The organism is Pseudoduganella sp. GCM10020061 (assembly GCF_042683405.1).
GTDB lineage: Bacteria > Pseudomonadota > Gammaproteobacteria > Burkholderiales > Burkholderiaceae_D > Telluria.
Map to the genome: position 1 here is coordinate 114,650 of NZ_JBHUJS010000002.1, position 55,865 is coordinate 170,514.

At 65.6% G+C, this 55,865-nt stretch carries 53 protein-coding genes and 1 tRNA gene (2 of these 54 running past the window's edge); 18 read left to right on the forward strand and 36 right to left on the reverse strand.

Annotation, left to right across the window (positions count from 1 at the left end; all coding sequences use genetic code 11):
- The 5 genes from ACFSQR_RS04340 to ACFSQR_RS04360 form a co-directional block, all read right to left on the reverse strand.
- Positions 1-29 (reverse strand) — tRNA-Pro (locus ACFSQR_RS04340); it reaches 48 nt to the left of the window's first position.
- A 54-nt stretch (positions 30-83) separates the two neighbouring features.
- Positions 84-1,421, reverse strand: coding sequence for a phosphoglucosamine mutase (glmM, locus tag ACFSQR_RS04345; protein WP_377728395.1), 1,338 nt, complete (start codon positions 1,419-1,421; stop codon positions 84-86).
- 30 nt (positions 1,422-1,451) lie between these two features.
- Positions 1,452-2,282: a dihydropteroate synthase gene (gene folP, locus ACFSQR_RS04350; RefSeq protein WP_377728396.1), complete on the reverse strand. Its 831-nt coding sequence runs from the start codon at positions 2,280-2,282 to the stop codon at positions 1,452-1,454.
- A 120-nt stretch (positions 2,283-2,402) separates the two neighbouring features.
- Positions 2,403-4,283 carry an ATP-dependent zinc metalloprotease FtsH gene (ftsH, locus tag ACFSQR_RS04355; protein WP_377728397.1) on the reverse strand — a complete coding sequence of 627 codons (1,881 nt, stop codon included), beginning with the start codon at positions 4,281-4,283 and terminating at the stop codon, positions 2,403-2,405.
- A 161-nt stretch (positions 4,284-4,444) separates the two neighbouring features.
- Positions 4,445-5,131: an RlmE family RNA methyltransferase gene (locus tag ACFSQR_RS04360; protein ID WP_377728398.1), complete on the reverse strand. Its 687-nt coding sequence runs from the start codon at positions 5,129-5,131 to the stop codon at positions 4,445-4,447.
- 41 nt (positions 5,132-5,172) lie between these two features.
- Here ACFSQR_RS04360 and yhbY point away from each other — a divergent pair, with 41 nt between their 5' ends.
- Positions 5,173-5,643, forward strand: a complete 471-nt coding sequence (gene yhbY / locus ACFSQR_RS04365; protein ID WP_377728399.1) for a ribosome assembly RNA-binding protein YhbY — start codon at positions 5,173-5,175, stop codon at positions 5,641-5,643.
- 91 nt (positions 5,644-5,734) lie between these two features.
- Here yhbY and ACFSQR_RS04370 read toward each other — a convergent pair whose 3' ends face one another.
- From ACFSQR_RS04370 to carA, 4 genes are all read right to left on the reverse strand, one after another.
- Positions 5,735-6,115 carry a DUF4149 domain-containing protein gene (locus ACFSQR_RS04370; RefSeq protein ID WP_377728400.1) on the reverse strand — a complete coding sequence of 127 codons (381 nt, stop codon included), beginning with the start codon at positions 6,113-6,115 and terminating at the stop codon, positions 5,735-5,737.
- A gap of 35 nt (positions 6,116-6,150) precedes the next feature.
- Complete coding sequence (gene greA, locus ACFSQR_RS04375) at positions 6,151-6,633, reverse strand: transcription elongation factor GreA (protein WP_377728401.1); 483 nt, start codon at positions 6,631-6,633, stop codon at positions 6,151-6,153.
- A gap of 88 nt (positions 6,634-6,721) precedes the next feature.
- On the reverse strand, positions 6,722-9,952 hold the full coding sequence (gene carB, locus ACFSQR_RS04380; protein WP_377728402.1) for a carbamoyl-phosphate synthase large subunit: 3,231 nt from the start codon (positions 9,950-9,952) through the stop codon (positions 6,722-6,724).
- On the reverse strand, positions 9,953-11,119 hold the full coding sequence (gene carA / locus ACFSQR_RS04385; RefSeq protein WP_377728403.1) for a glutamine-hydrolyzing carbamoyl-phosphate synthase small subunit: 1,167 nt from the start codon (positions 11,117-11,119) through the stop codon (positions 9,953-9,955). It lies immediately after the preceding gene.
- A gap of 241 nt (positions 11,120-11,360) precedes the next feature.
- Between carA and ACFSQR_RS04390 the strand changes: the two genes are divergently transcribed.
- Entirely contained in the window at positions 11,361-11,795 is a 435-nt protein-coding gene (locus ACFSQR_RS04390; protein WP_377728404.1) for a hypothetical protein, read from the forward strand.
- A 63-nt stretch (positions 11,796-11,858) separates the two neighbouring features.
- On the opposite strand, the gene ACFSQR_RS04395 is transcribed toward ACFSQR_RS04390, so the two are convergent.
- From ACFSQR_RS04395 to alr, 12 genes are all read right to left on the reverse strand, one after another.
- Positions 11,859-12,263 carry a heme-binding protein gene (locus tag ACFSQR_RS04395; protein WP_377728405.1) on the reverse strand — a complete coding sequence of 135 codons (405 nt, stop codon included), beginning with the start codon at positions 12,261-12,263 and terminating at the stop codon, positions 11,859-11,861.
- Positions 12,264-12,274: 11 nt separating this feature from the next.
- The gene (locus ACFSQR_RS04400) at positions 12,275-13,231 is read right to left on the reverse strand and encodes a patatin-like phospholipase family protein (RefSeq protein ID WP_377728406.1); all 957 of its coding nucleotides are present in this window, start codon (positions 13,229-13,231) and stop codon (positions 12,275-12,277) included.
- 86 nt (positions 13,232-13,317) lie between these two features.
- Positions 13,318-14,598 carry a phosphate regulon sensor histidine kinase PhoR gene (gene phoR / locus ACFSQR_RS04405; RefSeq protein ID WP_377728407.1) on the reverse strand — a complete coding sequence of 427 codons (1,281 nt, stop codon included), beginning with the start codon at positions 14,596-14,598 and terminating at the stop codon, positions 13,318-13,320.
- 21 nt (positions 14,599-14,619) lie between these two features.
- On the reverse strand, positions 14,620-15,309 hold the full coding sequence (gene phoB, locus ACFSQR_RS04410; RefSeq protein ID WP_377728408.1) for a phosphate regulon transcriptional regulator PhoB: 690 nt from the start codon (positions 15,307-15,309) through the stop codon (positions 14,620-14,622).
- On the reverse strand, positions 15,310-16,014 hold the full coding sequence (phoU, locus tag ACFSQR_RS04415) for a phosphate signaling complex protein PhoU (protein WP_377728409.1): 705 nt from the start codon (positions 16,012-16,014) through the stop codon (positions 15,310-15,312).
- 23 nt (positions 16,015-16,037) lie between these two features.
- Entirely contained in the window at positions 16,038-16,829 is a 792-nt protein-coding gene (pstB, locus tag ACFSQR_RS04420; RefSeq protein ID WP_377728410.1) for a phosphate ABC transporter ATP-binding protein PstB, read from the reverse strand.
- Positions 16,830-16,837: 8 nt separating this feature from the next.
- Positions 16,838-17,698 carry a phosphate ABC transporter permease PstA gene (pstA, locus tag ACFSQR_RS04425; RefSeq protein WP_377728411.1) on the reverse strand — a complete coding sequence of 287 codons (861 nt, stop codon included), beginning with the start codon at positions 17,696-17,698 and terminating at the stop codon, positions 16,838-16,840.
- Complete coding sequence (gene pstC / locus ACFSQR_RS04430; protein ID WP_377728412.1) at positions 17,695-18,687, reverse strand: phosphate ABC transporter permease subunit PstC; 993 nt, start codon at positions 18,685-18,687, stop codon at positions 17,695-17,697. The genes pstA and pstC overlap by 4 nt, the downstream gene beginning before the upstream one ends.
- 82 nt (positions 18,688-18,769) lie before the next feature.
- Positions 18,770-19,804, reverse strand: coding sequence for a phosphate ABC transporter substrate-binding protein PstS (gene pstS / locus ACFSQR_RS04435; RefSeq protein ID WP_377728413.1), 1,035 nt, complete (start codon positions 19,802-19,804; stop codon positions 18,770-18,772).
- Positions 19,805-20,537: 733 nt separating this feature from the next.
- On the reverse strand, positions 20,538-20,864 hold the full coding sequence (locus ACFSQR_RS04440; RefSeq protein WP_377728414.1) for a PilZ domain-containing protein: 327 nt from the start codon (positions 20,862-20,864) through the stop codon (positions 20,538-20,540).
- Positions 20,865-20,877: 13 nt separating this feature from the next.
- Positions 20,878-22,254 carry a DNA repair protein RadA gene (radA, locus tag ACFSQR_RS04445; RefSeq protein WP_377728415.1) on the reverse strand — a complete coding sequence of 459 codons (1,377 nt, stop codon included), beginning with the start codon at positions 22,252-22,254 and terminating at the stop codon, positions 20,878-20,880.
- Positions 22,254-23,360 (reverse strand): alanine racemase, encoded by a 1,107-nt coding sequence (gene alr, locus ACFSQR_RS04450; protein ID WP_377728416.1) that lies wholly within the window; start codon positions 23,358-23,360, stop codon positions 22,254-22,256. Before alr ends, radA begins: the two co-directional genes overlap by 1 nt.
- A gap of 141 nt (positions 23,361-23,501) precedes the next feature.
- Between alr and lplT the strand changes: the two genes are divergently transcribed.
- Positions 23,502-24,764 (forward strand): lysophospholipid transporter LplT, encoded by a 1,263-nt coding sequence (gene lplT, locus ACFSQR_RS04455; RefSeq protein WP_377728417.1) that lies wholly within the window; start codon positions 23,502-23,504, stop codon positions 24,762-24,764.
- A 37-nt stretch (positions 24,765-24,801) separates the two neighbouring features.
- On the opposite strand, the gene ACFSQR_RS04460 is transcribed toward lplT, so the two are convergent.
- From ACFSQR_RS04460 to tsaB, 4 genes are read right to left on the reverse strand one after another with little or no spacing between them, the layout of a single operon-like run.
- Entirely contained in the window at positions 24,802-25,746 is a 945-nt protein-coding gene (locus tag ACFSQR_RS04460) for a DUF1853 family protein (protein ID WP_377728418.1), read from the reverse strand.
- A complete protein-coding gene (locus ACFSQR_RS04465) occupies positions 25,730-26,497 on the reverse strand; it encodes a uracil-DNA glycosylase (protein ID WP_377728419.1) in 768 nt (255 codons plus the stop codon). Before ACFSQR_RS04465 ends, ACFSQR_RS04460 begins: the two co-directional genes overlap by 17 nt.
- On the reverse strand, positions 26,494-26,964 hold the full coding sequence (gene rimI / locus ACFSQR_RS04470) for a ribosomal protein S18-alanine N-acetyltransferase (protein WP_377728420.1): 471 nt from the start codon (positions 26,962-26,964) through the stop codon (positions 26,494-26,496). Before rimI ends, ACFSQR_RS04465 begins: the two co-directional genes overlap by 4 nt.
- Positions 26,961-27,671: a tRNA (adenosine(37)-N6)-threonylcarbamoyltransferase complex dimerization subunit type 1 TsaB gene (gene tsaB, locus ACFSQR_RS04475; RefSeq protein WP_377728421.1), complete on the reverse strand. Its 711-nt coding sequence runs from the start codon at positions 27,669-27,671 to the stop codon at positions 26,961-26,963. Before tsaB ends, rimI begins: the two co-directional genes overlap by 4 nt.
- Before the next feature lie 69 nt (positions 27,672-27,740).
- Between tsaB and ACFSQR_RS04480 the strand changes: the two genes are divergently transcribed.
- Positions 27,741-28,160, forward strand: coding sequence for a thioredoxin family protein (locus ACFSQR_RS04480; protein ID WP_377728422.1), 420 nt, complete (start codon positions 27,741-27,743; stop codon positions 28,158-28,160).
- A gap of 25 nt (positions 28,161-28,185) precedes the next feature.
- Here ACFSQR_RS04480 and ACFSQR_RS04485 read toward each other — a convergent pair whose 3' ends face one another.
- Positions 28,186-31,299 (reverse strand): EAL domain-containing protein, encoded by a 3,114-nt coding sequence (locus ACFSQR_RS04485; RefSeq protein WP_377728423.1) that lies wholly within the window; start codon positions 31,297-31,299, stop codon positions 28,186-28,188.
- A 176-nt stretch (positions 31,300-31,475) separates the two neighbouring features.
- On the opposite strand from ACFSQR_RS04485, the gene ACFSQR_RS04490 reads away from it, so the two are divergent.
- Complete coding sequence (locus ACFSQR_RS04490; protein WP_377728424.1) at positions 31,476-31,982, forward strand: DUF1993 family protein; 507 nt, start codon at positions 31,476-31,478, stop codon at positions 31,980-31,982.
- On the opposite strand, the gene ACFSQR_RS04495 is transcribed toward ACFSQR_RS04490, so the two are convergent.
- Together ACFSQR_RS04495 and ACFSQR_RS04500 are read right to left on the reverse strand one after the other, a co-directional pair.
- Positions 31,983-32,183: a DUF1289 domain-containing protein gene (locus tag ACFSQR_RS04495; RefSeq protein ID WP_377728425.1), complete on the reverse strand. Its 201-nt coding sequence runs from the start codon at positions 32,181-32,183 to the stop codon at positions 31,983-31,985.
- Complete coding sequence (locus ACFSQR_RS04500; RefSeq protein WP_377728426.1) at positions 32,164-32,736, reverse strand: DUF1415 domain-containing protein; 573 nt, start codon at positions 32,734-32,736, stop codon at positions 32,164-32,166. Before ACFSQR_RS04500 ends, ACFSQR_RS04495 begins: the two co-directional genes overlap by 20 nt.
- A 315-nt stretch (positions 32,737-33,051) precedes the next feature.
- Between ACFSQR_RS04500 and ACFSQR_RS04505 the strand changes: the two genes are divergently transcribed.
- The 3 genes from ACFSQR_RS04505 to ACFSQR_RS04515 all read left to right on the forward strand — a co-directional run bounded on the left by ACFSQR_RS04505 (position 33,052) and on the right by ACFSQR_RS04515 (position 37,293).
- Complete coding sequence (locus ACFSQR_RS04505; RefSeq protein WP_377728427.1) at positions 33,052-34,395, forward strand: transglycosylase SLT domain-containing protein; 1,344 nt, start codon at positions 33,052-33,054, stop codon at positions 34,393-34,395.
- A gap of 203 nt (positions 34,396-34,598) precedes the next feature.
- Entirely contained in the window at positions 34,599-35,390 is a 792-nt protein-coding gene (gene fabI / locus ACFSQR_RS04510) for an enoyl-ACP reductase FabI (protein ID WP_377728428.1), read from the forward strand.
- Positions 35,391-35,763: 373 nt separating this feature from the next.
- Positions 35,764-37,293 carry a DEAD/DEAH box helicase gene (locus tag ACFSQR_RS04515; RefSeq protein WP_377728429.1) on the forward strand — a complete coding sequence of 510 codons (1,530 nt, stop codon included), beginning with the start codon at positions 35,764-35,766 and terminating at the stop codon, positions 37,291-37,293.
- An 85-nt stretch (positions 37,294-37,378) separates the two neighbouring features.
- Here the strand turns inward: ACFSQR_RS04515 and ACFSQR_RS04520 are convergent, their stop codons facing one another.
- Together ACFSQR_RS04520 and senA are read right to left on the reverse strand one after the other, a co-directional pair.
- Positions 37,379-37,873: an SET domain-containing protein gene (locus ACFSQR_RS04520; protein ID WP_377728430.1), complete on the reverse strand. Its 495-nt coding sequence runs from the start codon at positions 37,871-37,873 to the stop codon at positions 37,379-37,381.
- 70 nt (positions 37,874-37,943) lie between these two features.
- Positions 37,944-39,149, reverse strand: coding sequence for a selenoneine synthase SenA (senA, locus tag ACFSQR_RS04525; protein WP_377728431.1), 1,206 nt, complete (start codon positions 39,147-39,149; stop codon positions 37,944-37,946).
- A 30-nt stretch (positions 39,150-39,179) separates the two neighbouring features.
- Here senA and senB point away from each other — a divergent pair, with 30 nt between their 5' ends.
- The 3 genes from senB (at position 39,180) to leuA (ending at position 43,293) form a co-directional block, all read left to right on the forward strand.
- Positions 39,180-40,142 carry a selenoneine biosynthesis selenosugar synthase SenB gene (gene senB, locus ACFSQR_RS04530; RefSeq protein WP_377729020.1) on the forward strand — a complete coding sequence of 321 codons (963 nt, stop codon included), beginning with the start codon at positions 39,180-39,182 and terminating at the stop codon, positions 40,140-40,142.
- 37 nt (positions 40,143-40,179) lie between these two features.
- Entirely contained in the window at positions 40,180-41,235 is a 1,056-nt protein-coding gene (selD, locus tag ACFSQR_RS04535) for a selenide, water dikinase SelD (protein WP_377728432.1), read from the forward strand.
- Positions 41,236-41,610: 375 nt separating this feature from the next.
- Positions 41,611-43,293 (forward strand): 2-isopropylmalate synthase, encoded by a 1,683-nt coding sequence (leuA, locus tag ACFSQR_RS04540; RefSeq protein WP_377728433.1) that lies wholly within the window; start codon positions 41,611-41,613, stop codon positions 43,291-43,293.
- On the opposite strand, the gene ACFSQR_RS04545 is transcribed toward leuA, so the two are convergent.
- Genes ACFSQR_RS04545 through egtD form a run of 3 tightly spaced genes read right to left on the reverse strand, consistent with a single transcriptional unit; the run spans position 43,290 to position 46,396 of the window.
- Positions 43,290-44,207 (reverse strand): YihY/virulence factor BrkB family protein, encoded by a 918-nt coding sequence (locus tag ACFSQR_RS04545; protein WP_377728434.1) that lies wholly within the window; start codon positions 44,205-44,207, stop codon positions 43,290-43,292. The genes leuA and ACFSQR_RS04545 overlap by 4 nt on opposite strands.
- Positions 44,208-45,446 (reverse strand): ergothioneine biosynthesis protein EgtB, encoded by a 1,239-nt coding sequence (gene egtB, locus ACFSQR_RS04550; protein WP_377728435.1) that lies wholly within the window; start codon positions 45,444-45,446, stop codon positions 44,208-44,210.
- Positions 45,443-46,396 (reverse strand): L-histidine N(alpha)-methyltransferase, encoded by a 954-nt coding sequence (gene egtD / locus ACFSQR_RS04555; RefSeq protein WP_377728436.1) that lies wholly within the window; start codon positions 46,394-46,396, stop codon positions 45,443-45,445. Before egtD ends, egtB begins: the two co-directional genes overlap by 4 nt.
- Before the next feature lie 141 nt (positions 46,397-46,537).
- On the opposite strand from egtD, the gene ACFSQR_RS04560 reads away from it, so the two are divergent.
- The 6 genes from ACFSQR_RS04560 (at position 46,538) to ACFSQR_RS04585 (ending at position 51,002) form a co-directional block, all read left to right on the forward strand.
- The gene (locus tag ACFSQR_RS04560; protein ID WP_377728437.1) at positions 46,538-47,407 is read left to right on the forward strand and encodes a putative selenate ABC transporter substrate-binding protein; all 870 of its coding nucleotides are present in this window, start codon (positions 46,538-46,540) and stop codon (positions 47,405-47,407) included.
- On the forward strand, positions 47,408-48,229 hold the full coding sequence (locus ACFSQR_RS04565; RefSeq protein WP_377728438.1) for a phosphonate ABC transporter ATP-binding protein: 822 nt from the start codon (positions 47,408-47,410) through the stop codon (positions 48,227-48,229).
- Positions 48,230-48,249: 20 nt separating this feature from the next.
- Complete coding sequence (locus tag ACFSQR_RS04570) at positions 48,250-49,059, forward strand: PhnE/PtxC family ABC transporter permease (RefSeq protein WP_377728439.1); 810 nt, start codon at positions 48,250-48,252, stop codon at positions 49,057-49,059.
- A complete protein-coding gene (gene phnE / locus ACFSQR_RS04575; protein WP_377728440.1) occupies positions 49,056-49,850 on the forward strand; it encodes a phosphonate ABC transporter, permease protein PhnE in 795 nt (264 codons plus the stop codon). The genes ACFSQR_RS04570 and phnE overlap by 4 nt, the downstream gene beginning before the upstream one ends.
- Positions 49,847-50,527: an ABC transporter ATP-binding protein gene (locus ACFSQR_RS04580; RefSeq protein WP_377728441.1), complete on the forward strand. Its 681-nt coding sequence runs from the start codon at positions 49,847-49,849 to the stop codon at positions 50,525-50,527. The genes phnE and ACFSQR_RS04580 overlap by 4 nt, the downstream gene beginning before the upstream one ends.
- Positions 50,528-50,714: 187 nt before the next feature.
- On the forward strand, positions 50,715-51,002 hold the full coding sequence (locus tag ACFSQR_RS04585; protein WP_377728442.1) for a hypothetical protein: 288 nt from the start codon (positions 50,715-50,717) through the stop codon (positions 51,000-51,002).
- Position 51,003: 1 nt separating this feature from the next.
- On the opposite strand, the gene ACFSQR_RS04590 is transcribed toward ACFSQR_RS04585, so the two are convergent.
- From ACFSQR_RS04590 to ACFSQR_RS04600, 3 genes are all read right to left on the reverse strand, one after another.
- Positions 51,004-51,366, reverse strand: a complete 363-nt coding sequence (locus ACFSQR_RS04590; protein WP_377728443.1) for a hypothetical protein — start codon at positions 51,364-51,366, stop codon at positions 51,004-51,006.
- 167 nt (positions 51,367-51,533) lie between these two features.
- The gene (locus tag ACFSQR_RS04595) at positions 51,534-52,703 is read right to left on the reverse strand and encodes a diguanylate cyclase (RefSeq protein WP_377728444.1); all 1,170 of its coding nucleotides are present in this window, start codon (positions 52,701-52,703) and stop codon (positions 51,534-51,536) included.
- 2 nt (positions 52,704-52,705) lie between these two features.
- Positions 52,706-52,981 (reverse strand): hypothetical protein, encoded by a 276-nt coding sequence (locus tag ACFSQR_RS04600; protein ID WP_377728445.1) that lies wholly within the window; start codon positions 52,979-52,981, stop codon positions 52,706-52,708.
- Between the two features lie 223 nt (positions 52,982-53,204).
- On the opposite strand from ACFSQR_RS04600, the gene ACFSQR_RS04605 reads away from it, so the two are divergent.
- Positions 53,205-55,865: the 5' portion of an EAL domain-containing protein gene (locus ACFSQR_RS04605; protein WP_377728446.1), read on the forward strand. The gene runs 222 nt beyond the window's last position; 2,661 of the gene's 2,883 nt are visible here — the first part of the coding sequence; the start codon lies at positions 53,205-53,207; its stop codon lies beyond the right edge, outside the window.

Below are 55,865 nucleotides of genomic sequence, written 5' to 3' on the forward strand. Positions count from 1 at the left end.
GGTGCGCTACCGGGCTGCGCCACACTCCGATGTGCTGATTATACTCCCCGGCTCCCGGAAGGGCAATTTCAGCAGTAAATCTTTCAGGCGGCGACTTTGTCGGCGATGCGGCGCGCCATCGATTCGGCCATGGAGGCGTCGCGCGCTTCCACCATTACGCGGATCAGCGGCTCGGTGCCGGAGGCCCGGATCAGCACGCGGCCATTGTCGCCCAGCTCGCGTTCGACCTGTTCTTTTTCGGCAACCATGGCGGCGTTCTTGGTCCAGTCGAAGCCGGCCTCAACGCGCTTGTTGATCAGGGTCTGCGGGAACAGGGTCAGTTCGCCGCAGCAGCCGGCCAGCGATTTGCCGCTGCGCTTGAGCGCGGACAGGACCTGCAGCGCGGAGACGATGCCGTCGCCGGTGGTGTGCTTGTCGAGGCACAGCAGGTGCCCGGAGCCTTCGCCGCCGTACAGCCAGCCGCGCTCCTTCATCACCTCCAGCACGTAGCGGTCGCCGACCTTGGCGCGCGCGAAGCCCACGCCCATCTCCTTGAACGCGACCTCCAGCGCCATGTTGGTCATCAGGGTGCCCACCGCGCCCTTGACTTCGCCGACCGACATGCGGTCGCGCACCATCACGTACAGCAGTTCGTCGCCGTTGTAGATGCGGCCGGTCGCGTCGACCATGATCAGGCGGTCGGCGTCGCCGTCCAGCGCGATGCCAAGGTCGGCCTGGTTCGCGACCACCGCTTCCGACAGGGCTTGCGGGGCGGTGGCGCCGAAGCCGGCGTTGATGTTGAAGCCGTCCGGCTTGTTACCGATCGAGATCACTTCGGCGCCCAGTTCGTGCAGCACGTGCGGGGCGATGTGGTACGCGGCGCCATGCGCGCAGTCGACCACGATCTTCAGGCCGCGCAGGTCAAGCTCGTTGGGGAAGGTGCTCTTGCAGAATTCAATGTAGCGGCCCTGGGCATCGTCCAGGCGCTTGGCGCGGCCGAGGCGTTCGGACGGAACGCATTCCATCGGCTGGTCGATCGCGGTCTCGATCTCGAGTTCGACTTCGTCCGGCAGCTTGGTGCCGTGCTCGGAGAAGAACTTGATGCCGTTGTCCTGGAACGGGTTGTGGGAGGCGGAGATGACAACGCCGGCCGACAGGCGCAGCGCGCGGGTCAGGTAGGCGATGGCCGGCGTGGGCATCGGGCCGGCCAGCATGACGTCGACGCCGGCGGCGGCAAAGCCGGCTTCCAGCGCCGCTTCGAGCATGTAGCCGGAGATGCGGGTGTCCTTGCCGATCAGGACCGTCGGACGGCCGTTGCTGCCCACGCTGCGCGCGAGCGTCTTGCCGGCAGCGTAACCGAGGCGCATGACGAAGTCAGGGGTGATCGGTGCCTTCCCAACCAGGCCGCGGATGCCGTCGGTGCCAAAATATTTACGTCCCATGTGCTGTTTTCTCTTGTAGGTTCAAAGGGTTCAGGCCGATGCGTGCCACACTGCGAGGGCATCGACGGTTTCGGCGACATCGTGTACGCGCACGATTCTAGCGCCATGCGCGACTGCCGCCAATGCCCCGCCAATGCTGCCGGCCATGCGTTCGGCCACCGGCTTGCCGGTCAGGGCGCCGATCATCGATTTGCGCGAGACGCCGGCCAGCACCGGCAGCCCGAGTTCGTCGCGCATGCGGCCGATGCCGCGCATGAGGGCGAGGTTGTGCTCCAGCGTCTTGCCGAATCCGAAGCCGGGATCCAGGCAGATGCGTTCGCGCTCGATGCCGGCCGCGGTCAGCGCGTCGACGCGCTCGCGCAGGAAGGCGATGACTTCTTCCACCACGTCGCCATAATGCGGCTCCTGCTGCATGGTCTGCGGTGCGCCCTGCATGTGCATGATGCACAGCGCGCATTCGCTGTCGCGCACCGCTTCGATGGCGCCCGGCGCGCGGAAGGCGTTGATGTCGTTGATCAGGTCCGCGCCGGCGATCAGGGCCTGGCGCATGACTTCGGGCTTGTAGGTGTCGACCGAAAGCGGCTTGCCGATGTCGCGCAGGGCGTACAGGACGGGCATCACGCGGCGCAGCTCTTCTTCGAGCGGGACGGGCGGCGAGCCGGGGCGGGTCGATTCGCCGCCGATGTCGATCATGGCCACGCCCTGCTCCACCATCGATTCGGCGTGCGACAGCGCGAACTCGAGCGAGGCGAAGTTGCCGCCGTCGGAGAACGAGTCGGGAGTGACGTTCAGGATGCCCATCACAACCGCTTGTTTGTCGAGGTGGAAGCCGAAGCGGCCGCAGTGGAGGTATTGGCGCATGCTGGATTGCTAATAAATGGGACAACAAAAAGGGTGGGAATGGCCCACCCTTTATTCGGCTTGAATATCCGGGGACAGTACTGTCCGCTCAGCGGCTGCGGAGGACTGTCCCCTTCCCTGTTACGCGGGAGCCGGGGCGTTCTGGACGCCGCCGGCGCCGGCGTCGCCGCTACCGCGTTTTGGCGCGACGCCAGCCTTTGGCGGACGCGGCTCGTTGCCGGACATGATGTCGTTGATCTGGTCGGAGTCGATGGTTTCCCAGTCGAGCAGCGCCTTGGTCATCATTTCGACCTTGTCGCGGTTCTCTTCCAGCAGGCGGCGCGCAAGCGCGTACTGCGAGTCGAGGATGTTGCGGATCTCGGCGTCGACCTTTTGCTGCGTCGCTTCGGAGATGGTCTTGGTATGGCCGCCGAAGAAGCCTTCGTTCTCGGAATCCTCGTACACCATCACGCCCATCGAATCGGACATGCCGAAGCGCGTCACCATCGAGCGCGCCAGCTTGGTCGCGCGCGAGAAGTCGTTCGAAGCGCCGGTCGACATCTGGCCGACGAAGATCTCCTCGGCGATGCGGCCGCCGAACAGGATCGAGATCTCTTCCAGCATCTTGTCCTTGTAGCCCGACAGGTTGTCGTGCTCAGGCAGCTGCCAGGTCAGGCCGAGCGCATAACCGCGCGGCATGATCGTGACCTTGTGGACCGGGTCGGCCTTCGGCAGCAGCTTGGCGACCACCGCGTGGCCCGACTCGTGGTAAGCCGTGTTGCGGCGCTCTTCTTCGCGCATGACCATCGACTTGCGCTCCGGACCCATGAAGATCTTGTCCTTGGCGTCCTCGAAGTCGCTCATTTCGACCAGGCGCTTGTTGCGGCGCGCGGCGAACAGCGCAGCCTCGTTGACCAGGTTGGCCAGGTCGGCGCCCGAGAAGCCCGGGGTGCCGCGCGCGAGGATGTCGGCCTTGACGTCGGAGCCGATCGGCACCTTGCGCATGTGGACGTTGAGGATCTGTTCGCGGCCGCGGATGTCCGGCAGGCCGACCATGACCTGGCGGTCGAAGCGGCCCGGGCGCAGCAGCGCCTTGTCCAGCACGTCCGCGCGGTTGGTCGCGGCGACCACGATCACGCCGGAGGACGCCTCGAAGCCGTCCATCTCCACCAGCAGCTGGTTGAGGGTCTGCTCGCGTTCGTCGTTACCGCCGCCCATGCCGGCGCCGCGATGGCGGCCGACCGCGTCGATCTCGTCGATGAAGATGATGCACGGCGAATGCTTTTTCGCGTTCTCGAACATGTCGCGCACGCGCGATGCGCCCACGCCGACGAACATCTCGACGAAGTCCGAACCGGAGATCGAGAAGAACGGCACTTTCGCTTCGCCCGCGATGGCGCGCGCCAGCAGGGTTTTACCGGTACCCGGAGGGCCGACCATCAGCACGCCGCGCGGAATGCGGCCGCCCAGCTTCTGGAACTTGGTCGGGTCCTTGAGGAAGTCGACGATCTCGGTGACTTCTTCCTTGGCTTCGTCGCAGCCGGCCACGTCCTGGAAGGTGACGTTGTTGTTAGTGTCGTCCAGCATGCGCGCCTTCGATTTACCGAAGGAGAACGCGCCGCCCTTGCCGCCGCCCTGCATCTGGCGCATGAAGAACACCCACACGCCGATCAGCAGCAGCATCGGGAACCAGGAGATGAAGATCTGCGACAGGAACGATGGCTCCTCGGGCGGCTTCACGTCGAAGCGCACGCCGTTGTCGCGCAGGTCGCCGACCAGTCCGCGGTCGAGGATGGTGGCGGTGGTGCGGACCTTGGTGTCGTCCGTACGGGTCGCGGTGATGGTCGAACCCTCGATCACCACGTCCTTCACGCGCTTGGCTTCGATTTCGTCGAGCAGCTCGGAGTACTGGATCGGCCGGGTCGCGCCGGCTGCGCCTTGCGTGTCGAACTGCTTGAACAGCATAAACAGCAGCAGGATCGCAATCACCCAGACGGCCGACTTAGAAAACATGTTATTCACCAAATACTCCTTCGATGCGGACGCATCTTTACCTGATTCAGGACTCCGATTTTACTCGCATTGACGGGGCGCTGCCCAGTGAAGTCCGTTGCTGACATATTGCTAACTCCCGTGACTATACTGCACGGGGGCTACCCGATCCAGATTTGCGGGCGAACAGGCTAATTATCAAGGGCGGACACCCCTTCGAAGGTCCGTTTTTCGGTGGCCGGATGCTTCAAACCCCGCCCCAGCAGGAAAATCTCGGACGATTTGTCGCGGCTGGCCTTCGGTTTTTTCTGCTGCACGGTTTTGAATTCGGTCCGGAATTTCTCGACGATCTGGGTAAATCCCATGTCCTTGAAGCATTTGACCAGCAGCGCACCCTCGGGTTTCAGGTGGTATTGCGAGAATTCGATGGCCAGGTCGATCAGGTGCTCCATGCGCGCCGCGTCCGCGGTCGGGATGCCGGACAGGTTCGGCGCCATGTCCGACAGCACCAGGTCGGCCTTGCGGCCGGCCAGGATCTCGTCCAGCTTGGCCAGCACGTCCTCCTCGCGGAAGTCGCCCTGGATGAAGTGCATGTCGGCGATCGGCTCCATCGGCAGGATATCCAGGCCGATCATGGTGCCGTTGATGCCGCCGCCGTCCTTGCCGGCCAGCTTGCGCCGCACGTACTGCCCCCAGCTGCCCGGCGTACAGCCGAGGTCGACAATGACCTGCCCCGGCTTGACCAGCTTGGCCTCTTCGTCGATCTCCTTGAGCTTGTAGGCGGCGCGCGCACGGAAGCCTTCCTTCTGCGCCAGCTTGACGTAAGGGTCGTTGATGTGGTCGTGCAACCAGTTCTTGTTTAGTTTGTTCTTAGCCATTCGCGTAGAATACTGCTTTTAAAGGTAATTCCAGAATAATTATGATCAATCTCACTCCTGCCGAGCGCAAGGCGCTGCGCGCCGAAGCCCACGCCCTCAACCCTGTCGTCATGATCGGCGAAGCAGGCCTGACGCCTTCCGTGATGAAGGAAATCGGCGCCAGCCTGGACGCGCACGGCCTGATCAAGGTCCGCGTGTTCGGCGACGACCGCGAGGCGCGCATTGCGATGTACGAGGAGATCTGCGAAAAGCTCGACGCGGCGCCGGTCCAGCACATCGGCAAGCTGCTGGTGCTCTACCGCCCGAAGAAAGAGACCGTCAAGGAGCGCAGCAGCAAGGCGGGTCCGGGCATGCGCGAAGTCACCATCGTCAAGGCCAGCGCCGGCGGCAACAAGAAGCCGAGCGTGACCAAGGTGATGCTCAAGGGGAACGAACGCGTAACCCAGGGCGGTTCGATCAAGCGCGCCAAGCCGCGCCAGACCAGCCAGAAGAAGTCCGCCCTCGGTAAATAAGTAGTCCGGGGATTGTCCGCTGATCTTTAGCCGGCAAGCCCTCTACGCATCGCAGGATCAAGGGACAGTCCCCTCTGGGGACAGTCCCTTTTTATCGGCGGGTCAGGCGCACGACCAGCAGCACGCCCATCAGCGATTCCGCCGCATAGAACAGCACCGATCCCAGGTGCAGCAATCCAAACTGCGTTTTCATGTCCGCTGTCAGCGTCCCCGCGGCAGCCTGCGCGCGCAGCTCGGCCATCATCGGCTGCAAGCCGAAGTAGATCGTCAGCGCACACACCAGCATGCCGATGACCAGGCGGCGCGCATCCTGCTTCGGCCACGTCATCAGCAGCACGGCGGCGGATCCGATCGCCCACCACGCGTGCACCTTGAGCATGACCGACACCGCCTGCCCTGCCAGCGGCCTGTCCAGCGTCGCGAAAAACGCCCACGAAAACAATGCGGCCGCGCCAAGTACGCTCAGCCACATGATCGCGACGGACTGCCGCAGGCGCTCGCGCGACATCAGACGTAGCGCACTTCGAGGATTTCGTATTCGCGCGGACCGCTCGGGGCCTGCACTTCCACGACGTCGCCTGCGTATTTACCGATCAGCGCGCGCGCGATCGGCGAGGTCACCGAAATCTTGTTCAGCTTGAGGTCGGCCTCGTCCAGGCCGACGATCTGGTAGCTCACCTTCTGGCTGTTTTCCAGGTCTTCCAGGTCCACGGTCGAGGCGAACACCACGCGGCCTTCCGCGTCCAGCGTGGCCGGATCGATGATCTGTGCCGACGACAGCTTGCCTTCCAGCTCCGCGATGCGGCCTTCCACGAACGCCTGGCGTTCCTTGGCGGCGTCGTACTCCGCGTTCTCCGACAGGTCGCCGTGCGAGCGCGCTTCCGCGATCGCGTCGATGACGATGCGGCGTTCCTTGGTCTTGAGCTGGTGCAGCTCTTCCCGCAGCAACTCGGCGCCGTACTTGGTCAGTGGGGTAGTCGTTGTATTCATGTCTTTATAGCGTTCCATCAAATGAAAACCACAGAGCTGAGCGGCTTGTCGCCGCTCGAACTCTGTGGCCGGGATACTGCTTTGACGCTTAGTTTAAGGTTTTATGCAGGCCTTGTAAATCGTACACGCGCAGCTCGTCGAGATGGCGCATGCCCTGCACTGCCGCTTCTGCACCGGCGATCGTGGTGTAGGTCGGCACGCGCGAAGCCAGCGCCGACGTACGGATCGTGCGCGAATCGTTGATCGCGCTGCGCTTTTCTTCGACCGTGTTGATCACCAGGCTGATCTCGTGGTTCTTGATCATGTCGACGATGTGCGGACGGCCTTCGAGCACCTTGTTCACCGGGGTGACAGGGATGCCTGCCGCCGCGATCACGGCTGCGGTGCCCTTGGTGGCGCAGACGGTGAAGCCCATCGCCGACAGGTCGCGCGCCACGCCGACTGCGCGCGGCTTGTCGGACGCCTTCACCGACAGGAACACGCGGCCCGACTCCGGCAGCTTGACGCCGGCGCCCAGCTGCGATTTGACGAACGCTTCGCCGAAGGTGTAGCCGACGCCCATCACTTCGCCGGTCGATTTCATCTCCGGTCCCAGGATGATGTCCACGCCGGGGAATTTCACGAACGGGAACACGGCTTCCTTGACGCTGAAGAACGGCGGCACCACTTCTTTCGTGATGCCCTGCGCGGCCAGGGTCTGGCCGACCATGCAGCGCGCCGCGATCTTGGCCAGCTGCAGGCCGGTCGCCTTGGACACGAACGGCACGGTACGCGATGCGCGCGGGTTCACTTCCAGCACGTAGACGGTGTCGACCTTCTTGCCGTCGACTTCCTGCTGCTGGATCGCGAACTGCACGTTCATCAGGCCGACCACGTTCAGGCCCTTGGCCATCAGCGCGGTCTGGCGCTTGAGTTCATCGATGGTGTCCTGCGACAGCGAGTACGGCGGGAGCGAGCAGGCGGAGTCGCCCGAGTGCACGCCGGCCTGCTCGATGTGTTCCATCACGCCGCCGATGAAGGTGGTCTGGCCGTCGGACACGCAGTCCACGTCGCACTCGATCGCGTCGTTCAGGAAGCGGTCCAGCAGCACCGGCGAGTCGTTCGACACCTTGACCGCTTCGCGCATGTAGCGCTCCAGGTCGCGCTGCTCGTGCACGATCTCCATCGCGCGGCCGCCCAGCACGTAGGAAGGACGCACCACCAGCGGGTAGCCGATTTCCTGTGCCAACGCCAGTGCTTCGGTCTCGGTGCGCGCGGTGCGGTTCGGCGGCTGGCGCAGGCCCAGGTCCTGCAGCAGCTTCTGGAAGCGCTCGCGGTCTTCGGCCGCGTCGATCATGTCCGGCGTGGTGCCGATGATCGGCACGCCGTTCTTCTCCAGGTCCAGCGCGAGCTTCAGGGGGGTCTGGCCGCCGTACTGCACGATCACGCCGACCGGCTTTTCCAGCTCCACGATTTCCAGCACGTCTTCCAGCGTCAGCGATTCGAAGTACAGGCGGTCGGAGGTGTCGTAGTCCGTCGAGACGGTCTCCGGATTGCAGTTGACCATGATGGTCTCGTAGCCGTCCTCGCGCATCGCCAGTGCGGCATGTACGCAGCAGTAGTCGAACTCGATGCCCTGGCCGATGCGGTTCGGGCCACCGCCCAGCACCATGATCTTCTTCTTGTCGGTCGGGTTGGACTCGCACTCCTCGTCGTACGTGGAGTACATGTACGCGGTATTGGTGGAGAACTCGGCCGCGCAGGTGTCGACGCGCTTGTACACCGGACGGATGCCCAGCTCATGGCGGCGCGCGCGGATCGCGTCCTGCGTGGTCTGCAGCAGGAAAGCCAGGCGGCGGTCCGAGAAGCCCTTTTGCTTGAGCTTGTACAGGGTCGGCTTGTCCAGGTTATCCAGCTTCTGGGTGTCGAGCCACAGTTCGATGTCGACGATTTCCTTGATCTGGATGAGGAACCACGGATCGATGCGGGTCAGGTTGTGCACTTCTTCCAGCGTGAACCCCTGCGCGAACGCGTCGCCCACGTACCAGATGCGCTCCGGACCCGGCTCGCCAAGTTCCTCTTCGATGGTTTCGCGGTCCTTGGTCTTTTCGTTCATGCCGTCCACGCCGACTTCCAGGCCGCGCAGGGCTTTCTGGAACGACTCCTGGAAGGTGCGGCCGATCGCCATCACCTCGCCCACCGATTTCATCTGGGTGGTCAGGTGCTGGTCGGCGGTCGGGAACTTCTCGAAAGTGAAGCGTGGAATCTTGGTGACGACATAGTCGATCGACGGTTCGAACGAGGCCGGGGTCGCGCCCCCGGTGATCTCGTTGCGCAGCTCGTCGAGCGTGAAGCCGACCGCCAGCTTGGCGGCGATCTTCGCGATCGGGAAGCCGGTCGCCTTCGATGCCAGTGCGGACGAACGCGACACGCGCGGGTTCATCTCGATCACGATCATGCGGCCGTCAAGCGGGTTGATCGAGAACTGCACGTTCGAGCCGCCCGTGTCCACGCCGATCTCGCGCAGCACCGCCAGCGAGGCGTTGCGCATGATCTGGTATTCCTTGTCGGTCAGCGTCTGCGCCGGCGCCACGGTGATCGAGTCGCCGGTGTGCACGCCCATCGGGTCCAGGTTCTCGATCGAGCAGACGATGATGCAGTTGTCGGCCTTGTCGCGCACCACTTCCATCTCGTATTCCTTCCAGCCGATCAGCGATTCTTCGATCAGCAGTTCGGAGGTCGGCGAGGCTTCCAGGCCGCGCTTGCAGATGGTTTCGAATTCTTCTTCGTTGTAGGCGATGCCGCCGCCGGTGCCGCCCATGGTGAAGGACGGACGGATGATGACCGGGAAGCCCAGCTCGCGCTGCACCGCCCACGATTCTTCCATCGTGTGCGCCACGCCCGACTTGGCCGAACCCAGGCCGATCTTGGTCATCGCATCCTTGAACTTGGAGCGGTCTTCGGCCTTGTCGATGGCCTCGGGCGTCGCGCCGATCAGCTCCACCTTGTACTTGTCCAGCACGCCGTGGCGGTGCAGGTCGAGCGCGCAGTTCAGCGCGGTCTGGCCGCCCATGGTCGGCAGGATCGCGTCCGGACGCTCCTTGTCGATGATGCGCTCGACCGCCTTCCAGGTGATCGGCTCGATGTAGGTCACGTCCGCCATTTCCGGGTCGGTCATGATGGTGGCCGGGTTCGAGTTGACCAGGATGACCTTGTAGCCCTCTTCGCGCAGCGCCTTGCAGGCCTGCGCGCCGGAGTAGTCGAATTCGCACGCCTGGCCGATGATGATCGGGCCGGCGCCAATGATCAGGATGCTTTTAATGTCACTACGTTTTGGCATTTACTTTTTCTCCGCTGCTGCTTGCATCAGGCCGATGAAGCGGTCGAACAGGTAGGCTACGTCGAGCGGCCCGGGCGAAGCCTCGGGGTGGCCCTGGAAGCAGAAGGCTGGTTTGTCGGTGCGGGCAAAGCCCTGCAGCGAACCGTCGAACAGCGACACGTGGGTCACGCGGCAGTTGGCCGGCAGCGTGTCCGGATCGACCGCAAAGCCGTGGTTCTGCGAGGTGATCATCACCTTGCCCGAGTCGAGGTCCTGCACCGGGTGGTTGGCGCCGTGGTGGCCGAACTTCATCTTCACGGTCTTCGCGCCCGCGGCCAGGCCCATCAGCTGGTGGCCGAGGCAGATGCCGAAGGTCGGAATGCCGCGCTCGACCAGCTCGCGCGTCGCTTCGATCGCGTAGTCGCATGGCTCCGGGTCGCCGGGACCGTTGGACAGGAAGATGCCGTCCGGGTTCAGCGCCAGCGCGTCGGCCGCGCTCGACTGGGCCGGCAGCACCGTCACGCGGCAGCCGCGTTCGGCCAGCATGCGCAGGATGTTGAACTTGACGCCGTAGTCGAATGCGACCACGTGGAACCGGGGTTCTGTCAGCTTCTCGCAGCCCACGCCGAGCTTCCACTCTTTCGTGGTCCACTCGTACGCGGTCTTGGTCGAGACGACCTTGGCCAGGTCCATGCCGGCCAGGCCCGGGAACGAACGGGCCAGCTCGATCGCCTGCGCCTCGGAAGGCTCGTTGCCCTGCGTGCCGACCAGGATGGCGCCGCCCTGCGCGCCTTTTTCGCGCAGTATGCGCGTCAGCTTGCGGGTGTCGATGCCGGAAATGGCCACGATGTTCTCGGCCTTCAGGTAGTCCGACAGCGACTGGGTGGAACGGAAGTTCGATGCCATCAACGGCAGGTCGCGGATGATCAGGCCGGCGGCGTGGACTTTGGTCGCTTCCACGTCTTCCGGATTGACGCCGACGTTGCCGATGTGCGGATAGGTCAGCGTGACGATCTGGCGCGAATAGCTCGGGTCGGTCAGGATTTCCTGATACCCGGTCATTGCGGTGTTGAAAACGACTTCGCCGGTGGTATGGCCGGAAGCGCCGATGGAAATGCCCCGAAAGATGGTCCCGTCAGCAAGTGCCAGGATTGCAGGAACGGATGGGCCAGAAAAAAATGGCGGCAAGGGTAACTCCTGTAAAGTTACCGTAGCATCGCCACGTCAGACCGGCATCCCGCAATGCACGCGCGCGTTGTGGCGCGAAGGCGGGGGACCATTTTGAATGAGGGTGTGTGGTAGGCGCTACGGTATGTGTATTTGGTGGCTAAACCTGCAAATTATAGCGTGGATTGGCGTTCGCCGCAATGCAGCAGACGCCGAATTTCGGGTACGATTCCGGTGAACAGATGTAACGGAGGAAGTTTTCATGTTCGGAAAAGATGTACCCATCTACCGGCCCGGCCCCAACGAACGGGCCGCGGTATTCGTACCGCATAACGCACCGGACCAGGCGGTACGGGACCTGCTCAGGAACGGTTCCGGGATGGTCGGCTTCGGCAACCCCGACGGCACCCTCACGGTGTACTTCGAGAATAACAAATTCAACGATTCTTCGCTTCAGCGGTGGCAGGACAAGTGCTTCAAGGCGTACGACCGCATGACCAAGGGAGCACCGACGGTCAACAAGGTGACGGCGGACTCCGGCAACTTCGTCCAGGTGGGACTCATCGAAGGCCACGAGATCCTGGTGACCGACATGGCGCTGCTGCACCGCTGGCTGGAGCGCTGCGGCGTGATGGACTCGGCGCCTGAGCAGGCGCAGATCAACGCGGGCCCGCCGGAAAAGCGCAAGCACCTGTAGTTAGGCGAAGATAGCCGCAGATCCCGCCAGATCGGCGGAATTGAGCGAAGATCGAAGCTCTTCCTAGCCGATCGCTGCGATGCCTGCGCGCGCGACCTGCGCGTCTTCGCTCGACTTGACGCCGGACACGCCCACGGCGCCCACCACATGGCCGTCGACGATGACGGGCACGCCGCCTTCGAGCATGCCGTCGATGAACGGCGCCGTCACGAACGACACGCGGCCGTTGTTGATCATGTCCTCATACACCTTGGATTCGCGCCGGCCCACCGCCGCGGTCACCGCTTTCGACGGCGCGATATGGGCCGAAATCGGCGCCGCGCCATCCAGGCGCTGCAGCCACAGCAGGTGACCGCCATCGTCCACGATGGCGATGGTCACGGCCCACTTGTTGGCCACCGCTTCGGCTTCGGCCGCAGCGGCGATTTTCTTGACCTCGGCAAGGCTGAGTACTGGCTTGGTTTGCATGTTCGTTCCTCTTATTGGCTGGCGATCGGCGCCGGCGCCTGTTTCGCCTTCAGTTTTGCCTTGAGCTGGTTCATGACGGCAAACGCCGCCTGCTCGCCCGCCAGGATCGCCTCGTTGCGGCTGGCAAAGTCCTGGCTCTTCATGGTACCCAGGCGCGGCTGGATCACCACGTCCGCATCCTTCAGCTCGTAGTGGTTCAGGCGCTGGCCCATGATCGAGAAGGTCTGCATGATCACGTCCAGCGAGCTTTGCGTGGCTTGCGTATCGGTCTGGGTCGAGATGTTGACCGCGATGATGAATTCGCCGCCCATCTCGCGCGCATACTTCACCGGCACCGGCGCCACCAGGCCGCCATCCACGAACGTGCGGTTGCCGATCGTGACCGGCTGGAAGACGCCCGGCACGGAGGACGACGCGCGCACCGCCTGCCCGGTATTACCGCGCACGAACAGGATCGGCTGGCCGTTCTTCAGGTCTGTCGCGACGGCGCCGAACGGGATCTTCAGCTTTTCCATCGCGCGGTTGCCGATCACCTTGTTCACGTAGTTCTGCAGCGCCTCGCCCTTCAGGACGCCGGACGACTTGCCAAACAGCGGCAACGCCCAGTCGGTGATCATCGCCTCGTCCATGTCCATGGCCATTTTCTGCAGCGCGAAGCCATTGTGGCCGGCCGCGTACATGGCGCCCACCACGCTGCCGGCACTGGTGCCGACCACGATGTCCGGCACGATGCCTTGCGATTCGAGCGCCTTGATCACACCGATGTGGGCGAAGCCGCGCGCAGCACCGCCGCCCAGGGCCAGCGCGATCTTGACCTTGCGCGGCGGGAGCACGACGACTGGCGGCGGGGCCACCGCCACCGGCGCCGCAGGCGCGACCGGTTCGGGCGTGCTGCCGCAGCCGGCCAGGACCAGGGCGCCCAGGGCGAACAGGAAGGAGCGTTTGGAAAGGGATTGTCGAGCGTGCATTGATTGGGAAAGGGTGACTGAAGGCGACCCCGATTGTAACGCATGGGAGGGCGACCGTCCCCGCAGGGACCGTCGCCCTCCCTGGATTACGCCGCGGGGAAGGTGGCGGCGAAGGTGCTGCCCTTGCCGGGCTGCGATTCGATCGAGAGCTGGCCGCCGTGGCGCAGCAGGACGTGCTTGACGATGGCCAGCCCCAGCCCCGTGCCCTGCGTCTCGCGCGAACGGCTCTTGTCGACGCGGTAGAAGCGCTCGGTCAGGCGCGAGATGTGCACCTGGTCGATACCGATCCCGGTGTCCGACACGGCATAGCGCGGTCCCCGCTCCGACTGGCTCCAGCTGATATGCACACTGCCGCCCTCCGGCGTGTAGCGCACGGCATTCGACGCCAGGTTTGCGAAGGCGCTGCGCAATTCCTCGGGACTGCCCATCAGGTCCGGACCGTCGATGCTCACCGTCACCTCATGCCTGCCGCCGGACAGCGCACGCGCCTCCCCGGCCACGTCCTCGACCAGAGCGCGCATGTCCACCAGTTCGGGGCGCAGCGGATAGTCGGCCGATTCCAGCCGCGACAGCGTCAGCATGTCGTCGATCAGCCTTTGCATGCGATGGCCCTGCTCGGTCATCAGCTTGAGGTGCGCTTCGCGCGTGGCGGGATCGAGCTCCTTCTGCGTGGACGCGATCTCGAGGAAGCCGACGATCACCGTCAGCGGTGTGCGCAGCTCATGCGACGCGTTGGCGATGAAGTCGCGCCGCATCTCTTCGATGCGCTGCGCCTCGGTGGTGTCGTGCGTGACGAGGATCTGGCGGCGGTTCTCGAACGGGATGATCTGCACCACCAGCTTGCGGCCGCGCAGCGACAGCGTGAGGGGCTGCTCGTAGCGGCCCAGGACGACGTAGTCGATAAAGTCGGGATGGCGCACCAGATTGGTCACGCGCATGCCCTTGTCGCGCTCGAGCGTGAGCCCCAGGTGGCGTTCGGCGGCGGGGTTGCACCACTCCAGAAACAGCACGTCGTCCATGATCGCGACGCCGTCCGGCAGCAGGCGCATGGCCTGGCGGAAGCGTGCCAGCCACTCGGCCAGTTCGGCCTGGCTGCGTTCGTCGTCGCGGCGCATGCGGTACAGGCGCGCGAAGATCGCGGTCCAGGCGCCCCACCCGTCCGGCAGGCGCGTGGAGGACGGATCGTCCATCCACATCGACAGGCGGTAGAGGTAGTGGAGCTGGGTGCCGACAAAGTACAGCAGGATCATCGCGGCAAAGGCGAAGCCGTCGCGCGGCGTGGCCAGCCAGCCGACCAGCGCGGACAGCACGCCGACGAGGGCAAGGCGCAGCAGCGCGGGGACCCAGAACAGCAGTTTTGGATTCATCTGGTTTCTTCGACGGTGCGTTTATTTTTCCGACAGCATATAGCCGACGCTGCGCACGGTGCGAACCATGTGCTCGGCCTCGCCCAGCGCCTTGCGCAAGCGCAGCACGTGCACGTCCACCGTGCGCTCCTCGATTGCGACATGGTTGCCCCACACCTTGTCGAGCAGCTGCGCGCGCGTAAACGCCCGGTCAGGATGCGCCATCAGGTACTTGAGCAGCTTGAACTCGGCGTGGCCGATCTCGATGCGCTCGCCGCCCACGGTCACCGACAGGCTGGCCGGATCCAGCTGGACCGGCCCCGCCGTCAGCAGGTCCATGCCCTGCTCCGGCGCCTTGCGCCGCAACAGCGCCTTGGCGCGCGCCAGCAGCTCGCGCGGCGAGAACGGCTTGGTGATGTAGTCGTCCGCGCCCGCGTCCAGCCCCGATATCTTGTCCTCTTCCATGCTCTTCGCAGTCAGCATGATGACCGGGATGCGCTGGAACTGGCGGTCGGCGCGGATGCGCCCGAGCAGGCGCAGGCCGCTCTGGTCCGGCAGCATCCAGTCGAGCAGCATCAGGTCGGGAATGCGCTGGGTGATCGCCTCCCACGCCGCGGCCGTGGTGGACACCGCCACCACATCCCAGCCCGCCTCGCGCAAGGAAAAACTCACCAGCTCCACGATCGCCGGCTCGTCCTCGACAACGAGGATCCGGGTACGTTCGCCTGCCATTTATTCGATGGCTCCGTTGCCGGCGGCAGGCTTGGTGTGGCGGATGTCCTTGCCCTCGACCACGTAGATCACGTATTCCGCGATGTTCTTGGCATGGTCGCCGATGCGTTCGATCGCCTTGGCCACCCACAGGGTATCGAGGGCCGGCGAGATCGTGCGCGGATCTTCCATCATGAAGGTGATCAGGTTGCGCATGATGGTGCGGAAATCGTGGTCGACGATTTCGTCCTGCGCGATCAGGTCCATCGCCTGGGAACCGTCCAGGCGCGCGAACGCGTCCAGCGCGTCGTGCAGCATCTGCCCGGTGGTGCCAGCGATCGAACGCACCATGTCGTAGTGCTGCAGGTTGGCCGCGGTGCCGCGCGAGTACATGTCGCGCGCGGTGCGGGCGATCTTGGCCGCCTCGTCGCCGATGCGTTCGAGGTCGGTGATGACCTTTACCGTCGCCATCACGGTACGCAGGTCGTTCGCGGCCGGCTGGCGGCGCACGATCAGGTGGCTGCAGGCGTCGTCCAGCGAGACTTCGAGCTGGTTGACGGTGGCGTCGTTCGCCATCACTTGCGCGGCGCGTTCGACATTGCCGCCCTTGAAGCATTCCATCGCTTCCAGGAACTGCTCCTCGACGATGCCGCCCATCTGCAGCACCTTCGAACGGATCGCCTCAAGTTCCTGGTCATACTGTTTGGAAGAGTGTTCGCCAATCATGGTGGGTCCTGGTCTCGTTATGGTCAGCCGAAGCGGCCGGTGATGTAGTCCTGCGTTTCCTTGCGTGCCGGGTTCATGAAGATCTGGTCGGTCTCCCCGAACTCGACCACGTGCCCCAGGTACATGTATGCAGTGTAATCCGAGCAGCGCGCGGCCTGTTGCATATTGTGGGTGACGATCGCGATCGTGTAGTCCTTCTTCAGCTCGCTGATCAGCTCTTCCACCTTGGCGGTGGAGATCGGATCGAGCGCGGACGTGGGCTCGTCGAGCAGCAGCACGTCAGGCTTGACGGCGACGCCGCGCGCGATGCACAGGCGCTGCTGCTGGCCGCCGGACAGCGACAGGCCGGATTTGTTCAACTTGTCCTTGACCTCTTCCCACAGCGCCGCCTTCTTCAGCGCCCACTCCACGCGCTCGTCCATCGCGCCCTTGGACAGGTCCTCGTACAGGCGCACGCCGAACGCGATGTTGTCGTACACGGACATCGGGAACGGGGTCGGCTTCTGGAACACCATGCCAACTTTCGCGCGCAGCATATTCACGTCCTGGTCCGGATCGAGGATGTTGCGGCCGCGGTACATGATCTGGCCTTCCGCGCGCTGGCCCGGGTACAGGTCGTACATGCGGTTCAGGGTGCGCAGCAGGGTCGATTTGCCGCAGCCGGACGGGCCGATGAAGGCCGTCACCTTGCGCTCGTGGATATCCAGGCTGACGTCGTGCAGGGCCTGGCTCTTCCCGTAGAAGAAGTTGAGGTGGTCGATATCGATCGTGACCTTCTGCGCCACGGTAGCGTCGTTCATGTCGTTCTCGTTCATGGTCATCATTATTTAGGCGTTTTCTGGCTGAATGCGGTGCGGGACAGGATGTTCAATCCGAGCACGCTCAGGGTCACGAGCAGTGCGCCGCCCCATGCGAGGGCGCGCCAGTCGTCGTACGGGCTCATGGCGAACTGGTAGATCACCACAGGCAGGTTGGCCATCGGGGCGTTCATGTCGGCGCTGAAGAACTGGTTGTTCAGCGCGGTGAACAGCAGCGGCGCGGTCTCGCCCGAGATGCGCGCCACCGCCAGCAGCACGCCGGTGATCACGCCCGCCTTGACGGCGCGCAGGCGCACCATGGTGGCGACCTTCCAGCGCGGGGCGCCAAGCGCGAACGCGGCTTCCAGCAGGCTCGATGGCACCAGGCGCAGCATGTTGTCCGTGGTGCGCACCACCACCGGGATGGCGATCAGCGACAGCGCAATCGAACCGGCGTAGCCGGAGAAGTGCTTGGCATTGGCCACGTACAGGGTGTACACGAACAGGCCGATCACGATCGACGGCGCGGACAGCATGATGTCGGTGACGAAGCGGGTGACCGAGGCAAAGCGGTTCTCGTCGCCGTATTCGGCCAGGTAGATGCCGGCCAGGATGCCGACCGGCGTGGACACCAGCGTGGACAGGCCCACCATCATCACCGAGCCGACGATGGCGTTGCGCAGGCCTCCGACGGTCTCGCTGCCCGGCGCCGGCGTGTCGGCGGTGAACAGCGTCAGCGCCAGCGCGTCGAAGCCGTTGATCAGCAGCGTGGCCAGGATCCAGAACAGCGCGACCAGGCCGAACGACATGGCCAGCACCGACATGGTGATGCCGACACGGTGCCTGAACAGGCGCTTGCGGTAGACAGGATTCATTGGGGTGTTCATTTTGCGCCCTCCTTGCGCGCCATCCCGGCCAGCATCAGCTTGGCGGCGGACAGGACGATAAACGTGATCGCGAACAGGATCAGGCCCAGCGCGTACAGCGAGGCCAGGTGCAGGTCCGACGCGGCTTCCGCGAATTCGTTGGCCAGCGTGGACGAGATCGAATTGCCGGCGTCGAACAGCGATTTGGGCAGCTCGTGCGCGTTACCGATCACGAAGGTGACGGCCATGGTTTCGCCGAGCGCGCGGCCCAGCCCCAGCATCACGCCGCCGACCACGCCCGTCTTGGTGTACGGGAGCACGACCTTGCGCACCACTTCCCAGCGGGTGCAGCCCAGGCCATAGGCCGATTCCTTCAGTACCGCGGGCACCACCTCGAACACGTCGCGCATGACCGAGGCGATGAACGGGATGATCATCACTGCCAGGATGATGCCGGCGGTGAGCACGCCCAGGCCCATGGTCGGTCCGGAGAACAGCGGTCCGATGAACGGCAGGTGGCCGACCGTCTCCTTGAGGAAGGGCTGGACATGGTCGCCGAACATCGGCGCGAACACGAACAGGCCCCACATGCCGTAGATGATCGACGGCACGCCGGCCAGCAGTTCGACCGCGGTGCCCATCGGGCGGCGCAGCCACACCGGGCAGATCTCGGTGAGGAACAGCGCGATGCCAAAGCTGATCGGGAACGCGATCACCAGTGCGATGACGGAAGTGATCAGGGTGCCGGCGATCGGGATCAGGGCGCCGTATTTGTCGTCGACGGGATCCCACTCGGCGGTGGAGACGAAGGCTGCGCCGAACTCCTTGAACGCCGGCAGCGAGCCCTGGATCAGGGATACGATGATCCCCAGAAGTACGAAAAGCACCGATGCCGCAAACAGCATGGTGGTCTTGTGGAAGATGAAGTCTTGTAGCCGCTGCCGCCGCATTACTGCATGCATGCGGGCGTCGCCATGCTCTTGGTCTGCCGATCCGGTGTATGCCGTCATCGTGCTGTCTTGGGTTGTACTCATTATTATGTGAGCGCCCGGTCCGCGGAACCGGGCGCTTTATGTGTTGACGCTGTTTGGATTACAGGATGGCCTTGCCCGAAGCGTCCTTCAGCTCGGTCTTCCAGTTTTGCTGCACCAGCTTGCTGACTGCTTCCGGCATCGGCACGTAGTCCAGTTCCACTGCTGCCGGGTCGCCGTTCTTGAACGCCCAGTCGAAGAACTTCAGCACTTCGCGGCCCTTTGCTGCGTCGGACTGCGACTTGTGCATGATGATGAACGATGCGCCGGTGATCGGCCACGCGCCCTTGCCCGCCTGGTTGGTCAGCACCACGCCGAAGCCGGGGGTCTTGGCCCAGTCGGCAGCGGCTGCAGCGGCCTTGAAGGTGCTGTCGTCAGGCTGCACGAACTCGCCGTTCTTGTTCTGCAGCTGGGTGTGCTGCATCTTGTTCTTCTTGGCGTAGGCGTATTCGACGTAGCCGATCGCGCCCTTGATGCGCTGCACGTTGGCGGCCACGCCTTCGTTGCCCTTGCCGCCCACGCCGACCGCCCACTTCACGGTGGTGCCTGCGCCGATGGTTTTCTGGAACTCAGGGCTGGACTTGGACAGGAAGTCGGTCCACAGGAACGAGGTGCCCGAGCTGTCCGCGCGGCGCACGACGGTGATCTCGTCGTCCGGCAGCTTGACGCCCGGGTTCAGGGCGACGATTTTCTGGTCGTTCCACTTGACGATCTTGCCCATGTAGATGTCCGCGACCACAGCGCCGGTCAGCTTCATCTGCCCTGGCTGCACGCCGGGCAGGTTCACGATAGGGACCACGCCGCCCATCACGACCGGGAACTGCATCAGGCCCGCTGCGTCCAGTTCTTCTTTTTTCAGCGGCATGTCCGAGGCGCCGAAATCGACCGTCTTGGCCTTGATCTGCTTGATGCCGGCGCCGGAGCCGACCGGCTGGTAGTTCATGCCAGTACCAGTCACTTTCTTGTAATTTTCCGCCCACTTGGCGTAGATCGGATAAGGGAACGTAGCACCCGCGCCAGTGATGTCCGCAGCAGCGGCCGAAGACATTGCAATTGCGCTAACTACGGCAGAGATCACCAACTGTTTGATTCGCATGTCGTTTTCCTTTTGTGTGGAAGAGTGGTTGTGACGCTTCGCAGTGTAAGGACCGAATATGACGCGTTTATGACATTGCAAAATATTTGTGGCGAGCGTCGGCACGGCGATATTACAAGTGTGACGGGACACGCGGCGCTGCTATGGCGCCGGGAAATTGATGACAAAAAGGAAACTTGGCGGAATCCGCCATAACATGGCCGATTCCGCCAAAAGGAGGGGAGTGTCCGAAGGGGGCACTCCCCTCCTTTTCAGCATCCGAAACCGAAAGAAGAGGTCATGGCCGCGCACAAGCCAGGCCGACAACGACTCACCTGCGGATGTCAGGGTGATTGCCGCAGAACCGGCCCGCTCCAGGGACAAAGCTCGTCTAGCCAAAAGCCCGATGGCCCTTTGGGAAGCGCGAAGCCGAGCAACACTGGATGCACCTCATATCCTAATGCCGCGAACGATCTCGCAATTCGCAGCCTGCGCTGCCGCAGGATCGGGCCATAATGTGGACGTCCCCCCGGCGTTCCGCGGCGAGAGAAGTACTGAATGAAATGGAGATGCTCCCTACCCACAATTGATCGCATGAGCCTCCAACGCTGGAGCACGGGTAAAGGATGCGTTTGCCGCTTCAACAAGCGGTAGGAGGAGTCGAAACGGCGATATTTGCTATGCGACAGTTTCGGCCTGAAGTTATACAAGAATCGCCTTTCCATACAACTCCCTGTCGTCTGGTTGGCGCCGCCTATTTGAGGAACTTCGAGATCAGCATCATGGCGGCCACGTCCACCTGGGTGAACGTGATGCCGACCTTGAACTCATCGCCGCTGAGCATGCAGTAGGCGATCGTGCCGCGCGCCTCGACAGGCTGGGACTGGCCGTCGAACGACAGCTCGAAGCGCACGCGCGCAGGAGCACCAATGCGTACGGGTTCGGGGGTCGCCAGGCCGACTCCGTTTTCCGAGAGGTCGACCGTGCGCACCCACACGGGCGATTTCGAATCTACCGAAATCAGCGCCTTGGTCTTCATGGGCTTGCGCTGCCCTCCCCGTCGTTCAATCGTCGGTAGCATGTTGGTCGGTCTCTCAGTCCAGTTCACGCAGCTTGTTCATGGCGTCGTCGATGCGCTCCACCGCGACGATCTTCATTCCCTCGATCGGCTGGCGCGGCGCGTTCGCCTTCGGGATCACGGCGATGGAGAAGCCCAGCTTGGCCGCTTCGCGCAGGCGCTCCTGGCCGCGCGGCGCCGGCCGGATCTCGCCGGCCAGGCCGACTTCGCCGAACACCACCAGGCCGCGCGGCAGCGCCTTGTTGCGCATCGACGAGTTAATCGCGAGCAGGACAGCCAGGTCGGCCGCCGGTTCGGTGATCTTGACGCCGCCGACCGCATTGATGAAGACATCCTGGTCGAAGGCGGCGATGCCGGCGTGCCGGTGCAGCACCGCCAGCAGCATCGCCAGCCGGTTCTGCTCCAGGCCGACCGACAGGCGGCGCGCGTTGGGCAGGTGGCTGGCGTCGACCAGCGCCTGCACCTCGACCAGCAGCGGGCGCGTGCCCTCCTGGGTGACCATCACGCAGGAACCCGGCACCTGGTTGTCGTGCTGCGACAGGAACAGTGCGGACGGGTTGGACACGCCCTTCAGGCCCTTCTCCGTCATCGCGAACACGCCCAGCTCGTTGACCGCGCCAAAACGGTTCTTGATGGCGCGCACCAGGCGGAAGCTCGACTGCGTGTCGCCCTCGAAGTACAGCACGGTATCGACGATGTGTTCCAGCACGCGCGGACCGGCCAGCGCGCCTTCCTTGGTGACATGGCCGACCAGGATGATGGTCACGCCGGTCTGCTTGGCCACGCGGGTCAGCTGCGCCGCGCATTCGCGCACCTGCGCCACCGAACCGGGCGCGGAAGTCAGCGCATCGGAATACAGGGTCTGGATGGAGTCGATCACCGCCACGTCGGGACGCAGGTCGGCGATGGTGCCAAGGATTTTCTCGAGCTGGATCTCGGCCTGCAGCTTCAGTTCGCGCGCATCGACCGCGAGCCGGCGCGCCCGCAGCGCGATTTGCGCGCCGGATTCCTCGCCGCTCACGTACAGCACGTTCTTGGTGGCGCCCAGCGAGGCCAGCGCCTGCAGCAGCAGGGTCGACTTGCCGATGCCCGGATCGCCGCCGATCAGCACCACGCCGCCGGCCACCAGGCCGCCGCCCAGCACGCGGTCGAACTCCTCGATGCCGGTGCCGAAGCGCGGCACGTCGATCGCCTCGATATCGGCCAGCGACAGCACCGGCGCGGTCTGCGCCAGGCTGCGGTGCGCCGTCTGCGACATGCGATTCAGGCCGGGCGCCTCGACCGCGCTTTCGACCAGCGTGTTCCAGGCCTGGCACGCGGAGCACTGCCCGGTCCATTTGGAGCTGATCCCGCCGCAATCGCTGCAGGTGTACTGTGTTTTTGGCTTGGCCATCAGGCGTCCGGCAAGAGATTGCGTTCTTCGAAGCGCACGCGGGCAGCCACGGCGCACATCAGTTCATAGCCGATCGTGCCGGCGGCGTGGGCCACCTCGTCGATCGGCAGTTCGCTGCCCCACAGGGTGGCGGTGGAACCGACGCGCGCCTGCGGCACCGGGGTCAGGTCCACGGCCATCATGTCCATCGAGACGCGCCCGACCAGCGTGGTGCGCACGCCATCGACCACCACCGGCGCGCCGTGCGGCGCGTGGCGCGGGTAGCCGTCGGCATAGCCGCAGGCCAGGATGCCGACCCGCATCGGGCCCGGCGCGACGAAGCGGCTGCCGTAGCCGACCGTGTCGCCGGCTTCCAGCTCCTGCACGGCGATCACGCCGGCGGTCAGGGTCATGGTGGGCAGCAGGCCCAGTTCTTCGGAGGTGCCGCAGCCGGGCGTGCCGCCGTACAGCATGATGCCCGGGCGGATCCAGTCCTCGGACAGGCTTTCGCCCAGGCCCGAGCGCAGCAGCACGCCGCCGGAATTGGACAGGCTGCGGTCGCCCGGCAGCCCGTCCGCGCCTTCGCAGAAGCGGCGCACCTGCTCCATCATGGGCAGGCGCGGATGCTCCAGTTCGTCCGCGTTGGCAAAGTGGGTCATCAGGGTAATGTCGCGTACCGCCGGGATCGCGCGCAGGCGCTCGTAGGCGGCGCGGTAGTCGCGCGGCTTGAAGCCGAGGCGGTTCATCCCGGTGTTCATCTTTAAATAGAGGTCGACCGGCTGGCTCAGGGCTGCCGATTCCAGCATCGCGATCTGTTCGGTGCAGTGGATCGCCGCGTGCAGCCGGTGCTGGGCCAGGAGCGCGCAGTCGGACGTTTCAAAGAAGCCTTCCAGCAGCAGGATCGGGCGCGTCCAGCCCAGCTCGCGCAGGCGCACCGCGTTCTCCAGCTCGATCAGCGCCAGGCCGTCGGCCGCCGCGAAACCGCGCATGCCGCGCTCCAGGCCGTGTCCATACGCATTCGCCTTCACCACGGCCCAGGCGCGGGTGCCGGGTGCGCTCGCGCGGGCGCGCTGCAGGTTGTGGGCCATCGCGTCGAGATGGATGGTGGCGGTAGTCGGCCTTGGCATGACGGTACAGTAGTGGATGCAAAGCCGATATTTTACCGGACGCAAGGCCTTCCGGAGGGCCGCCGCAGCGGTCCGCCGTTTCTTTGGGATCGCATCCATTCATGGTATAAAGCAACCCACACTAGTTTTTAGCCTTGTCGAATGAACCGTGGTTTTTATACCATCATGGCGGCGCAGTTTTTTTCGTCGCTGGCGGACAACGCACTGTTGTTCGTCGCGATTGACCTGCTCGTCTCCATGAATGCGCCGGCGTCGCTGACGCCATTGCTCAAGCTGTCATTCGTCCTTTTCTACGTCCTGCTGGCTGCGTTTGTCGGTGCTTTCGCCGACGCGCTGCCGAAGGGCCGTGTCATGTTCATCGCGAACCTGATCAAGATTGCCGGGTGTTCGCTGATCTTCTTTACCGTGCATCCGCTGATGGCGTATGCAGTGGTGGGCTTCGGCGCGGCCGTCTATTCGCCCGCCAAGTACGGCATCCTGACCGAACTGCTGCCACCTGAAAAACTGGTGCCCGCCAACGGCTGGATCGAAGGCCTGACCGTCATGTCGATCATCCTCGGCACCGTGATGGGCGGCGCGCTGGTTTCCGCGCGCGTGTCCGAATACCTGCTGGGGATCGACCTGCCCGGCATCGACACCGGCATCACGACCACCACCGACGCCGCGCTGACCGTCGTGATCGGCATTTACGCACTGGCCACGCTGTTCAACCTGCGCATCCCCGATACCGGCGCGCGCTACGAGCACCAGGAGCGCAATCCGCTCAAGCTGATCACCGATTTCGCCAACTGCTCGGCCACCCTGTGGCGCGACAAGCTGGGCCAGATTTCGCTGGCGGTGACCACGCTGTTCTGGGGCGCGGGCGCGACGCTGCAGCTGATCGTCCTGAAGTGGGCGGAAAAATCGCTGCACATGCCATTCGATAAAGCGACCAGCCTGGTGGGCGTGGTGGCGATCGGCGTGGCGGTGGGCGCCGCTGCCGCCGCACAGATCATCCCGCTGCGCAAATCGCTGACCGTCATCCCGCTGGGCATCATCATGGGCATGATCGTGGTGCTGATGGTGGCGGTGACGAACGTGGTGATCGCCTATCCGCTGCTGATCCTGATCGGCGTGCTGTCCGGCTTCTTCGTGGTGCCGATGAACGCATTGCTGCAGCACCGCGGCCACGTCCTGATGAGCGCGGGCCATTCGATCGCGGTGCAGAACTTTAACGAGAACCTGTCGATCCTGACCATGCTCGCGATTTACGCGGCGCTGATCACGCTGAACGTGGACCTGGACGTGATCATCGTGCTGTTCGGACTGTCGATCGCCGGCATCATGTACCTGATCATGCGCCGCCATGCGGCCAACCAGCGCGAGCACGATTCGCTGGCACTGATCGGCGAGCACAAACATTGAATGGATGGGGACTGTCCATGCGGACCGTCCCCAACTTCTATCCCACCCGGCGGCTCGCGGCGCGGCCGCGCCAGTCGTCCGGCACCACGAATGCACGCTCGCATTCGGTCCACACTCCCCCATCCTCGCGCATCGACGCCACCAGCATCGGCATCGCCGGCGCTGCGAAGTGTTCCGCTACCTGCCCGGCGAGCGCCTCGCGCGCCAGCACAGCGCCGGCGTCGCCGGTCCGCGCCGGCGCCAGCCACTCCATCCGCGCCAGCGGCATGAACCAGTCGCCCTCGAGCTGCTCCAGTTCGCCCGCGCTGCACCAGGTGCCGCGGCAGTGCTGCGGATCGAGTCCTTCCAGCCCACTGACGGTCCCGCGCGGATAAAACAGCCAGCCCTTGACCAGGGCCTGCGCGCGCGCGACGGGGCGCGGCAGCACGGCCTGCGCTGCCGGGTGGTCCGCCAGCGCCAGCTGCTTGCTGGTGATCTTGCGCATTTTCTGCCCGAGGCTGTCGGCCAGGTTGGGGCCGACCAGCGAATCCAGCTGGTCCGGCCAGACGCCCTCCAGAAGGTAGAACTTGGTGGCGAACTCGATGTGCAGCGCCTTGCCGCCACCCGCATCGAGCAGGAAATCGAACTCGCCGACCGTGTCGTTGCGCGCCGCCCGCACCTGCAAGCCGTGCGCGACCAGCGTGCCCTGTTCGCGGAAATAAAAGGCGATCAGCTTCTCCGCGTACAGGCCAAGGCGGGTGTAGGCGCGCTCGCCCAGCGCCGCCAGCAACGGCGACGGATCGGCATCCAGGCCGAGCAGCCAGTCGCGCAGCGCGGCGTCCGGTTCGGGCAGCGTGGCGATCTTGCCTTGCCAGTGAGGGTGCACGGGGTCGAGCAGCCCTGGCGAGTCGAGAAGCCAGGCAAGCGTCCGGACGTGGGGATTGGAGAGCTGGCTCCAGGCCCGCGCGAAGCGGGCCTGGTAGTTGTCAGGCGGGCGGTCCATCGGTCGCGGCCAGGCACAGGTCGGTCCAGGCAAGCGACTTGTCCTGGCCGCGGCGCAGCAGTTCGGCCGGGTGGAGCGTGGCGACCATGCGCACGCCGGCGGCCTGGTGCTGCTGGCCGCGCGCCTGCGCCAGCGGCTGCGACAGGGGCTGGCCCAGCATTGCGTTGGCGGCGACCTGGCCGAGGGTGAGCAGCGTGTCCGCGCCGGTTAGCGCGACCTCGCGTTCGACGAAAGGACGGCACGCGGCGGCTTCTTCCGCCGTCGGCGCGCGGTCCGCGCCGCTGGACGTCGACGGCCGGCACTTGATCACGTTCGTGACCCAGACATCGTTGTCGGCCGAGTGGCCGGCGGCGGCGAGCATGTTCGCGAGCAGCGTGCCGGCTTCGCCGGCCAGCGGCACGCCTTCCTTGTGGTCCTGGGCGCTGGCCGCGCCGGCGGCGACGACCCAGCGCGCGCGGCGCGCGCCGGCGCCCATGACGGGCCGCGTGCCGGGAGCGCATGCGCCGCAGCGCGTGCAGGCGGCGATGGCCTGCTCCAGCTCTGCCCAGTCCATGCGCGCGATGCGCTGCTCCTCGCTCAGTTCGGCCGGGACGGCTGCATCGCGCTGCGGTGCCTGCACCGGTGCAGGCGCGGGCGCGGCCGGCGCGACAGCCGGTTGCTGCTCCGCCTCGGCCTGCGGCGCAGCGGTCCGCGGCACCCACAGCGGCGTGATGCCCATCTCCTTGAGGAAGGCGGCGGTACGGCCGTTCATAGTGTGTACCTCATGACGATCGCGTCCTCGCGGCCTTTCGGGCCTGCCGGGTAATAACCCTTGCGCACGCCGATCGCGACGTAGCCGTAGTGCCGGTAGACCTTGAGCGCGCGCTCGTTGGTCGGGCGCACTTCCAGCAGGATCGACTCCATGCCCTGCTCGCGCGCACGCGCGCTCAGGCGGTCGAGCAGGCGGCGTCCGATGCCCTGCCCCTGGTGGTCTGCGGCGACGGCGACATTCAGGAGGTGTGCCTCGTCCACGGCCCACATGGCCAGGTAATAGCCTGCCAGCGCACCTGCCTCGTCGCGCACGACGGTCGCTTCGTAGCCCGCCGACAGCGAGTCGGCGAAATTGGGGCGGGTCCAGGGATAGGGATAGACGGCCTGTTCGAGCGCGACCACTTCGTCCAGGTCGGACTCGCGCATCGGCGCGAACACCAGGCTGTCCTGCGCGTGCGCGGCACTCATGCGGCGTCCTTCGCGGCGTTGATCGCCTTGCGCTCGGCGCTGGTGTAGGCAACCTTGTTACGCAGGTACAGCGGCTGCGCCTGGGCCGCCGGGACGGCATGGCCGGCGGCGAATAGCGCCTCGGCGAGCCGGGCGATCTGGGCCGCATGCGGCAGGATCGCGGTCAGCGCACCTTGCGCGAATGCCTTGCCGGCAAACGCCTCCGGATAGGCGGAGATGCCGTTCCCGCAGGCGACCAGGCCATCGGCCGGCACTGGCGCCACGGCTTCCGGTGCCGACAGCACCGGTTCCGCAACGGCAGTCCACGTTCCGCCGGTCCAGCGGTATTGCGCCCAATAGACTTCGCCCATGCGCGCATCGAGCACCGTGAGGATGTCGGCGGCGCCGCACTGCTCGCGGCAGGCCAGCGCCATGGCGGGCAGGGTCACGACCGGCACCACCGGCAGGGACGCGCCGAACGCCAGGCCCTGGGCGATGCCGCAGGCGGTCCGCACGCCGGTAAACGAGCCGGGGCCGGCTCCGAATGCGATCGCATCCATGTCGGCCAGCGCAACGCCCGCTTCGGCGAGCAGCTCCTGCACCATCGGCAGCACCGACGCCGAATGCGTGCGCACGCCGCTCGACTCGCGCGCCAGCACCGCCCCATCCTTCAGCAGCGCGACGGAGGCAAGTTCGGACGAGGTTTCGATGGCGAGAATGGTAGACATACCAGTATTTTACCTTGGCCGATGCCGGCGCGGGACAGCGTGCGCACCTGCGGGTTAGAATACCTGCTCATGCATAGCCTGACCCTTACCCCCGACAATGTAGGCGAGATCGCGCGTGCGCTGGAAGGCGACCGCTGGATCGTCGCGTGCCTGTGCGCCGCATGGTGCGGCACCTGCGGCGTCTACCGCAACGCCTTCGACGGCGTGGCGCAGCGGCATCCGGACAAGGTGTTTGTGTGGATCGACATCGAAGACAATGCCGACCTGCTGGGCGACCTGGATGTGGAGAATTTCCCGACCGTGCTAGTGCAGCGCCAGGACCGGGTGGCATTTTTCGGGACCATGCTGCCCGATCCGCTGCTGCTGGACCGGCTGGTGCAGGCGCAGGCGGAGTTGCCCGAGCAGGAACTGGCCAGGCTGGCGCAATCGAGCGAAGAGCGGCGCATGTGGCAGCGCGACTGCAACCTGCGCCAGATGCTCCGGGGCTGAGCCAGGGGAACAGCCCCCTGGAACACTAGCGCCGCCAGGCCCCGAGCAGGTCGCCGGGCAGCACCGGCCGGCTGTAGAAGTAGCCCTGCGCCATCGTGCAGCCGTGCCGCAGCAGGAACGCCGCCTGGTCGTCCGTTTCCACGCCTTCCGCCACCACCGACAGGTTCAGCGATTTGCCCAGCTGGATGATCGCGATCGCGATCGCTTCGTCGTTGGCGTCGGTCGAGATGTCCTTGATGAACGAACGGTCGATCTTGAGCGTCTGCACCGGCAGCTGCTTCAGGTAGGCCAGCGACGAGTAGCCGGTGCCGAAGTCGTCGATCGCCAGCCCCACGCCGATCTCGTGCAGTCCGTTGATGAAGGCCAGCGCGTCGCCCGTATTCATGATGACCGTTTCGGTCACTTCCAGCTGCAGGCGCGATGGCGCCAGCCCGGTTTCCTTCAGCACTTCGCCCACGGTGCTCACGATGGAGCCGCGTTCGAACTGGCGCGCCGACAGGTTCACCGCCACTTTCGGCACCGCGAATCCGGCCTCGTCCCAGCGCACCATCTGGCGGCACGCCTCGGCCAGCACCCATTCGCCCAGCTGGTTGATGAAACCGGTGTCTTCCGCCAGCGGCACGAAGCGCGCCGGCGGGACCAGGCCCAGCTCCGGATTCTGCCAGCGCACCAGCGCTTCCACGCCGATCAGCCGGCCGCTGTCGATTTCCACCTGCGGCTGGTAGTGCAGGAAGATCTCGCCCTTTTCGATCGAACGGCGCAGCAGCGTCTCCAGGCGCAGGCGCTCGACGCCCTCCCCGCTCATCGATTCGGTGTAGAACTGGTAGCCGTTGCGGCCGCGCGCCTTGGCCTGGTACATGGCCACGTCGGCATTGCGGATCAGCATATTCAGGTCGCCCGCATCGTTCGGGTACATGGCGATGCCGACGCTGGCCGTGACGAACAGCTCGTAGCCGGACACCATGAACGGCTGCTCGAACAGCGCCACCAGCTTCTCGGCCACGTGCGCCGCGCCGCCGGCGCCCGCCACGTCCTCGAGCAGGACGATGAATTCGTCGCCGCCCAGGCGGGCCAGCGTGTCGCCTTCGCGCAGCTTGCCGGTGAGCGCGCGCGCCACCTGCTTGAGCAGCTCGTCGCCGGTATGGTGGCCGAGCGTGTCGTTGACGTTCTTGAAGCGGTCCAGGTCGATGAACAGCAGCGCCAGCTGCTCCTGGTCGCGCGATGCGCGCTGCAACGCGTGCTGCAGCCGGTCGTGGAACAGCAGGCGGTTCGGCAGCTGGGTCAGCGGATCGTGGTGCGCCATGTGGTCCAGCTGCTCCTGCGATTCCCTCACCTTGGTGATGTCCGAGAACACGCCGACATAGTGGGTGCGCGCGCCGCTGTTGTCGCGCACCGCCGAGATGGTCAGCCATTCAAGATACAGTTCACCATTGCGGCGCAGGTTCCACAGCTCGCCGCGCCAGTAGCCGCTCTCCTGCACTTCGCGCCACAGTTCGTCGTAGAAGGACTGGTCGTGGCGCGAGGAGCGCGTCAGGTTGTACGGCTGGCCCAGCGCCTCCTCCTCGGTGTAGCCGGTGATCTGGGTAAAGGCCGGGTTGACCGCAACGATGCGGCCGTCGACATCGACCACCATCACGCCGTCGGCGATCTGCTCCAGCACGGTCGCGGACAGGCGCAGCTTTTCCTCGGCCAGCTTGCGCTCGGTGATGTCGGCGTACACCCAGATGCTGCCCTCGTCCGGACGGGACGGGTCGAGCGCGCAGCCCGACACCATAGTCCAGAACAGGGAGCCGTCGGCGCGCTTGTACTTGCGCTCCTCGCTGAAGTAACCCCCGCGTCCGATCTCGGGGTACTGGCGCACGCCGGCCAATTCGTATTCGGCCTCGGTCGGGAACACGATGACAGTCGATTCGTGCAGCATCTCGCCCGGTGCGTAGCCGAACAGCTCTTCGCAGCGGCGGTTGACCGAGACGATGCGGCGGTGGCGCACGAACATCACGCCGAACATCACGTTCTCCAGGATCGCGCTCTGCTCGGCCAGCAGCGCCTCGATGCGCATTTCGTTGTATTTGCGCTCGCTGATGTCCGAGATCAGTCCGTCCACCCACAGCAGCTTGCCCTCGCTATCGTACTGCGGCTGGCCGCGTTCCGCGACCCAGCGCTCGCTGCCGCTGGGCGAAATGATGCGGTATTCCGCTTCGTACGGGCGGCCCTCGGCGACGGCGCCGGCCATCACGCGATACTGCTCGCGCCGGTCTTCGGGCGCGACCATGTCCTGCCACAGCCCGACGCTGTTGCCGATCAGGCGCGAGGCGGGGAAGCCGCCGATCGCCTCGATCGCATCGGACACGAAATCGACCTTGCCGTCGGCATTCACGCGGAACACCGCGCCCGGCACCTGGGTCACGATGGTGCGGAAGCGCTCCTCGCGCCGCGCCACGTCGTCGAACAGGTGGCGGATCGCCACCCGCATCTGGTCCAGCTGGATCGCCAGGCGCCCGAGCTCGTCGTTGCCGCCCATGTCGAGCCGGGTCGTGAAGTCGCCGTGCGACAGGCGGTCCGAAAAACTCATCAGCTTGCGCAGCGGCGACAGCAGGCGCCGGTTCAGGAACAGCACGATCAGCACCAGCGAGACGCCGAGCTGGCTCGCCAGCACCAGCGCATAGCTGACCTGCTTCTCGTGCAATTCTTCCTGGGTGCGCGCATCGTCCATTGCCAGCACGACGCGGCCGATGCGTTCGCCGCGCACGGTGACTTCGCGCTGGGCGCGCACCACGTTGCCCTGGGCGCGCGGCGGAGCGAAGGCGGCAATGAACTGGCGGCCGGACTGGTCGAGCACCTCCACGCCGACCACGGACGGGTCGCGCATGACGGAGGCGGCCAGCGAGCGCGCCGATTCGGGATTCATGTTCCAGAGCGACTCCTGCATGCCGAGCGCGAGGATGTCGGCATTGCGCTGGAGCGACTCGTCCAGCTGCGAGCGCGCCGCCTGGCGCTGCTGCACGCCGATCAGCACATAGCTGCCGATCAGCGCCGGGATGACGAGGCCGCCGAACACGACCAGCAGCAGCGATCCATAGATCGAGCGACCGGTCAGCCGGGACAACCTGGAGCGAAGGCGCGAGGTGAAACTAGTCATGCAAGCGTGCTACCCGACCGGACAATGAACATATAGGCATCTTTGATGCTTCAAGGCAAAAAAACGTGTGGACCATTATCACGCATTTAATGCTTCAGGTCATCAATTCTGGGGCCTCCCCAGCAAGAAATGAAGCGCCTTGCTATCATCGCCACCACTTTACAAAGGAGTAATTTATGGCATTCACGATGTATTCCGCCTCCGTCCCCGTCTTCCGCCAGGTGCTGACCGCCCTGTCCGACATCATCGACAAGGCCGAAACGCACGCCAGCGCGCGCAATATCGAGACCGCGGCGCTGACCCAGGCCCGCCTGTTCCCGGACATGTTCCCGTTCGCGCGCCAGGTGCAGATCGCGGCGGATTTCGCCAAGGGCGCATGCGCGCGCCTGGCCGGCGTCGAGGTGCCGAAGTACGAGGACACCGAAACCACGTTCGGCGAACTGAAGGAACGCATTGCGAAAACGCTTGCGTTCATCGAGAGCCTGCCGCGCGAGGCGATCGAGGCCTCGGCCGAGCGCGACATCACCACCGGCAGCGGCGACAAGACGCGCCATTTCAAGGGCCAGTCCTACCTGGTGCACTACGCGCTGGCGCACTTCTTCTTCCATGCAACCACCGCCTACGACATCCTGCGCCACAACGGCGTGGAAATCGGCAAGAAGGACTTTATCGGTTCGTACTGATCAGGTATTGCGGCGCGGGTAGCCCTGCGCCGTGATGCGCTGCCACACGCGCTCCTTCTCGGGAGCGCTCATCGACACCCAGTGCGCCACTTCGACGTAGGTGCGCCCGCACCCGCGGCAGATCTCGTCGAACGTGGTCGAGCACACCGCCACGCAAGGCGTATCCGGGCGCTCGGGCAGGTTATTTGGCTGGTCCGACATCGAGCTTGTCCCAGCCTTCGTGGCCGAGCTTTTCCATGGTTTCGATGTTCTTTTCGAAGATCGCTTCCGCTTCCGGGAAGGCTTCCACCGCGCGGTCGATGCTCTCCTCGCGCAGCAGGTGCAGGATCGGATACGGCGCGCGGTTGGTGTAGTTGCTGATGTCGTTCGGGTCGGTATCGGCGAACTGGTAGTCCGGGTGGAAGCTGGCGACCTGGATTTCGCCGTCCAGCTGCATGTCCTCGACCGCCGCGTCGCACACGTCCAGGAACTCGTTGTAGTCCTGGAAGTCCTGCAGCACGAACGGATGGATCAGCAGCGTGGTATCCACCTCTTCCGGCGAGGCGTCCGCGATGAACTGGAGCTCGTCCATCAATTGCTCGAGCAGCGCCTCTGGCGTGGTGGCGCCCGAGACGACGTAGCGGACCTGTTCCTTGACATAGACCGACTTGGCGAAAGGACAAAGGTTCAGGCCGATGACTGCCTTTTCGAGCCAGTTGCGGGTCGCGGCGATGATCTCTTCGTCGCTGGCGTTCAGGTTTGCTGTGGTGCTCATGGATACGTTACTGCCTAAAAACTGCATTCTACCGCGTGAGGGCCGGGCACGGGACGTCGGACAGCTCCCACGCAACAGGAAATGCTGCCCGGGCGCGGGCCAGTTCCGCCGAGGGGACGCGCACGGGGCGCCATCCTCAGCCCGGCGCTAAGTCCTTAATTTTTCAGCAATTTATGAAACTTTCCGGATATGAATCTTGTCAAAGAAATTCACTGCGAGAGGGACATATTTCTTGACTGGACTGTAGGGTCTCTCTACACTGGCTCCTTGTCTATCGGAAGTGTCCTACAGCGTAGGGCCTAACAATGGAAAGCCATGCAAGCAAAACTCCGTATCACCGCTGCTGCAGCATTGCTGCTCCTCCTGGCGCCGTATTCCGCCAGCGCCGCTGAGCCGACCACTGCGTCGCCGGCTCCCCACCTCCAGGCCGCGCCAGCCGCAGCCGCACTGAATTCCGTAGATCTGCTCAACGTCGACGCCGAAGCGGCCGATGAAGCCGGCGAGACCGACCTGTGGGCGCGCATCCGTTCCGGCTACGCCATCAACGACATCGATAACGATCTCGTCAGCAAGCACGTCAACTGGTACGCCACCCGTCCGGACTACCTGGCGCGCACCTCGGCGCGCGCCTCGCGCTACCTGTACCACGTGGTGACCGAGCTGGAAAAGCGCGGCATGCCGACCGAACTGGCCCTGCTGCCGATCATCGAGTCCGCCTTCAACCCGCAGGCCAACTCGAGCGCCGCCGCCGTGGGTATCTGGCAGTTCATGCCGGCCACCGGCAAGGACTACAACCTCAAGCAGAACGCGTTCAAGGACGACCGCCGCAGCGTGCTGGCCTCGACCGATGCCGCCCTGTCCTACCTGCAGCGCCTCTACAATATGTTCGGCGACTGGCAACTTGCGCTGGCCGCCTACAACTGGGGTGAAGGCAACGTCCAGAAGACCATCCGCAAGGCGCAGGCCGCCGGCAAGCCGACCGACTACGAGTCGCTGGCGCACATGATGCCGGCCGAGACGCGCAACTACGTGCCAAAGCTGCAGGCGGTGAAGAACATCGTCGGCCATCCGGAACAGTACAACGTGTCGCTGCCGACGATCGAGAACGCTGCGTACTTTACGGCGATCGACAAGACCAGCGACATCGACGTCGCGGTCGCGGCCCAGCTGGCCGAGATGTCGGTGGCGGACTTCAAGGCGCTGAACCCGCAGTTCAAGCGTCCGGTCATCATCGGCGGCCAGAACACCAAGATCCTTCTGCCGCAGGAGAACGCCGAGAAGTTCCACTCCAACCTGGCCTCGTTCGGCAAGGCGCTGTCCAGCTGGACCACGCACAAGATCGCCAGCGCGCGCACCTCGCTGGCATCGCTGGCATCGAAGTTCAAGACCACCCCCGAGGTGCTGCGCGAGGCGAACAACATCCCCGCGCGCACCCGCCTCAAGGCCGGTTCGACCATCCTGGTGCCGAAGCTGGCCTCGTCCAACGCGGGCGACATCGCCGAGAACATCGTCGAGAACGCCGTGATGGCACTGGAGCCGGAACGTGCGGCCAAGCGCAAGGCGGCACGCGGCAAGTCGAAGTTCCGCGCCAAGGCCAGCGTGTCCAGGAAGAGCGGCAAGCGCTCGCGCAGCGCGACCAACAACCGCAAGAAGCGCTGATCGGCGGGGGGATGGTCCCCCCGATCGTTTGCACGCGCAGCCTGCCGGCAGGCTGAAGATCCGGGGACGGGCCCTTTCCGGGACAGGTCCCCTCCCCCTCCCAAGTTGCAGTTGAAGCAAACTCCCCCTACAATCTCGGCTTGGCCCGGCGCGACCGCGGCACATCCGTCTCAAAACCAAAGAGTTGAACATCCGGAGTCCATATGGCGTTCTTGCAAGGTAAAAAAATCCTCATCACCGGCTTGCTGTCGAACCGTTCGATCGCGTACGGCATCGCCAAAGCCTGCCACCGCGAAGGCGCGGAGCTGGCTTTCACCTATGTCGGTGACCGCTTCAAGGACCGTATTACCGAGTTCGCTGCCGAGTTCGGCAGCAATCTGGTGTTCGACTGCGACGTCTCGAGCGACGAACAGATCGAGCGCCTGTTCGCCGACCTGAACAAATCCTGGGAACACCTGGACGGCTTCGTGCACGCGATCGGCTTTGCGCCGCGCGAAGCGATCGCCGGCGAGTTCCTCGATGGCCTGACCCGCGAGAACTTCCGCATCGCCCACGACATCTCGGCCTACAGCTTCCCTGCGATGGCCAAGGCCGCGCTGCCGATGCTGCGCGAAGGCTCCTCGCTGCTGACCCTGTCCTACCTGGGCGCGGTGCGCGCGATCCCTTACTACAACACGATGGGCCTGGCGAAAGCGTCGCTGGAAGCATCGGTGCGCTATCTGGCCGAGAACCTGGGCCAGAAAGGCATCCGGGCCAACGGCATCTCGGCCGGCCCGATCAAGACCCTGGCGGCATCGGGCATCAAGGACTTCGGCAAGCTGCTTGGCTTTGCGGCATCGCACGCGCCGCTGCGCCGCAACGTGACCATCGAAGAAGTCGGCAACTCGGCCGCCTTCCTGCTGTCGGACCTGGCGTCGGGCATCACCGGCGACATCATGTACGTCGACGGCGGCTTCTCGCACGTCATGGGCCTGAACGCGTCCGATTACGAGTGATCAACTCGGCGACGGTCCCTGCATGGGGACCGTCCCCCGGTCCCCGAAAAGATCCGGGGACAAGTCTCCAAACACGAGATACCTGTACGTGAAGTCCAAAACTACTGTATAGTCTCGTTTGTGCGCTGCAATAAGCGCCCAATAAGAACAACAAGCAGCATCGCAAACCCAGGCGCACCGGTTAATCCGGCGCCCTCAAAATAAAGCCCTCCCGCCTTGTGTGTCGCACCTGACACCGTCCCGGCGCAAAGCTTTTTGTGCCGAAATTTCTTGCACCCTCAAAGTCATTTCGTAGTCTTGGTTTAGCGTTGCTTTACCTCGTCCCTGCCTGTTGCATGGACGTGCAAATTTCTACCAACGAAAGTAAAGATCAATGAGTTTTGAAGCACTAGGCCTGCATACCGCCATCGTTAACGCTGTCACCGCCGCCGGCTACACCAAGCCGACCCCGGTCCAGGAACAGGCGATCCCTGCTGCCATCGAAGGCCGCGACCTGCTCGTGTCCTCCCAGACCGGTTCCGGCAAGACCGCGGCATTCATGCTGCCGGCCCTGCACAAGCTGGTCTCCGCGCCTGAAGTTCCATTCGAGGCATCGAAAACCCGCGCCGGCGAGCGTCCGCGCTTCAAGGCGGCCCAGCCGAAGATGCTGGTCCTGACCCCGACCCGCGAACTGGCACTGCAAGTGACCACCGCAACCGACAAATACAGCACCCAGGCACGCCGCATCCGCGCCGTCTCGATCCTGGGCGGCATGCCTTACCCGAAGCAGATGCAACTGCTGCAGAAGAATCCCGAGATCCTGGTCGCCACCCCTGGCCGCCTGATCGACCACATGGAGTCGGGCAAGATCGACTTCTCCCAGCTGCAGATCCTGGTGCTGGACGAAGCGGACCGCATGCTGGACATGGGCTTCATCGAAGACATCGAGAAGATCGTCGCCGCGACGCCTGAATCGCGCCAGACCATGCTGTTCTCGGCAACGCTGGATGGCGTGGTCGGCAACATGGCACGCCGCATCACCAAGGATCCGAAGATCATCCAGATCCAGATGTCGACCGCCAAGCACGAAAACATCACCCAGCGCGTGCACTTCTGCGACGACCTGTCGCACAAGAACCGCCTGCTGGACCACCTGCTGCGCGACGAGTCGCTCGACCAGGCCGTGGTGTTTACCGCGACCAAGCGCGACGCCGACATGATCGCCGACCGCCTGAACATCGCCGGCTTCGCAGCCGCTGCGCTGCACGGCGACATGCACCAGGGTGCGCGCAACCGCACGCTGGACAGCCTGCGCCGCGGCCAGGTGCGCGTGCTGGTGGCGACCGACGTCGCCGCCCGCGGCATCGACGTGCCGAACATCACCCACGTGGTGAACTACGACCTGCCGAAGTTCCCTGAGGACTACGTGCACCGTATCGGCCGTACCGGCCGCGCGGGCCGCAATGGCCTGGCGATCTCGCTGGCGAACCATGCCGAAGGCATGAACGTCAAGCGCATCGAGCGTTTCACCAAGCAGCTGATCCCGGTCGGCGTGGTGGAAGGCTTCGAGCCGAAGAAGTCCGCGCCAGCGCGTACCGCTTCGCGTCCGGGCTGGAAGCCGGGCGATGGCCGTGGCGGCTACAACAAGCCGGGCCAGCGCAGCTTCGCCAACCCGAACGCGCCGCGTGAAGGCGGCTACAACCGCGACGGGGGCTCCTTCAACCGTGGCGCACCTGCGCCGCGCGAAGGCGGCTACAACCGAGAGGCAGCGCCAAGCCCGTACAACCGCGATGCACGCGGCCCGTCGGCAGGCCCGCGCCAGGGCGGCTACAACCGTGACGCCGGCGGCCAGCGCCGCGAAGGCGGCTACAAGGGAACGCATTCGCGCTCCTCGGACACCGCGCGACGCACCTTTGGTGAGTAAGTAAAAAAACCCGCTTCGGCGGGTTTTTTTTCGGGCTGGGGGCCGGCGCCCGAGACACCAGGCGGTCCCCTCGGGGCTGGTCAGCTTACGCGTCAGCGGTCTTCTTGCGGGATCGCTTCTTCGGCGCGAGCATGACGCCGCTGCAGCTCGGCGCGCCGCAGCGGCACTCGAACGCCTTCTTGATCGCGGCGGTGTGGCGGCCGTCGTAGATCAGCGCGTAGTTGTAGGCCAGCTCCTCGCCCTTGTCGATGTCGCGCAGCGCGTGGATGAAGACCCTGCCATCCTCCTCGTACGCCTCGCAGTTCGGCTCGCACGAGTGGTTGATGAAGCGCGCGTCGTTGCCCTGGTCGCCGCCGTCGATCACCCTGCCGTCGGCCAGCGTGAAGAACAGCGTGTAGTTGACGGGCTGGCCGCTGCGCTCGGCCCGCTCGGTCGCCTCGTCCCACTCGATGCGGCGGCCCTGGTATTCGACGATCCGCTCGCCCGCTTCGATCGGGCGGCGCGCGAACACACCGTTGCCGTGGACCGGCGAGTTGTGGACCTCGAATGCCGGATGAATCTCTTTGCTTGCTTTGCTCATGGTGGACATCGGGAATGGAAGGTTGTTGGCGATTGTCGCATCAATCGCCCGGCAGGCATCGCCCGCTTGACTACAGCGCGCAGGAACGGAAGCCGCAGAAGATATCGTCGCGTGCGGGCAGGTAGAAATTGCGGAAACGGACGTCGCACAGCCTGCGTGGCGTGGCAAACGAGGCGCCGCGCAGCACCTGGTGCGTGCCGAACGAGGGCGCCGAGTATTGCGTGTAGGCGTCCGGCGAGAATCCCGGATACGGCTCGAACGGGGACGCGGTCCACTCCCATAGCTGCCCCCACCGGAAGCCGGGAATGCGCGAGGTGGCGGCGAACTCCCACTCCGCCTCGGTCGGCAGGCGGCGGCCCGCCCAGCTGCAGTAGGCCTGCGCCTCGAACAGGCTGACATGCCGCACCGGCTCATGCGGCGCTAGCGTGCTCGCCGCGCCGAAGCGGACCGTCGACCAGTGGCGGCCGCCGCCGCGCACCCAGTAGCGCGGACAGGACCGTTCCTGCTGCATCAGCCACGCCCTGCCTGCGGGCGTCCAGTAGCGCGCATCCTGGTAGCCGCCATCGTCGACGAACTCGGCGAAGGCGGCGTTGCTGACCAGCGCGCTGTCGGCCGAAAACGGCGGCACGTAGACCGGATGCGCCCACTTCTCGTTATCGAACACGAAGCTCCTGCCCTGTTCACTGCCCATGCGCAGGCTGCCCCCCGGATACGCAACCTCAGAAATGGGGACAGACCCCATTTTCGAAATGGGGTCTGTCCCCATTTTGGGGGCGTCGAGGCCGAGCGTCTGCAGGGCATATAGCAGGGCTTCGCCGTGCATGTCCTCGTGCGCCAGCGCCAGCCGGTAGGGGTAGAGCGCCGCGTCGCTGTCGTCGGCATGCGAGAGCTTGTCCAGCACGCGGTCCAGCACTTCGTGGCAGTAGGTCTTGATCGCGCCGGGCGACGGCAGGTCGAGCGTCCAGCGCGCCCGGTGCGGCACCAGGGCCGAGTCGAACCAGTCGTCGCCGCGCGACAGCAGCGAATGGCCGTTGGCGGCGGCCGGATGGCTCGATTCCGCCTCGCGCAGGATGAACCATTCGGCGAACCAGGCGGTGTGCCCGATTTCCCACAGCGGGGGATTGATGGTGTCGATGCGCGGAACCGCCGACAGCTGGTCGAGCCCGTACGCAGCAAAGCACTCGAACAGGCTTAACGTATAATTCCGCGCACTCCGCAGCGAGCCCGCCAGCTCGTGGGAACCTTGGTCGCGCATCGATACCGATTGATCTTCCATCGGCTCATTCTAGCGGCTTTTCATGGAGATATCGTGGCATTGAGAGTGACGATCGCCAGCCCGGCTTCGCACAAGGAAAACAACGGCAACTGGCAGACCGCCAGGCGCTGGTCCGCGTTCCTGCGCGATGCCTACGAGGTGTCTGTCGTGCGCGAGTGGAGCCCGCCCCTGCCCGCCCCCGATCTGCTGATTGCGCTGCATGCGCGCCGCTCCGCCTCGTCGGTCGCAGCCGTGTCCGCGGCGGGCCGCCCGGTCGTCCTGGTGCTGACCGGCACCGACCTGTACCGCGACATCGGCTCGGACCGCGACGCCCAGCGGTCGCTGGAGCTGGCCGACCGGATCGTGCTGCTGCAGCCGGCCGGGTTCCAGCGCCTGCCGCCACACCTGCATGCGCGCACGCGGGTCATCTTCCAGTCCGCCCCCGGCCTTGCGCCGCACCGCTTCCCTGCCCGCCCTCGGTTCCACGATATCGGCATGGTCGGGCACCTGCGGGCGGAAAAGGATCCGCTGACCTTCATCCATGCGGCATCGCTGGTGACGGCGCCCGGCGCGCGGCTGGTGCACATCGGCGGCGCGCTCGATCCGGCCCTCGGCGAGGCCGCCCGCGCCGCCGAGGGACCGCATTACCGCTGGCTCGGCAGCATTTCGCACGCCGACGCGCGCCAGCGCCTCAAGCGCTGCCATGCCATGGCGATCACCTCGGTGATGGAAGGCGGCGCCAACGTCATCATCGAGGCGGTCACCAGCGGCGTGCCGGTGCTGGCCAGCGACATCGAGGGCAACCGCGGGATGCTGGGCGACGACTACCCGGGCTATTTCCCCGTGGGCGACGCCGCCGCCCTCGCGCGCATGATCGACCGCAGCATCGCCGATCCGGCCTGGTACGCGCAGCTGCGTGCGCAGTGCGCGCGCCGCGCCGCCCTGTTCTCGCCGGAGGCGGAGCGCAGCGCGGTCCTGGCGCTGGCCGGCGAGCTGCTGGAGAGCGTGCGATAATTTGCAGATTGCCACAGCTGCCCGAACAGGATTACCGATGAACGCACCAGACCAGAAAATCAAACTGACCTCCTTTTCCCACGGCGGCGGCTGCGGCTGCAAGATCGCGCCCGGCGTGCTGTCGGAGATCCTGAAGAACTCCACCGGCTTTCCGGTGCCGAAGGAGCTGATGGTCGGTATCGAAACCGCGGACGACGCAGCCGTGTACAAGCTCAATGACGAGCAGGCGCTGATCGCCACCACCGACTTCTTCATGCCGATCGTCGACGATCCGTTCGACTTTGGCCGGATCGCCGCCACCAATGCGATCTCGGACGTGTACGCGATGGGCGGCACGCCGATCATGGCGCTCGCGCTGGTCGGCATGCCGGTCAACAAGCTGCCGATCGAGACCATCGGCCAGATCATCAAGGGCGGCGAAACCATCTGCGCCGAAGCGGGCATTCCGATCGCTGGCGGGCACACCATCGACTCGGTCGAGCCGATCTACGGCCTGGTGGTAATGGGCCTGGTGCATCCGTCCAAGGTCAAGCGCAATGCCGACGCGCGCGCGGGGGACGTGCTGGTGCTGGGCAAGCCGCTCGGCGTGGGCGTGCTGTCCGCCGCGCTCAAGAAGGACGTGCTGGGCGCGGAAGGCTACGCGGCCATGATCGAGAACACCACCAAATTGAACAAGCCGGGCCGCGCGCTGGCCGACATGCCGGGCGTGCATGCGATGACGGACGTGACGGGCTTCGGCCTGCTGGGGCACCTGCTGGAACTGGCGCGCGGCGCCGGGCTGACGGCGCGGCTCGACATGTCGCGCATCCCCCTGCTGCCGGGCGTGGAGCAGCTGGCGTCGGACGGCTACTTCACCGGCGCCTCGGGCCGCAACTGGGATGCCTACGGCAAGGATGTGACGCTGGCGCCGACGATTACGCCGGCGCAGCAGGCGCTGCTGACCGATCCGCAGACGTCGGGCGGCCTGCTGGTGTCGTGCGAGCCGTCCGCGGTCCAGGACGTGCTGGCACTGTTCGAGCGCGAAGGCTTCGGCCATGCCGCGGTCATCGGCGAGATGGCTGCCGGCGCACCGCGCGTTACCGTCGCCCAATAAGCACGCCTGCTGTCCCCGCCGAGGCGGGGACGGCGGCGGTTCCCTTCCCCGTGTGCATCGTACGCCACGCCGCTTGACCGCCGCCGCAAAGCCGCGTACAGTCAATCGCATGTCCTTCCAACTGCATCTGCCAACTCTCCTTCCAGCCGCGCTATCGCTAGCGTCGCTACCAGCCGCGCGCGCCTAACGCCCCGCCCGCCGACCCCGTCGGCACCGCTGAAGTTGAAGGAAGTTACGATGTTGTCCACTACCCCATCCCTGCTGCTACACCTACCGACCGGTTGCCTGGCCTAGCGTCCCGTGGCCGCCCGGCAGCCTGTTTGCCACACCGACACCGGTTTCCGGTATCCGTCCCAGCAGCCAAGGAGCAGCACCATGATCAAGCATCCGTCGTCCAAATACCGTCCCTTCCCCGCCGTCGACCTGCCGGACCGCCGCTGGCCGTCCCACACCATCACGCACCCGCCCATCTGGATGAGCACCGACCTGCGCGACGGCAACCAGGCCCTGATCGAACCGATGAGCGTGGAGAAAAAGCTGCGCTTCTTCGACATGCTGGTCGATATTGGCGTAAAGGAAATTGAAGTGGGTTTCCCGTCCGCCTCGCAGACCGATTTCGATTTCGTGCGCGGCCTGGTCGACAGCGGCCGGGTGCCGGACGACGTCACGCTGATCGTCCTGACCCAGTCGCGCGACGAGCTGATCCGCCGCACCGTGGAGTCGGTGGCCGGCGCGAAGAAGGCTGTGGTGCACCTGTACAACTCTGTCGCGCCCGTGTTCCGTCGCGTGGTGTTCGGCATGTCGCGCGAAGAGATCGTGCAGATCGCGGTGAGCGGCACCCGGCTCGTGAAGGAACTGGTGGCGCAGCATCCGCACACGGCATGGGGTTTCGAGTACTCGCCCGAGTCGTTCTCGACCACGGAGCTCGATTTCGCGCTGGAGATCTCGAACGCGGTGTCGGCGGAATGGCAGCCGACGCCGGCACGGCCGATGATCCTGAATTTGCCGTCCACGGTGGAATCGTCCACCCCGAACGTGTACGCCGACCAAATCGAATGGATGTCGCGCCACCTGGCGCGGCGCGATGCGATCATCCTCAGCGTCCATCCGCACAACGACCGCGGCACGGCCATCGCGTCGGCGGAGCTGGCGGTGATGGCCGGCGCCCAGCGCGTGGAAGGCTGCCTGTTCGGCAATGGCGAGCGCACCGGCAACGTGGACCTGGTCACGCTGGCGCTCAACCTGTACACGCAGGGCGTCGATCCGGGGCTGGATTTCTCCGACATCGATGCGGTGCGCCAGGTGGTCGAGGAATGCAACCAGCTGCCCGTGCATCCGCGCCACCCGTACGCGGGCGACCTGGTGTTCACGGCCTTCTCGGGCTCGCACCAGGACGCCATCAAGAAGGGCTTCGCCCAGCGCCAGCCCGGTACTCACTGGGACATCCCGTACCTGCCGATCGACCCGCAGGATCTCGGCCGCAGCTATGATGCGGTGATCCGGGTGAACAGCCAGTCCGGCAAGGGCGGCATGGCCTACCTGCTGGAGCAGGAGTTCGGCCTGGCGCTGCCGCGCCGCCTGCAGATCGAGTTCTCGCGCGCCGTCCAGAAGGTGGCAGACCAGAGCGGGCGCGAAATTACCGCCGCGCAGATCCACGACATCTTCCAAAGCGAGTACCTGGAGCAGACCGAGCCCTACGCCTACGGTTCGCACCGCATGGTGGAGGACAGCGCCGGCGACGAGAAGGTCGCGCTCGACCTGACGCTCATGTTGCGCGGCCAGCAGCACGCGCGCCAGGGCGGAGGCAACGGCCCGATCGATGCGTTCGTGAATGCGCTCGGCCTGCCGATCCGCCTGATGGACTACCACGAGCATGCCATCGGATCGGGCGCGAATGCGCGCGCGGCGTGCTATGTCGAGCTGCGGGTGGAAGACGGCCCGACCCTGTTCGGGGCCGGCATCGACAGCAATATCGTCACGGCCTCCTTCAAGGCCGTGCTGTCGGCGGTGAACCGCCACATGGCGATCGCCGGGCACGGCGCGGTGGCGGCGACCTAGTCGGGTGCGGTCCAGACAGGTTCAGGACGCTTGCCGGGATTGACGCGGCCGGCGCGCTCGTACTCGGAGATCACCTGGGCGCCCAGCAGCAGCAGCGTCGCGCCGATCTCCAGGCTGAACATGACGACGATGGCGGTCGTCATGGAGCCGTACACGATGTTCACCTGCGACAGCGTGGAGAAATACCAGACCAGCACATGGCGCGCAATCTCCCACAGCACCGTGGCGCTGACACCGCCGATCAGCGCATGGCGCCAGGACAGCCGGCCGACCGGCATCACCAGGTAGATGGAGGTGAGCACCAGCACTTCGCCCACCACCCCCAGCAGGTAGAGCAGCGCGCCGGACACCCCGCCCAGCGACCATGTCCGCCCGAGGAACTCGATCTGTTCGGTGCCCATGACCTGGAGGCTGCCCGCGACCAGCGTGATCAGCAGCGTGCCGATGCCCAGCGCGACGATGTAGCAGTACGGCAGGATGGCCGACACCAGGAAGTGCCGGCGCCGGATCGCCACGCGGTGCAGGAAGATCACGGACATCGCATTTTCCAGCACTGTGAACGCGAGCGAACTGAAAAACACCATGGTCAGGCCCAGCACCCAGGTGATGACATCGCGCTGTTCGAGGAACAGCGCCAGTTCGGTCACCACGGAGCGCGACTGCCCCGGCACCAGCCACTCCAGGTAGCGGCTCAGGGTCGCGATCAGCGCCTGCTGGTCGATGAAGTGCGACAGCACGACCACCACCAGCATCAGGAAGGGAATCAGCGACAGCAGCGAATAGTAGGCGACCGCGCCGGCCAGCAGCAGCCCCTGGTTGGAGCGGAAGCCATTCAGCACGCGAAAGGCGAAGGTCAGCGGATGGCGCAGCACGTACTCGCTGGCGCGCAGGTCGGAAACATCGGTGTCCGTCATTTACCCACCCGTGCGTGCGAGCCGGATCCCGCTGAACTGCCAGCGCGCATGCGCCGGGAAAAAATTGCGGTAGCTGGCGCGCGCGTGGCCGGCAGGCGTCACGCAGGAGGCGCCCCGCAATACGTACTGGTTCAGCATGAATTTGCCGTTGTATTCGCCGATCGCGCCGGCGGCCGGCGCAAAGCCGGGATACGGGCCGTAGCTGCTGCTGGTCCATTGCCAGCATTCGCCGAACATTTGCGACAGTCCCGCCCCTGCCGCCGCGCGCGGATGCAGCGCGCCGTCGCCGGGGACGATGCCGGCCGCCGCGCATTCCCACTCCGCCTCGGTCGGCAGGCGCGCGCCGCTCCATTGCGCGAACGCGTCCGCTTCGTACAGCGACACATGGGTGACCGGCCGCGCCGGGTCGAGCGCCTGCAGGCCGTGCAGGGTGAATTCGGCCCAGCTGCCGTCGTCCATCCGCATCCAGTACAGCGGATGGGCCAGGCCCTGCGCCGACACGGCATCCCAGCCTTCCGACAGCCAGAGCGAGGGCTCGCGGTAGCCGCCCGCCTCGATGAAGGCGAGGTACTCGCCGTTGGTGACGAGCCGGCTGGCCAGCGCGAACGGCAGGACATACTGCGGATGGCGCGGCAGCTCGTTATCGAAGCAGAAGCCGTCGCCGTCGTAGCCGATCTCGCGCATGCCGCCCTCGAAGGCGATCCATTCCACCGGCTGCGCCGCAGCGCCGCGCGCAAGCGCCTCGCCGGCGTAGGCAGGCAGCAGCGCGTTCTGGGCGAACAGGTGCTTGAGGTCGGTCAGCATGAGCTCCTGGTGCTGCTGCTCGTGCTGCAGGCCCAGCTGGACCAGCGCCGCCATGCGCGGTTCGCTGCCGCGCTGCGCCAGCAGGCGCACCATGCGTTCGTCGACATGGGCGCGGTACGCGAGCACCTCGTCGAGCGAAGGCCGGGTCAGGAGCCCGCGCTGCGGGCGCGGGTGGCGTGCGCCGACGCCGTTGTAATAGGAGTTGAACAGCGTCCGGAACGCCGGATGGTATGGCGCGAACCCCTGTTCATGCTGCTCGAGGATGAAGGTCTCGAAGAACCAGGTGGTATGGGCGAGGTGCCACTTGACCGGGCTGGCGTCCGGCATCGACTGGGCGCCGCAGTCTTCCGCCGACAGGGGCGCCGCGATGGCCAGCGAGCGGCGCCGCACGCTGTCGTACAAGCGGTGATGGGCAAAGTCGGCGACGCGCTTCATCCGGTCCCTTCCGCGCGTGCGTACAGGACGGCAAACCACTCGTCATCGTCCGTCCACACGTCCGTGGTGCGGAAACCCGCTTGCGCAAGCAACGCGACGGCGGCGTCCTTGCGGTATTTGTAGCTGTTTTCGGTGTGGATGCGCTCGCCGTGCATGAAGGACCTGCGGCCGCCCGGCCAGCTGACCGTGGTGTCCTCGATGGCTTCCAGGTGCATCTCGACGCGGCTCTCGGTCGGGTTGTAGAACGCCACGTGCCGCCACTGGCGCACGTCGAAGTCCGTCCCGACCAGCCGGTTCAGGTGGCGCAGCACATTCAGGTTGAAGGCGGACGTCACGCCGACCGCGTCGTCATAGGCGGCATTGAGCACGCCCGCATCCTTGACCAGGTCCATGCCGATCAGGATGCCGCCGTCGGCGCCGCACTGGCCGCGCATCCGCGCCAGCAGGTCGTGCGCCTGCGCCGGGGTGAAGTTGCCGATCGAGGAACCCGGATAGAAGAACAGGCGCTTTTGCTCCGACACCGTGGCCGGCAGGTCCAGCCCGGCCGAGAAATCGAGCGGCAGCGCGCTCATTTCTATATAGGGGAAGCGCTGGCGCAGGGACTCGACGGCATCCTCGAGGAAGTCGGCGGAAATGTCGATGGGCACGTACTGCGCGGGATGCAGCAGCGGGAACAGGCTGGCGGCCTTGGCGCAGTTGCCCGCCCCCAGGTCGATCATGGTGCTGCCCGCGCCGATGGCGTGGGCGATGTCGGCGGCGTGGCGCCTGAAAATGGCGGCCTCGGTGCGGGTCGGATAGTACTCGTCCAGCTCGCAGATCGCCTCGAACAGGTGGGAACCCAGTTCGTCGTACAGGAACTTGGGCGAAATCGACGCATGGTCCGCATCGAGTCCGGCTGCTACTTCGGCCAGCGCCTGGGCACTGGCCTGGGATGCCTGGGATGTTGGCATGGGTCTCGCTCCTCGGTTGCACCCGGCGGGCGGGCTCAAAGTTGCCATTCTTGTATAATATCGTGATTCGTTTTTTCCCCGCGCAAGGCATGGCCGCATCCGTGCCGAAGCCCTTTTTCCTTCTCTCCGATCGACCCTGACATGAACATTTTCTGCCGCCTCCTCGCTTCGCTTTCCGTCGCCGCCGGCATCGTGGCGGGCGCTCCCGCCTACGCCCAGGTGCAGCCCGGCGTCCTGCGCGTCTCCGCCATTCCGGATGAAAATCCGACCGAACTGCAGCGCAAGTTCAAGCCGCTCGGCGCATACCTGGAAAAGAAGACCGGACTGAAGGTGCAGTTCACCCCGGTGACCGACTACGCGGCGTCGGTCGAAGGCCTGGTCAACCACAAGCTGGACATGGTCTGGTTCGGCGGTTTCACCTTCGTGCAGGCCAATGAGCGCAGCAAGGGCAAGATCGTGCCGCTGGTCCAGCGCGCGGAGGACGAGAAATTCCAGTCGGTATTCATCACCGCCAACCCGGAGATCCGCACGCTGCAGGACCTCAAGGGCCGCACCTTCAGCTTCGGTTCCGAATCGTCCACCTCGGGCCACCTGATGCCGCGCTCGTTCCTGCTGGCCGCGAAGATCAATCCGGAGGCGGACATGAAGCGCATCGCCTTCTCGGGCGCGCACGACGCGACCGTGGCCGCGGTCGCGGGCGGCAAGGTCGACGCCGGCGCGGTCAACGCCTCGGTGTGGAAAAAGCTCGTGGACGAGAAAAAGGTCGATACCGGCGCGGTGCGGGTGTTCTACACCACGCCTGGCTATTACGACTACAACTGGAGCGTGCACGCGGACATGCCGGCCGCTCTGAAGAAGAAGATCACCGACGCCTTCCTGGCGCTCGATCCATCGACGCCGGAAGGCCGCGAAATCCTGGAACTGCAGCGCGCGTCCCGGTTCGTCCCGACCCACGCGGGCAACTACGCCGCGATCGAAGCGGCCGCCCGCAACGCCAAGCTGCTCAAGTAAGTGGATACACCTGCCATCCGCCTGTCGCAGCTGACGGTCCGGCACCACGCCGGCTCGCGCGGCGTCGCGCTGGATTCGGTATCGCTGTCGGTGGCGCAGGGCGAGCAGGTTGCGGTGATCGGCCCGTCCGGCGCCGGCAAGACCACGCTGCTGTCCACGCTGGCGATCGCCCACAAGCCCGCGTCGGGCGAGTTCGCGCTGTTTGGCGCCGACCCGTGGGCCATGGCGGGCAAGGAACGGCACCGCCTGCGCACCCGCCTGTTCCTGGCGCCGCAAGTGCCGCCGCTGCCGCCGCGCCAGCGCGTGGTGACGGCCGTGCTGGCCGCGCGCCTGCCGCAATGGAGCCTGTGGCAGGCGCTTGTGTCGCTGGTGCGCCCGCAGGATCCGGAAGCGGCGTTCGCGGCGCTGTCGCGCTTCAACCTGGGCGACAAACTGTACGCGCGCGTGGACCGGCTGTCGGGTGGAGAACGCCAACGCTGCGGCCTGGCGCGGCTGGTGCTGTCGTCGGCCGACCTGCTGCTGGTCGACGAGCCGCTGTCGGCGCTCGACCCTGCCCTGTCCCGGATGGCGCTGGCCGCATTGCAGCAGGAGGCCGCCGGCCGTAATGCGACGCTGGTGTGCAGCCTGCACCAGGTGGAGATGGCGCGCGCCTGGTTCCCGCGCCTGGTCGGCCTGCGCGACGGACGCATCGTGTTCGATGCGCCGCGCGAGCAGGTCAGCGACGAAATGATCGCGGCGCTGTACGCCAACGAGCAGCCGCCGGCGGCATCGTCCGAACTCCACGAAACCCCGGATGCGATCGCGATCGGGGCCTGCTACTGATGGATGCCGCGGCGCCCCGCATGGCCGATCCGGCATGGCGCGGACGCGTCACCGCGTTCGTTGTCGCGCTGCTCCTGCTGTGGCCCATGCTGGTGTACAGCGAATTCAAGCCGTGGCTGCTGCTCGATCCGCAAAGCCTGGCGGCGGCGGGCCGCTTCCTGTCCGACTTCGCCACGCCCGCGCACTCGCCCGAGTTCCTGGCGATGGTGCTGCGCGAGACCTGGCAGACGGTGGCCATTGCCACCGCGGGCCTGACGCTCGCGATGGTCGCCGCCGTTCCCGCCACCCTGGTCATCAATGAACGCCTGTCGGTGTCGCGCCTTGGCACAGGCGTCATGCACGCGCTGCCCGCTTTCGTGCGCCAGTCCGTGCGCTGGGTGCTGGTGCTGTTGCGCTCCGTGCCGGAACTGGTGTGGGCGCTGCTGTTTGTGCGCATCGTCGGCCTCGGCCCGACCGCGGGCGTGCTGGCGATTGCGCTGACCTACAGCGGCATGCTGGCCAAGGTGTACGCCGAGATCCTGGAGTCGTCCAGCGCGCACGCGACCGATGCGCTGCTGGCCAACGGCGCCGGCCGCATTCCGGCGCTGGTGTATGGCGCCTTGCCCGATTCGGCGCCGGAACTGGTGTCGTACACGGTGTACCGCTGGGAGTGCGCGATCCGCGGCTCGGCGGTGATGGGCTTTGTCGGCGCGGGCGGACTTGGCCAGCGCATGGACGAGTCGATGCGCATGATGGCCGGCGGCGAAGTGTCCACCATCCTGATCGTGCTGGTGCTGCTGGTGGCGCTGGCGGACCTGGTCTCGAAGATCCTGCGAAAGTGGCTGGGATGAGCGGTCCGCGCATGCCCTCCCCGCCCGCGCGCACGTTCGGCGCGCCACTCATGGCGATGGCAGTCCTGGCGCTGGTGGTGGCGAGCTTTGCGTCGCTCGACCTGGAATGGCGCGCGCTGTTCGGACCCGAAGCGCTGGCCACGACGACGGAATTCCTGTCCGGCTTCGCGCCGCCCGACCTGGAGCCGGATTACCTGAGGCGGGTCGGGATGGCGACGGTGGAGACGCTCGCGATGTCCGCACTCGGCACCCTGCTGGCGGTCGTGGCCGGGCTGGCGTTCGCGCTGCTGGCTGCGGGACGGCTCGGCCCCGTGCTGCGGCGCGTATCGCGGCTGCTGCTGAACATCCTGCGCTCGATTCCCGAACTGGCATGGGCCACGCTGCTGCTGGTGGCCGCGGGCCTGGGGCCGTTCGCCGGCACGCTGGCACTGGCCTTCCACACCAGCGGCGTGCTGGGACGGCTGTTCGCCGACGCGCTGGAAAACGCCACGCCCCTGCCGGAACAGACGCTGCGCACCAACGGCGCCTCCGCCGCTGCCGCGTTCCTGTACGCGACACTGCCGCAGACCCTGCCGCAGATGCTGTCGTACACGCTGTACCGCTGGGAGAACAATATCCGCGCCGCCGCCGTGCTTGGCGTGGTGGGCGCGGGCGGGCTGGGACAGATGCTCAAGTACCACCTGTCGCTGTTCCAGATGCAGAGTGCGGCCACGGTGGTGCTGGCGATGCTGCTGCTGGTGGCGGCGGTGGACGCGGCCAGCTTTGCGCTGCGGCGCGCGGTGACGCGATGACGACGCTGGAGCTGGCCGGCCTGTCCAAGTCCTATGGGGGACGCAAGGTGCTCGATGCGCTGTCGTGGCGTTTCCAGGCCGGCGAGTTTGTCGCGATCATGGGCGAATCGGGCGTCGGCAAGTCCACCCTGCTGAACCTGATCGCCGGACTGGATGCGCCGGACGCGGGCCGGGTGATCGTCGACGGCCAGGACCTGTCGCGCCTGTCGGACAACGATGCGACCAGGCTGCGGCGGGCCAGGATGGGCTTCGTGTTCCAGGCCTTCCACCTGCTGCCGCACCTGACGCTGGAGCAGAACGTCGCGTTGCCGCTGGTGCTGAACGGGATGCCGCTGGGACGTGCGAACGAGATGCTGGAGGCGGTGGGACTTGGCGGCCGCGGCGCGGATTTCCCGCGCCAGCTGTCCGGCGGCGAGATGCAACGGGTCGCCATCGCGCGCGCGCTGGTGCACCGCCCCGCGCTGGTGCTGGCCGACGAGCCGACCGGGAACCTGGACCCGGAGACCGCGCAATCCGTGCTGGCACTGCTGGTGCGCGAACTGAAGGCGAATGGCGCCTGTGCGCTGATGGTCACGCACTCGCAGGCCGCAGCCTCGCTGGCGGACCATGTCCTCGTCCTCGGCCGGTCCGGCTTGCAGCCACGGGGGACTGCTCCTGCGCCGGGGCAAGGCCTTTAGGCCGCAGTGACGTCGGGGGCCGCCCCCCCCCCGCAAGCATCGCTGGATTTTTTTGCATTGAGAATTATCAACAATGCTCCAGATGCATACTTATCGTAGTATCATCAGTTGCTGTCCGTTGGCTACGTTCCGGTGCCTGCGGATGGGTGATTCGGTCCTTCAAGACTGTTCAACATGGAGATGCGCGATGAGCGTCAGGCAACGGAAACTGGAAATGATCGAAGCGATGAACCGCGCACGCGCGCTGGAACCGTCGACTTTCGTACCCAACAAGCTGCTCGATACCCTGATCGAAAAGCTTAACCTGAAGAACGACGCGGAGCTGTGCCGCGTGCTGGAAGTGCAGCCTCCCATCATCAGCAAGATCCGCCACCGCAAGCTCGCGGTCGGCGCCACCATCCTGCTGCGCATGCACGAGAAGTCCGACCTGTCGATCAAGGAGCTCAAGGAGCTCTCGAACGCCTCGATGCACTGAGCTATTCCGCGCGCGGGCGTCCGGTCTTGATGATTGGGAGTTTGGCCAGCGCCTTCTTCAACGCAGCGCCGTCCATCCGGCCCAGCTGGGCGACGGCGATGCGCAGCAGCTCGCTCTTCTTCACATCGATTCCTGCTTTCAGGCAGGCCTGCTTGGCTTGCGCGAGCAAGGCGTATTCGGCTTCCGGCATGGTAAAGCTGTCGCGCACCAGGCTGGCGCGGTCGTGCGTTTCGCGCACGAGAGTCGCGGCAGGCTTCTTGCGGCGCGCGGGGACGGCTTTGGCGGCAACGGCCTTGCGGGCGGGTGCTGCCTTGCTGGACTTGGTGGGGGCGGCCTTGGGGGCCGCGCGCGGGGCTCGCGCCATGCACTGCTCCGGTTGAAAAACGAGCCAAACAGTATAGACGATTTGGCCGCTGCCGTGAATCGCCTGGGGGGTATGCGGGGGCAAAGGCCGGTTTTACATATACCCCTGCCGTTTTCGGCGCGGGAAGCTGCGGCGGAAGATACCCTGGGGGAGTATCCGCAGGCGCCTCAGGCCTCGAGCGCCACCGGCGCCGCCGGCGTCGCACAGACCTGGTTGCGCCCGGCCCGCTTGGCTTCCTGCAGCGCGTCGTCGAGCCGCTTGAACAGGCTCACGGTGGTGTCGTCGGCCCGGATCGTGGTGGCCCCGATGCTGACCGTCATGTTAACCAGCGCCCGTTCGGTCTTGATCGGCGTGGCTTCCACCGCCGCCCGGATCCGCTCGGCCACCATCGCGGCGTCGGCCAGCCCGGTACGAGGCAGCAGCACGGCGAATTGCACACCGACGAGCCGGCCCAGCTGATCGCTGTCGCGCAACTGCTTGCGGCAGGTGTCCACGATCGCGCGCAGCACCGTGTCGCCGGCGGGATGCCCGTAGCCGTCATTGATGCGCTTGAACTGGTCCACGTCCAGCACCAGCAGCGCGGTCGGCTGCCCCGGACGGCGTGCCAGCGCCATCCACGGCGCCAGCGCGTTAAAGAAGCCGCGCCGGTTCGGCACGTCCAGCAGGGTGTCCGCCACCGACAGGCGCGCCAGCTCGCCCTGCTGCCGTTCGCGCTCGATCATCAGGAAGCCGGTACTGCCCAGGACCATCAGCAGGTAGAACGCGCCGACCGACAGCACTTCGAGGAATGGCACGGTCATCCAGCCCCACCCTTCCGGCAGGCTGAGCACCATCAGGCCGCGCGCCGCCACCACCGCCGCCAGCAGTGCCGTGGCCACGGCCATGAAGCGGCGCAGCGCGCTGGCCGCGCCCCAGCCGGAGGCCAGCGCCGCCGCGGCGGCAAAATACAGGATGCCCATGATGAGCGAACCTGCGACCACGCGCATCGCGGCGTCGCCGGCGACGAATGCCGCCACATACACGGGGATCGCGACGCCCAGCGCGATCCACATGCGCACGCGCCACGGCGAGGCGCCGGATGCCTGGCGCAGCGCGGCCACTTCCGCAGCCACGCCGGCGAACACCAGCGCGTAGCCGGCAGGCACAGTCAGCAGGTCGGGCAGGATGCCGCTCCCGCGCAGGAACAGCAGCAGCCAGCCGCCGGCCTGCAGCTGGCGTGCCAGCGCCCAGCTGCCCAGCGCGGGCGTCTTGTGGCGCTCATATAAATGGAAGAACAGGGCCGCGCACATGACCAGGTTGCCCAGTGCGAGCGCGAACAGCATGGTTTTGACATCCATCGTCATGCTTCGTGCTCCACGTTGGCGGTGCCGTCACCCATCCTGCTTTCCCATGCCCGCACGAAGAAGGCTTTTTCTTGCTCGGTCGGGGCTGCGTACCAGAATACGATCAGGGTGCCCTTGTGGTCATGCAACTGCACGAATTTCTCGACGAAGCCCGGCACCCCGGCCGCGTCGGCCAGCGCGACGGCGTAGCCGTACACCCGCATCAGCCGTTCAATACGGTCGGGTTCCGTCAGGCTGTTGGTTGCGGTAAAAGTCGGGTGGTCCAGGAACATCGGTTTCCTTGGGAACATGGCTCAGGCCGCGTCGAGCTTATCAGAAATTCATGCATGCAAACAAGCTCAGGCATGGTGGTTCAATATACATATCTCGTGCTCAAAAGCAACATACCGTGCGACCGCTATTGTCGTATTGCATCAAACTGTACGATTGGACGACAATCTGTGACAAACTTGCGCTCAGACAATTGCTGTCCCCTCCGATCACATAAAGGAATCAATGCTTCGCCGGCCGTCCTTCCAGCTTACCTTTGCCGCAGCCCTGACGCTGGCGGTCGGTATCGCTGCCACCTTCCTGCTGTTTGCGACCGTGGCGCGGCTCGAGTTCGAGCAGCGCGCGCTCGCGTTCCAGCAGCGCGTGGACGTGCGCGTGGCAGCGATCCGCCAGGGACTGGACCAGGCCGTGGAAGTGGTGAACGCGACCAACCACCTGTTCGGCACGATCGATCCGGTGACGCGCCAGCAGTTCCACGACTTTACCGCTCCGCTGCTCGCGCGCTACCCCTTCATCACCGCCTTCAATTACCACCGCCGCATCACCCACGCCGAGCGGCCCGCGCTCGAGGCGGAATTGCAGAAGGTGGTGCCGGGCACGGTCCTGACCGAAAACAACAACGGCGTGCGTTCGGTGGCGCCGTGGCGCCCCAGCTACATCGTGGTCGACTACCTGGAACCGATGCGCGGGAACGAACGCGGATTCGGCCTGAACGTCGAACCCTATACCGCCGTGATGGATGCGCTGGACCTGGCGGTGCGCACCGGCCGGCCTGCTTCCACCACCCTGATATCGCTGGCGCAGGACACCGAGCCGCTGCGCGCCTTCGAGATCATCCTGCCGGTCTACAAGCGCGGCATGCCGCTCGATTCGGCCGAGCTGCGCCGGGAAGCCCTGCTGGGCGACACCGCCGCCATCATCCGGCCGAGCCGACTGGTCGAAGGGATCCTGCAGGATAGCGCCCTGCTCTCGAACGACACCTCGGTGCGCGTGTTCGCCAGCGTGGATGGCAATCCCAGGGCGATGGTGTTCGAGCACACGGTCGGCACCGGCCCGGACGCCTCGGACCGCTTCGGCAGCCGGATGGCGCAGTGGCTGGGCGTGGACCACGCCGATACCGCCGTCGCAACGCTCGATGTCGCGGGACGCCAGTGGCGCATCGAGATCGGTTCCAGCCACGGCCCGCTCACCTCGGCCCACACCGGTTCGCTGATGTCCCTGGTCGGCGGCCTGCTGGTGACGCTGGCTTTCGCCGCTTTCGTCCAGGTGCTGGTGCGCCGCTCGCAGCGCGTGCAGGCGCTGGTGGCCGATCGCACCGCCGACCTGAAGCGCTCCAACGAACAGCTGATCGAAGACGTCATCGCGCGCAAGCGCACCGAGCGCGCGCTGCAGGATTCGGAGCAGCGCTTCCGCCAGCTGGTGAACATGTCCTCGGACTGGTACTGGGAACAGGACGCGCAGCTGCGCTTTGTCCACATCAGCAACGACCTGCGTGAAAAAGCGGGCGTCGGCGCCGATCGCCTGGTCGGCAAGACCCGGTGGGAAGCGGTGCCGTGCATCGAGCAGACCGAGTCCGGCCGCCGCCACATCGAGCTGGTCAAGCAGCACCTGCCGTTCACCAACTTCGAATACACGATGGTGGACGACCAGGGCGCGGTGCGCTGGTTCTGCATCAACGGCCAGCCGGTGTTCGACGAGCAGGGCATGTTCTCCGGCTACCGCGGCACCGGCACCGACATCACCTCGCGCAAACAGGCGGAGCAGCGCATCCACCACGTGGCGCAGCACGACGTGCTGACCGGCCTGCCGAACCGCAGCCTGCTGCAGGACCGCCTGTCGCAGGCGATCGCCTATGCCGACCGCTCGCGCTACCCGGTGTGGGTGATGCTGGTCGACCTGGACCGCTTCAAGTTCGTCAACGACAGCATGGGCCACAAGGCCGGCGACGTGCTGCTGATGACGGTGGCCGCGCGCCTGCGCTCGGCGCTGCGCGAACACGACACCGTGGCGCGCCTGTCCGGCGACGAGTTCGTGGTGATCGTCAGCGCCACCGAGGAGCAGGCGCTCACGCCGATGATCGTGGAACGCCTGATGGAATCGGTTGCCCAGCCGGTCATGCTCGGCACCAAGGAATTCACGGTGTCGTGCTCGATCGGCGTGGCCGTCTACCCGAGCGGCGGCACGCCTGCCGACAGCCTGATCGAGCACGCCGACATCGCCATGTACCGCGCCAAGAAGCTGGGCCGCAACAACTTCCAGTTCTACACCCCGGCCATGAACGAGGAAGCGATGGAGCGCGTGCGCATCGAAGGCGCGCTGCGCAAGGCGCTGGAGCGCAACGAATTCGTGCTGCACTACCAGCCGCAGGTGGACCTGAAGACCGGCCAGGTGTGCGGCATGGAAGCGCTGCTGCGCTGGCAGCACCCGGAACTGGGCATGGTGCCGCCGAACCGCTTCATCGGCGTGGCCGAGGAGACGGGACTGATCGTGCCGATCGGCCTGTGGGTGCTGCGCACCGCCTGCGAACAGAACAAGCAATGGCAGCGCGAGCCCGGCTTCGAGCGCCTGCGCGTGGCGGTCAACCTGTCCGCGCGCCAGTTCAGCTCCCCGCACCTGATCGAGGACATCCGCGCAGTGCTGGACGATACGGGCCTCGCGCCCGAGTCGCTGGAGATCGAGCTGACCGAATCGCTGTTCATGACCGACATCGCGCAAGCGGTCGACATGCTGCACCAGATGAAGCGGCAGCTGGGCGTGAACCTGTCCATCGACGACTTCGGCACCGGCTATTCCAGCCTGTCGTACCTGTCGCGCTTCCCGATCGACGTGCTGAAGATCGACCGTTCCTTCGTCAACGACATCGCCCACGACGGCGGCGATGCGGCG

Excerpts from the sequence above, each read along its gene's own strand:
- phoR (WP_377728407.1), bottom strand. The coding sequence starts at position 14,598 with ATGAATCCAAAACTGCTGTTCTGGGTCCCCGCGCTGCTGCGCCTTGCC.
- ACFSQR_RS04520 (WP_377728430.1), bottom strand. The coding sequence starts at position 37,873 with ATGAGCAAAGCAAGCAAAGAGATTCATCCGGCATTCGAGGTCCACAAC.
- phoU (WP_377728409.1), bottom strand. The coding sequence starts at position 16,014 with ATGATTGGCGAACACTCTTCCAAACAGTATGACCAGGAACTTGAGGCG.
- folP (WP_377728396.1), bottom strand. The coding sequence starts at position 2,282 with ATGCGCCAATACCTCCACTGCGGCCGCTTCGGCTTCCACCTCGACAAA.
- ACFSQR_RS04600 (WP_377728445.1), bottom strand. The coding sequence starts at position 52,981 with ATGTTCCTGGACCACCCGACTTTTACCGCAACCAACAGCCTGACGGAA.
- ACFSQR_RS04560 (WP_377728437.1), top strand. The coding sequence starts at position 46,538 with ATGAACATTTTCTGCCGCCTCCTCGCTTCGCTTTCCGTCGCCGCCGGC.
- ACFSQR_RS04505 (WP_377728427.1), top strand. The coding sequence starts at position 33,052 with ATGCAAGCAAAACTCCGTATCACCGCTGCTGCAGCATTGCTGCTCCTC.
- ACFSQR_RS04390 (WP_377728404.1), top strand. The coding sequence starts at position 11,361 with ATGTTCGGAAAAGATGTACCCATCTACCGGCCCGGCCCCAACGAACGG.
- radA (WP_377728415.1), bottom strand. The coding sequence starts at position 22,254 with ATGGCCAAGCCAAAAACACAGTACACCTGCAGCGATTGCGGCGGGATC.
- ACFSQR_RS04580 (WP_377728441.1), top strand. The coding sequence starts at position 49,847 with ATGACGACGCTGGAGCTGGCCGGCCTGTCCAAGTCCTATGGGGGACGC.
- ACFSQR_RS04400 (WP_377728406.1), bottom strand. The coding sequence starts at position 13,231 with ATGCACGCTCGACAATCCCTTTCCAAACGCTCCTTCCTGTTCGCCCTG.
- ACFSQR_RS04440 (WP_377728414.1), bottom strand. The coding sequence starts at position 20,864 with ATGCTACCGACGATTGAACGACGGGGAGGGCAGCGCAAGCCCATGAAG.
- pstS (WP_377728413.1), bottom strand. The coding sequence starts at position 19,804 with ATGCGAATCAAACAGTTGGTGATCTCTGCCGTAGTTAGCGCAATTGCA.
- glmM (WP_377728395.1), bottom strand. The coding sequence starts at position 1,421 with ATGGGACGTAAATATTTTGGCACCGACGGCATCCGCGGCCTGGTTGGG.
- greA (WP_377728401.1), bottom strand. The coding sequence starts at position 6,633 with ATGAATACAACGACTACCCCACTGACCAAGTACGGCGCCGAGTTGCTG.
- leuA (WP_377728433.1), top strand. The coding sequence starts at position 41,611 with ATGATCAAGCATCCGTCGTCCAAATACCGTCCCTTCCCCGCCGTCGAC.
- ACFSQR_RS04515 (WP_377728429.1), top strand. The coding sequence starts at position 35,764 with ATGAGTTTTGAAGCACTAGGCCTGCATACCGCCATCGTTAACGCTGTC.
- ACFSQR_RS04585 (WP_377728442.1), top strand. The coding sequence starts at position 50,715 with ATGAGCGTCAGGCAACGGAAACTGGAAATGATCGAAGCGATGAACCGC.
- fabI (WP_377728428.1), top strand. The coding sequence starts at position 34,599 with ATGGCGTTCTTGCAAGGTAAAAAAATCCTCATCACCGGCTTGCTGTCG.
- selD (WP_377728432.1), top strand. The coding sequence starts at position 40,180 with ATGAACGCACCAGACCAGAAAATCAAACTGACCTCCTTTTCCCACGGC.
- ACFSQR_RS04570 (WP_377728439.1), top strand. The coding sequence starts at position 48,250 with ATGGCCGATCCGGCATGGCGCGGACGCGTCACCGCGTTCGTTGTCGCG.
- pstA (WP_377728411.1), bottom strand. The coding sequence starts at position 17,698 with ATGAACACCCCAATGAATCCTGTCTACCGCAAGCGCCTGTTCAGGCAC.
- ACFSQR_RS04360 (WP_377728398.1), bottom strand. The coding sequence starts at position 5,131 with ATGGCTAAGAACAAACTAAACAAGAACTGGTTGCACGACCACATCAAC.
- ACFSQR_RS04370 (WP_377728400.1), bottom strand. The coding sequence starts at position 6,115 with ATGTGGCTGAGCGTACTTGGCGCGGCCGCATTGTTTTCGTGGGCGTTT.
- alr (WP_377728416.1), bottom strand. The coding sequence starts at position 23,360 with ATGCCAAGGCCGACTACCGCCACCATCCATCTCGACGCGATGGCCCAC.
- ACFSQR_RS04490 (WP_377728424.1), top strand. The coding sequence starts at position 31,476 with ATGGCATTCACGATGTATTCCGCCTCCGTCCCCGTCTTCCGCCAGGTG.
- pstC (WP_377728412.1), bottom strand. The coding sequence starts at position 18,687 with ATGACGGCATACACCGGATCGGCAGACCAAGAGCATGGCGACGCCCGC.
- yhbY (WP_377728399.1), top strand. The coding sequence starts at position 5,173 with ATGATCAATCTCACTCCTGCCGAGCGCAAGGCGCTGCGCGCCGAAGCC.
- rimI (WP_377728420.1), bottom strand. The coding sequence starts at position 26,964 with ATGAGTGCCGCGCACGCGCAGGACAGCCTGGTGTTCGCGCCGATGCGC.
- carB (WP_377728402.1), bottom strand. The coding sequence starts at position 9,952 with ATGCCAAAACGTAGTGACATTAAAAGCATCCTGATCATTGGCGCCGGC.
- lplT (WP_377728417.1), top strand. The coding sequence starts at position 23,502 with ATGAACCGTGGTTTTTATACCATCATGGCGGCGCAGTTTTTTTCGTCG.
- pstB (WP_377728410.1), bottom strand. The coding sequence starts at position 16,829 with ATGAACGAGAACGACATGAACGACGCTACCGTGGCGCAGAAGGTCACG.
- ACFSQR_RS04500 (WP_377728426.1), bottom strand. The coding sequence starts at position 32,736 with ATGAGCACCACAGCAAACCTGAACGCCAGCGACGAAGAGATCATCGCC.
- ACFSQR_RS04480 (WP_377728422.1), top strand. The coding sequence starts at position 27,741 with ATGCATAGCCTGACCCTTACCCCCGACAATGTAGGCGAGATCGCGCGT.
- phnE (WP_377728440.1), top strand. The coding sequence starts at position 49,056 with ATGAGCGGTCCGCGCATGCCCTCCCCGCCCGCGCGCACGTTCGGCGCG.
- phoB (WP_377728408.1), bottom strand. The coding sequence starts at position 15,309 with ATGGCAGGCGAACGTACCCGGATCCTCGTTGTCGAGGACGAGCCGGCG.
- ACFSQR_RS04590 (WP_377728443.1), bottom strand. The coding sequence starts at position 51,366 with ATGGCGCGAGCCCCGCGCGCGGCCCCCAAGGCCGCCCCCACCAAGTCC.
- ACFSQR_RS04460 (WP_377728418.1), bottom strand. The coding sequence starts at position 25,746 with ATGGACCGCCCGCCTGACAACTACCAGGCCCGCTTCGCGCGGGCCTGG.
- egtD (WP_377728436.1), bottom strand. The coding sequence starts at position 46,396 with ATGCCAACATCCCAGGCATCCCAGGCCAGTGCCCAGGCGCTGGCCGAA.
- tsaB (WP_377728421.1), bottom strand. The coding sequence starts at position 27,671 with ATGTCTACCATTCTCGCCATCGAAACCTCGTCCGAACTTGCCTCCGTC.
- senA (WP_377728431.1), bottom strand. The coding sequence starts at position 39,149 with ATGGAAGATCAATCGGTATCGATGCGCGACCAAGGTTCCCACGAGCTG.
- ACFSQR_RS04485 (WP_377728423.1), bottom strand. The coding sequence starts at position 31,299 with ATGACTAGTTTCACCTCGCGCCTTCGCTCCAGGTTGTCCCGGCTGACC.
- ACFSQR_RS04595 (WP_377728444.1), bottom strand. The coding sequence starts at position 52,703 with ATGGATGTCAAAACCATGCTGTTCGCGCTCGCACTGGGCAACCTGGTC.
- ACFSQR_RS04465 (WP_377728419.1), bottom strand. The coding sequence starts at position 26,497 with ATGAACGGCCGTACCGCCGCCTTCCTCAAGGAGATGGGCATCACGCCG.
- ACFSQR_RS04395 (WP_377728405.1), bottom strand. The coding sequence starts at position 12,263 with ATGCAAACCAAGCCAGTACTCAGCCTTGCCGAGGTCAAGAAAATCGCC.
- egtB (WP_377728435.1), bottom strand. The coding sequence starts at position 45,446 with ATGAAGCGCGTCGCCGACTTTGCCCATCACCGCTTGTACGACAGCGTG.
- ACFSQR_RS04545 (WP_377728434.1), bottom strand. The coding sequence starts at position 44,207 with ATGACGGACACCGATGTTTCCGACCTGCGCGCCAGCGAGTACGTGCTG.
- ACFSQR_RS04495 (WP_377728425.1), bottom strand. The coding sequence starts at position 32,183 with ATGTCGGACCAGCCAAATAACCTGCCCGAGCGCCCGGATACGCCTTGC.